Source organism: Shewanella cutis, assembly GCF_022410515.1.
Lineage (GTDB): Bacteria > Pseudomonadota > Gammaproteobacteria > Enterobacterales > Shewanellaceae > Shewanella > Shewanella cutis.
Genome location: NZ_JACSDI010000007.1, coordinates 57672 through 115342, shown reverse-complemented (window position 1 = coordinate 115342; position 57671 = coordinate 57672). Strand labels below are relative to the sequence as shown.

Here is a 57671-nt window from a genome sequence, read left to right as displayed (position 1 = left end):
GTAACCTGCTGATCGCATCAACCAGATTAGATGAGGCTAATGCATTAAAACGCTCTAAATAACTATTTTGCTCAGAAACTAGGGTAATAAACTTTGCATAAACCTTTGGTTTAAATCCTGATTGACCAAAGGTCGAACTTAATACTGCTCGTTCTATCCCTGCTCTTTCCTTCATTTGTAAAAAAGCACTAAATGCCGCAGCTTTAATCGCAATCTCTTGATTCGCACCAGTTTTGGCGGTCTCATCGACTATTGCGAGTAATTCTCTATTTAGCTCCGTATAGTAGCTAACTTCATCTGCGACACTGATTGATAAACTATCAACCTGCGAACGAATAGAGGTTAATCGACCGAGTTGGGTATTCAGTTCACGTAATTTAGGCGCAAAAGCTGAGGGTAAGCTGTGGTTTTCGATAAAAGATTGGAAAAGTTTAAGCTGGGTATCGGTTAATTGTCTTTGGATAGGGATCTTTGCGGCGAAGGCTTTGCCTGATGAGCCGATAAAGCCCGCACTCATACCCCGTTCTTTTTGTAACTCATGGACAAAGTTACTGTTAGTCACCGCCAATTCACTCAACCGAACAACTAGTTTAAGCTCTTGACGATATTCATACTTTTCGATGAGAAACAATGCACCATACAAAAAGCACGCTAATAAGGGTGGCAATACAACCATGAGTAATTTTTGCTTTAAGCTGAGGTTGCCAATCCATTGCCATTTCATAGGGATATCCTTAATCGACTTAGGGTTAAACAGTTAGGCAGTTATTTATAGCACAGGATGTTAATTATAACGACATGATAGCGCTACTTTAGAAAACTCTAATTGCTATGGAAACAAACGATTACAACAATATCGTGCAACAACAGCTAGAGCGTGTTGACGTTTCGAGATTAGATTTTGTTCGTTCAGGCAAGTGCGTGCTCGCGAAACGAGAAATGATCTGTCGTTATTCAACTCAAATGAAGAGCGGCTCTTATGACTGAAAGTAAGTGCAAGGGCTTGCCTGACGACCCCTTCGGGCAGCATTGGGCTGGCTTTTCTGCCGCATTATCGTCCGTTTATGTAGAATAACGACGCAGCACGGACTTTACCTTGCATAAAAGCCAGACACATTGCTGCAAAAATACCCCTGAAACGTCAACACGCCCTAATAGAGATAAGGCTACAAATAGGCTAAGGAAGAAAAACTTGTGTTGATAAAACAAAAAGAAAGCTGCTATTGAGACATGGCTGCATGCGGGAGGAAACAGCCTCCCGCATTCCGATTTTTAGCTAAAAAGTTGTGGGAATAGCCCTTTAATACCCGCGGCAATGACTTCGATACCAATCGAGAGCATCAAGAGTCCCATCAGACGAGTAATCACGTTAATACCTGTTTTACCTAAAATTTTATAAATAATTGACGCCATTCTAAATAGTGCAAAACTCACCAATCCAAAAATAATGACGGTAATAAACATCCCAATAAAATTGGATAACGAATTATGCTCAGCAGCAAATACGATCACCGAACTGATAGCCCCAGGGCCTGCCATTAATGGCAGAGCCAACGGTACTACGGCCACCGACTCCATGGCGGAAGATTCACGATCTTCCTCTTGGTTGCGTTTTACTTCGCCCAATTTCCCCTGCAACATCGACATCGCAATAATCGCGATCAGCGTGCCGCCAGCGATCCTAAAGGCCGAAAGTGAAATGCTAAACATATTCAAAATATGTTGCCCCGCGACTATGGTCACCAGCAGGATCACCACCACCGCAAAGTTAGCCACTTTCCCCGTATGGTTACGTTCGGCTTCAGTTTGATGACTAGTTAAGCTCACAAACACTGGCAGCAAACCAATGGGGTTGATAATGGCAACTAAGCCAAGAAAAAATTTAACGTAAAGTGTTAACTCCAAGTTGCAGTCCTTATTGAGCGTGTCACGCCAATTTCATCAAACTAACCGTAAGGGCAAGTATAGTAGCTTAAGCTCAGATGACTGAAAAATGAGATTTTTGAGGTTTAATCACAAGTTTGACTAATATTTGTTGGCGTTACTCCGCTAATTTTACGCAAAAAGGTTAGATAAGATCTAAATTAACGTATTTTTATTACATAAAAACACTAAATTGACAGAGTGATCACACTTTACCTTAGGCTTAAGGTGTAATTTTTCATCATAAAGAAGAGTTAGCGAATCGTGCATTCCCTAAATCTTTTTAGGAGTCTTAATCATGACAGTAACCAATGCCCAAGAACTGGATCTCATGGTCGAGCGCGTAGCCAAAGCGCAAGCCGAATATGCCAGTTTTAGCCAAGCTCAAGTCGATGCAATTTTCCGCGCCGCCGCATTGGCCGCCGCCGATGCGCGTATATCGCTTGCTAAAATGGCCGCCGCCGAAACCCGAATGGGGGTGATTGAAGATAAAGTAATAAAAAACCACTTTGCCTCAGAGTATATTTACAACAAGTACAAGGATGAAAAAACCTGCGGAATTTTATCCGAAGATCCCACTTTCGGCACCATCACTATCGCAGAGCCCGTGGGCATTATCTGTGGGATTGTCCCCACAACCAATCCCACCTCCACCGCCATTTTCAAAGCGTTGATCAGCCTTAAAACCCGGAATGCGATTATTTTCTCCCCTCATCCTAGGGCAAAAGTCTCGACCACCACTGCGGCCAAACTGGTGTTAGATGCGGCAATTGCCGCCGGTGCGCCCAAGGATATTATCGGTTGGATTGATGAGCCCAGTGTAGCGCTGTCAAATCAGTTAATGACCCACCCCAAAGTGAACCTTATCCTCGCAACAGGTGGCCCTGGTATGGTGAAAGCGGCCTATTCTTCAGGCAAACCCGCCATTGGTGTCGGCGCAGGTAACACGCCGATTGTTATTGATGAAACCGCCGATATAAAACGCGCGGTCAGCTCGATTCTGATGTCTAAAACCTTCGATAACGGTGTGGTGTGTGCCTCAGAGCAAGCGGTGATCGTGGTCGATAGTATCTACGAGCAAGTCAAAGAGCGCTTTGCCACCCATGGCGGTTATCTCTTAAATACCGCGCAAACCGCTGCGATGCAACAAGTCATCCTTAAAAATGGTGGCTTAAATGCCGATATCGTCGGCCAAAGTGCCGCAACCATAGCGCAAATGGCGGGAATTGAAGTCCCACACACGACCAAGGTTTTGATTGGTGAAGTCACCGATATCACTGAGGCAGAAGCCTTTGCCCACGAAAAACTCTCCCCCTTACTCGGCATGTACCGCGCCGCCGATTTTAATGATGCCGTCGATAAAGCCGAAGCCTTGGTCGCCTTAGGCGGGATTGGCCACACATCAGGCTTATATACCGACCAAGACACCCAAACCGAGCGGGTGAAAACCTTTGGTTTTAGAATGAAAACCGCGCGAATTCTAATCAACACTCCAGCTTCGCAAGGCGGAATCGGCGATCTATACAACTTTAAACTCGCCCCCTCGCTCACCTTAGGTTGTGGCTCTTGGGGCGGAAACTCGATTTCCGAAAACGTCGGCCCAAGCCATTTAATCAATAAAAAAACCGTCGCTAAGAGGGCTGAAAACATGCTGTGGCACAAGCTTCCTTCGTCTATCTACTTCCGCCGCGGCAGTTTACCTATTGCCCTTGAAGAATTGAGTGATAAAAAACGTGCCCTCGTTGTCACCGACCGATTCCTATTTAACCAAGGTTATTGCGACGAAACCTTAAAAATCCTTAAGGCACAGGGTTTAGAAACCGAAGTGTTTTACGAGGTTGAAGCCGATCCCACACTGGCCACAGTGCGTCAAGGCGCCAAAGTCGCCAATAGCTTTAAGCCCGATGTGATTATTGCCTTAGGCGGTGGCTCGCCCATGGATGCGGCCAAGATTATTTGGGTGATGTACGAGCATCCCGATGTCGACTTTGCCGATTTAGCGCTGCGCTTTATGGATATCCGTAAACGTATCTATAAATTCCCTAAAATGGGCGTCAAAGCCACTATGGTGGCGATCCCGACCACTTCAGGCACTGGCTCTGAGGTCACACCTTTTGCCGTGGTCACCGATGAACAAACCGGCAAAAAATATCCCATTGCCGACTATCAACTCACCCCTAACATGGCCATTGTTGACCCAAATCTGGTGATGGATATGCCGAAATCCTTAACCGCTTTCGGCGGGATCGATGCGATCACCCACGCGCTCGAAGCCTATGTCAGCGTGATGGCAAACGAGTACAGCGATGGTCAAGCCCTGCAAGCTCTCGACCTGCTCTGCAAATATTTGCCTGATGCCTATCAACTCGGCGCTGCATCCCCTATCGCCCGTGAAAAAGTGCATAATGGCGCCACCATAGCCGGTATCGCCTTTGCCAACGCCTTCCTTGGGATCTGCCACTCTATGGCTCACAAGCTGGGCGCCGAGTTTCACTTAGCCCACGGGCTGGCGAACGCGCTGCTGATCAGTAACGTTATCCGCTTTAATGCGACGGACTTACCCACTAAGCAAGCCGCATTCAGCCAATACGACAGGCCAAAAGCCCTGTGTCGCTACGCGGCCATTGCCGATCATTTAGCCCTAGGTGGCAACTCAGATGCGCAAAAAGTTGAAAAATTGCTGGAGAAAATCGAGCAGCTCAAAAAGACGCTGGGCATTCCTGCGTCTATCCAAGAAGCGGGAGTTAACGAAGCCGACTTCCTCGCCAAAGTAGATATGCTTGCCGAGGATGCCTTCGATGACCAATGTACTGGTGCTAACCCTCGTTATCCGCTAATTAGCGAGCTAAAACAGCTACTACTCGATAGCTACTATGGCCGCCCTTTTACCGAGCAATAGTGCTCAATAGATATAATGTCTAGGCAATAAAAATCGTTAAATGCAAAAGCCCTCGTTTGAGGGCTTTTATCATTTTAACTTAAGCAAAATCAATTGATGGCACAGTACAAAACGTTAGGATTGACTTGCGAGCTTGATATCAAATAAGTAACAAACTCAATTAATTCAGTGCTAACACATAGTCGATGGCACTGGTAATCGCCGCAACTTGAGCTAAATTGCACTCTGCGGGCGTGGCCGATGGGCTGTCAGGATACACTTCTGTTGTCGTGTTATAAATACAACCCGTCACACTGCTGCATAAACCTAGCGCTTTTAGTGGGTAGTTGATCACCCCGTGTTGCACTACCGTTGAGCCGATAATCTCGCCCTTATCATCGGCAGGCGCGATGTGAGTGACTTTGCTAACGCCATCGATAATCGCCTTTTGGAACGCATCCTGCGGATTTTCGGTATCGCCTACAGCATAAAAACCATCAGGAATCGTCCCGGGAATAAAGTCTTTACCGTCACGCGCGGCCAAGGCTGGACGAAATTCATCCTCATCCGAGTCGGTGGTTTCATGTAAATCCACATGCACATCAAAACCTTGTGGAATGCTTGCCACCAGTGCCATCAGTGCTGCCGACTCTTCTGCTGGGCTATTAGCATAAAACGAGCGGTTTGGATCGATAGCTTTCGGGTTCCAGCGATTAATAGTCTCATAACCCCAAGGGCTTACACACACTGCCACCACTAAGTTTACCCGCTCAGCATAGTGAGCCGCGTTGTTAGCCAAAAAAGCCAAGGCGCCATGCACACCACTGGTTTCGTAGCCGTGTACGCCCCCTGTGACTAATACCGTTATCTTTTTCGGATCAAAGCTTGCTGATTTGACCGCAAATAAAGGGTAACGCGCTGGATCAATCGATAAAGCGCCATATTGCACCACATTCAGCCCTAATTCGGCCAGTTGTGACTCCATCGCTTTTAGTGGCGTGACAACATTGTCTTGGTAAGAACGTTTAATTTGCGTACTAGCAAACCATGCGGCCTTTTCGGCATCGCCCCATTTTTCACCGACAGTCCCAATTGGGTAAAAACTCACATTCGCCATAGGTTCTCTTCTTCTAATTTTGTGTTCTGGTTTTATGATTAAAAATTGATATAAATTAAAGCACGAGCTGCATCGGAATATCGCGGATCCCACCGCGATCGCGAATATCACTTTGCGCAATAAAGCCAAAGCGCTGATAGACAGGCAGCGCATTCACCGCCGAGTTGACGGTAAACGTGCCGGGATTTCCCTTCGCAAGACACTCAGCTTTAGCAAGCTCCCACAGCTGACGCGACAGGCCTTGTCCCTTGGCAATATCCGCCACAAATAGATGATAAAGATGACTGTTATCCTTCATCCCCACCACACCGACGAGTTCGCCAGCCTCATTCATTGCGACATGATATTGATAACCTAAGGCAAAATAATGAGCCACCGACTCAACCGACATGGCTTTGACTAAGGTTTGTGCACCAACATCTGTGCACGTGGGAGCGATATAAACTTGTGTAAGCTGCGTGATTAATGCGCTTATTGCCTCAATATCTGTTGTACTCGCCGCTCTGATCAGCATCTTCATTCCTTGATCTGTAACCGTAGCCAATATTTAACCCCGTTCGTTTACTGGTGTGTTTAGCTGGATACAAACAATCCTATTATTAAAAAGCCAGAACAGAGTTCTGGCTTTCGCAACAAGTCAATAGGACTAAATACAGCGTATTTAAGTCCATCATCCTCGATTACTTTTTAGTCCAGCTATCCATCCAACGGAACACGTTCGCGTACCATTGTTCTAGGTTTTCTGGCTTTAAGATCCAGTGGTTTTCATCAGGGTAAATCAACAACTCCGATGGAATACCCTTACGCTGCATAAAGCTAAATGCAGCTAAACCTTGGCCATAAGGCACACGGAAATCCTTCTCGCCATGGATAACCAGCATTGGGGTCTTCCAGTTTTCCACATAGTTAACTGGGTTAAACTTCTCATATAACGCTTTGTTATCCTGATAAGTACCACCGAATTCATGTTCGGGGAACCAGACTTCTTCGGTCACATAGTACATGGAGCGCATATCGAATAAACCCGCGTGGTTAACGAGGCACTTAAAGCCATCGTTCCAGTTACCTTGGATCCAGTTCATCATGTAGCCGCCGTAAGAGCCACCCAAGGCGCAGGCATTTTGTGGATCGAGCCATTTTTGTTGTTGGCTTACCGCAGCCAGACCTTTTTGTAAGTCTTCTAATGGCTTACCGCCCCAATCTTGGCTGATAGAATCGGTAAAGGCTTGGCCGTAACCGGTTGAACCGTGGAAGTCCACCATCACCACACCGTAACCCGCGCCCGCCCATAACTGGGCATTCCAACGACCACTGAAACCGTTGCCAAATGAACCTTGCGGACCACCGTGGACAAGGTATGCAATCGGATACTTTTTGCCTTCTTGGTAGTTAGCAGGTTTGATCCAGTAGCCGTAAACATCTTCGTTGTTCCAACCCTTAAAGCTAAATTGTTGGAATTCACCGAATTTGATTTCGGCCAGTTTGTCTTTGTTGACTTCAGTCAGACGCTTCAAGCCTTGACCATCGGTGTTGATGCGATACAGATCGCCCGGCTCTACCAAGGTTTTGCTATCGAAGATCAGTTGATCATCAGCAATCGCGATCAGACTGTTGCTGCCGTCACTGTAGATCGATTGTACATCACCAAATTGAGTGTTCACTTTGAAAATAGACACTTGGCCAATGTCCTGCGCCGTCACATACAGAGTACGGTTGTCAGGTGCAAACATCAGCGAGCTTGGGCTTCTGTCCCACAGCGGTGCGACTTCCTTCGACTGTCCGGTGCTGGTATCACGCAGCATAATGCGGTAACGGTCGGCCTCGAAGCCGGGTTTAGTCATCGCGAGGTACGCCATATAACGGCCATCGCTAGAGAATGTCGGCTGCGCGTCCCAAGCAATGTTATCGGCGGTTAAGTTAGTGGCTTTGCCGCCATTAACACTCACCTGCCACAGATCGTAGTTTGTGGTCCAAGCTTGATCTTTGCTGGGCGCTTTAGCGCTGTAAACCACATGCTGGCCATCAGGGGTGAAAGTCACTTCTTCCATGCCTGAGAATGGCTTAGGTGGGGTTTCGGTGTCTAAGCCTTGAGTGATATCAACCACTTTGGTCAGCTTCTCACCGTTGAGAGCGCCGACAAATAAGTGATTACGGGCGTGATCTTCCCAGGTATCCCAGTGACGTACCATCAACTGCTTGTATTCTCGGCCCGTCGATTTACGCTCCTCTTCGGCCTTAAATTTGTCTTTCGAGCAGGCTAAGTCTTTACACTCTGGGAAGACGCGCATGCTGAGCACGATTTGCTTGCCATCGTTAGACAGTTTGTAACCATCTATATCCAATGGCAGATCAGAAACTTGCTGCGCTTCACCGCCGGTTAATGGCAGTTGGAACAGTTGGCTTGACCCACTGCGGCTGGCGAGGAAATAAATCGATTTGTCATCGTTTGCGAAGCTGACATCGTGCTCTGTACCCGCAGCGGAGGTGAGCTGCAGCGGTTTCGCGTCTGCTTGCGTCAGATCGAGAAGATATAAATCCGAGCTTGCCTCTCCCTTGTCATTAACGGTTTTCAGGCCGTAGACCAATTTTGTACCGTCGTGAGATACCACGGCTGAATGCAATTTGTTGAGTTTAACCAGCTGTTGCACAGTAAAAGGCTTAGGATCGGCCGCGTGGGCAGAGCAGGCCAAACCTGCTACGCCAAGCGCCAATAGGAGAGGAGCTATTTTCATTGTTATATCCATCTTTTGTTAAACACATTCGGTAGTTGTACCAAATGAACGGTCAAAACGAACATCAATCGTCTCTATGAAGATAAGTTTGCCACACTAACGAAACAAAAACGCTCAAGCAAGCCAAAAGGCGTACTTGAGCGTATTTTTTTGTGACAAATTGTCAGTCAGCATCGAATAGACTCATTGAGTACCACTCGCCTTACTATCTTGCTCAAATCCCTTCTTAAAAAAGCGACATTTTTGCAAGAAGGACATTCGCTTAGGCCATTTGCTTAAGCTTTGGCGTTTGCAATATTGACTTTCCAAATCGCTGGGCCCGTTTCATGGGCATTCACGCCGTTTGAGTCAACCGCCACAGTCACTGGCATATCTTCAACGTCAAACTCGTAAATCGCTTCCATACCTAAATCGGCAAAAGCCACCACACGGGATTTTTTAATCGCTTTAGACACGAGATAAGCCGCGCCGCCAACAGCCATCAAGTACACCGCTTTGTGCTTCTTGATAGACTCAACGGTCGCTGGACCACGCTCAGCCTTACCGATCATGCCCATCAGGCCTGTTTTTTCAAGCATCAGGTCAGTGAACTTGTCCATACGGGTCGCGGTTGTAGGTCCTGCAGGACCCACAACTTCATTACCCACAGGGTCAACTGGGCCAACGTAGTAGATAAACTTGCCAGTAAAGTCCACGCCTTCTGGTAAACCTTCGCCGCTTTCAATCAGGCTTTGGATACGCTTATGGGCAGCATCACGGCCGGTGAGCATTTTACCGCTTAACAGAATGGTTTCACCGCTCTTCCATTGCTCGATATCGGCTTGTGTGACTGTGTCTAAGTTAACACGGCGCACATCGCTGCCCACTTCGCGGGTGATTTCTGGCCAGTCGCTGAGTGATGGAGGGGCAAGATCAGCAGGACCTGTACCATCTAAATGGAAATGCACGTGGCGCGTTGCCGCGCAGTTAGGGATCATCACAACAGGTTTGGATGCCGCGTGGGTCGGTGCTGATTTGATTTTCACGTCCAATACTGTGGTTAAACCACCTAGACCTTGAGCACCAATACCGAGGTTGTTAGCACGTTCAAAAATATCTAAACGCAGTTTTTCTTCGCTGGTTTGTGCGCCGCGCGCCATTAACTCATGGATATCCACGCTTTCCATTAAAGCTTCTTTGGCGAGCACCGCGGCTTTTTCAGCGGTGCCACCAATACCAATACCGAGCATGCCCGGTGGACACCAACCCGCGCCCATGGTGGGCAGCGTTTTTTCAACCCAAGCGGCGATATCGTCAGATGGGTTTAACATCACCATCTTGGCTTTGTTTTCGCTGCCGCCGCCTTTGGCTGCGATCGCGACTTCAACATGGTTACCTGGCACCATATCGATATGCACAACTGATGGGGTGTTGTCTTTAGTGTTTTTACGGCTACCGGCGGGATCGGCCACAATGGATGCGCGCAGTGGATTGTCTGGATTGGTATAAGCACGACGCACACCTTCATCGACCATTTGTTGAATGGTCATATCGGTTTTGTCCCACTTAACTCCCATGCCAATCTTAACAAAGGTGGTCACGATACCGGTATCTTGGCACAGTGGACGTTTGCCTTCGGCAGACATACGCGAGTTAATCAAAATTTGGGCAATCGCATCCTTCGCCGCCGCACTTTGCTCACGCTCATAAGCTTGGCTCATGGCATCGACAAAATCTTTCGGATGATAATAGGATATGTATTGCAGGGCATCCGCCACACTTTCAATGAAGTCGGCTTGTTTAATCACTACATTTTCAGACGTTTCATGGTGAGATGACATAGTAGGAGCGCTCCAGCAGCCTTTAGGGCCTTACTTGTTTTTTTGTGTAATTCTTTCTGGGCCAATATGATACTCTTTCCCATCTTTTTGGGCTACATCACATTTTTAGATAGGGTTAATAGATGGTAAATAGGGCGTCAAAACAACTTGCATCACGCCAACTTGACTGGACATTAAACACAGCAGACCTCTTTGAACACTTTGCGGCAGAACCTTGGGCAATACTGCTCGACTCGGCCAATGCCACCCATCTGGATGCTAAGTTCGATATCATTTGCGTAAATCCCATTGCCACCCTGATCACCCATGGTGAACTGACCAATATTCAGGTTCAGTTGCCAGAATTAACCATTCCCACCCAAATGAGTGCAACCGATGATCCCTTTACGCTGGTCAACCAGTTATTGCGCCACTGGTATCCACAATCCTTTGCCTCTGAACTCCCCTTTAGTGGCGGCGCCATGGGCTGCTTTAGCTACGATTTAGGCCGTCGTATTGAAGCTATCCCCAATATTGCGGCGCAGGATATTCGCCTCGGCGAGATGAATATTGGCTTTTACGACTGGGCATTAATTTTCGATTATCAGCAGCAAAGCTGGTTTTTAGTGCACTATTTGGGTGAAACCGCGCTAGAAGCTCAGTTGAAAATAATTGAATCAAAAATAGCCAACACCACAAAACAGGCTGAATTTAGTCTCACAAGCCCTTGGTCAGCACAGCTCACCAAAGCCCAGTACACCTCAAAATTTAATCAAGTACAGGCGTATCTGCATAGCGGTGATTGCTATCAAATTAATTTAACCCAACGCTTTGAAGCACTATATCAAGGCGATGAATGGCGCGCCTATTGCAAACTGCGCAGTGCCAATCAGGCGCCCTTCTCTGCCTTTATGCGGCTTAATGACAATGCGATTTTATCGATTTCGCCCGAGCGTTTTATTCAGCTACGCGGTAACGACATTCAAACCAAACCGATTAAAGGTACCTTGCCACGTCATGCTAATCCTGAGCAGGATAAACAGGTGGCGCAAACACTCGCCAACTCCCCTAAAGATCGCGCCGAAAACGTGATGATTGTGGATTTACTGCGTAATGATATCGGCAAAGTCGCGGCGTCCGGCTCGGTGCAAGTACCCCATCTATTTGCCATAGAAAGTTTTCCGGCTGTGCACCATTTAGTAAGTACTGTCACCGCCAAACTCGACCCACAATACCACGCCTGTGACTTGCTGCGGGCAGCCTTTCCCGGCGGTTCGATTACCGGTGCGCCGAAAATTCGCGCGATGGAAATTATTGAAGAACTGGAACCCTCACGCCGCAGTCTGTATTGTGGCTCCATGGGGTATATCAGCCAAGATGGACAAATGGACACCAGTATCGCCATACGCACGCTAGTGGCTGAGCAAGGTAAACTCTATTGCTGGGCGGGCGGCGGCATAGTCGCCGACTCGAATGTCGATGCCGAGTACCAAGAAAGCTTCGACAAGATAAGCCGAATTTTACCCTTACTCGATAGCCCTCAATAATCGACAGGAATGAGTGGGAAACCTATGGATCAAGCGGAATTTAGACTCAGATTTAATCTGCATCCTTTAGCCACGCAAGATCCGGCGGCTATCCCTCACCTTGGGTTGCGTAAAGCTGCGGTACTCATTCCATTGCAGGAAATCCAAGGCGAGCTCAATCTGATTTTAACCCAAAGACCGATGCACCTTAGGGCGCATCCTGGGCAAATTAGTTTTCCCGGCGGCAAGATTGAACCCAGTGACAGCAGCGCCATTACAGCCGCGCTTCGGGAAGCAGAGGAAGAAATCGGTTTGTGTCGTGATAATGTCGAGGTGATAGGCACCTTCCCCGCGCACAATACTTTTACAGGCTTTGAAATCACCCCAGTGGTGGGCATGATTAAGCAAGATTTTGCCTTAAGACTCGATCCCGGCGAAGTCGCCGACTGTTTTCGCGTGCCCTTAAACTTTTTTATCGAACCGCAAAATCGCCACCGCAAACAGTTTTTACGCCAAGGGCGTTACTACAGCGTGCATTTTATTCCCTATCAACAGCGCTTTATTTGGGGCGCGACGGCGGCGATCATCGATCACCTCTGCCGCCATTTGAGTCTCCCCGAGAATATGATGTAAACAACACTCAAGCCTAACAATGGTTTATATAACAAAGTGTACATACAAGCCCGCCACCAGCGAGGTTAATAGCAGCAAGGGAATATTGAACCAATAGCCGAGTTTACTGTGATGGGCGACATAAAAATTAAACGCCAGACTGACTAAGCTAATTGCGCCGCAAATCCAAATAAGATACTGCAACGTTTGGGTCTCATGTGGGTCCCAGTACATTCTTACCGAAGTACCTTGGTTAAAAAAAGCACCGACCTCTCGTTCTGGCCTTGCATCGCCAAAAACCAGTAGTGCATAAACCGCCACAGCCCAACCTAAGATGGATAATGTCGCGAGGATGAGCTGAAATATTTTGACTTTCATCATATCGCCTCCGAACGTTTAACACACCATATAGCTCAATATTAGTAATATTAACCTCAGGATACCTTTTTCAGCTTGAGAAAAGCCACCAGCAAGGTAATATAAACCTCCAAAAATTTTCATATAAAACGTTTCGTTGGAGAACTAAGCAACAATGAGCATTGCATCGGTCGCTTCTGTATTTAAAGGTGAGCACGCAGTTGGTTCAACAGTCACAGTGCGTGGCTGGGTCAGAACCCGTCGTGACTCTAAAGCTGGCATCTCTTTTTTAGCTGTCTATGACGGCTCCTGCTTTAATCCTATCCAAGGTGTTGTGCCAAATAGCTTAGAAAATTACGACAACGAAGTGTTAAAGCTGACAGCTGGCTGCTCGGTGATCGTAACCGGTGAGATTGTGGAATCTCCTGGCGCTGGCCAAGCCTATGAGCTGCAAGTCACTGCCGTTGAGGTCACGGGTTGGGTTGAAGATCCAGACACTTACCCGATGGCGGCAAAACGCCACTCAATCGAGCATTTACGCGAGCTGGCGCACTTACGTCCACGTACCAACATTATTGGTGCCGTTGCCCGCGTTCGTAACTGTTTATCTCAAGCGATTCACCGTTTCTACCACGAAAACGGTTTCGTATGGGTGTCTACACCGCTGATCACCGCATCGGACTGTGAAGGCGCGGGGGAAATGTTCCGTGTATCCACGCTGGATATGGAAAACCTACCCCGCACAAGCGACGGCAAAGTTGACTACGACAAAGACTTCTTCGGTAAAGAAGCTTTCTTAACTGTGTCAGGCCAATTAAACGGTGAAACCTACGCCTGCGCCCTGTCAAAAATCTATACCTTTGGCCCGACGTTCCGTGCTGAAAACTCAAATACTAGCCGCCACTTAGCAGAATTCTGGATGGTTGAGCCTGAAGTGGCTTTCGCCACCTTAAGCGATATAGCAGGCCTTGCCGAAGGCATGTTGAAGTACGCCTTCAATGCGGTATTAACTGAGCGTATGGACGATTTGCAATTCTTCGCCCAGCACGTGGATAAAACCGTTATTGAGCGTCTGCAATCCTTCGTATCGAGTGATTTCGCACAAGTAGATTACACCGATGCGGTTGAGATCCTGCAAAAATGTGGTCGTGAGTTTGAGTTCCCAGTCTCTTGGGGTATCGACTTATCCTCTGAGCACGAGCGTTATCTTGCCGAAGAGCACTTCAAAGCCCCAGTGGTTGTGAAAAACTATCCAAAAGATATCAAAGCCTTCTACATGCGCCTTAACGAAGATGGTAAAACCGTTGCCGCGATGGACGTATTGGCCCCAGGCATTGGTGAAATCATCGGTGGTTCACAACGTGAAGAGCGTTTAGACGTGCTGGATATGCGTTTAGAAGAAATGGATCTGAACAAAGAAGATTACTGGTGGTATCGCGATTTGCGTCGTTATGGCACAGTGCCACACGCAGGTTTTGGTCTAGGCTTTGAGCGTTTAGTGTCTTACGTGACTGGCGTATCCAACATCCGCGACGTGATCCCATTCCCACGCGCGCCACGCACCGCAAACTTCTAATCTCGTTCCCGAGATAGATTTGACCTTAAAACGCGCTATTAGCGCGTTTTTTATTAGCCTTATAAACTGCGTTAAAATGCATCACTCAATCAAACTCCTTCGCCTCAGTCCTTGCGCTTTAGGGGCGAAGAAATCTAAGATGGCAGCGGCTAATACAGTGTCGTTATTTTTTAGCCCAGTTGCATGTTAGTGGCGTAGTTGCACCAAGCAACTCAACAGCATTTTGCTCAATCGAGGAATCATAATGTCAAAGATCAATTTACTTTTGCTGTGCGGCGGTGGAAGTGCGGAACACGATATTTCCCTACTGTCGGCTAATTATTTTGAAACCTCGTTAGCAAAATCAGAACAGTTCAATGTACTACGTGTGGTACTGGATAAATTTGGCCAATACCAAACCGCCGCAGGGGATGACTGCGAGCTGACCAATAACCGTGAGATCCGCTTTCGTGACGAGAGCAAAGCTCCTTGGCCTGTGGATTATGTGATCCCTTGTATTCACGGTTACCCAGGCGAGACTGGCGATATTCAGTCTTACTTTAATCTTATCCAACTGCCCTACTTTGGCTGTGAATCCGAAGCCAGCAGTAACTGTTTTAACAAGATCACCGCTAAGATGTGGTTCAGCGCCTTAGGCATTCCCAACACACCTTATATCTTTTTAAATCAATACGATGATGAAGCCATTGCCCAAACCCAAGCGGCACTTGAAAAGTGGGGATCAATTTTCGTCAAGGCAGCCTCTCAAGGCTCCTCAGTCGGTTGTTATAAGGTTGATGACAGCAGCAAAGTGCCTGGCGTGCTTAAAGACGCTTTTGGTTATGCGCCCTACGTGATTGTCGAAAAAACCATAAAAGCCCGTGAACTTGAAGTCGCCGTTTATGAGTATCAAGGCGAAGTGATTGCCACTCTACCCGGCGAAATTATCTGTGATAGCAATACTTTCTACACCTTCGATGAGAAATACGCCAAAAGCAGCAAGGCGCGAACCGATGTAGTCGCGCAAAATGTACCGACTGAAATCAGCGATCAGATCCGCGCCTATGCGATTAAAGCCTTTAAGGGCATGAAGTTACGCCATCTGTCCCGTATTGATTTTTTCTTAACGGCGGATAATGAAATCCTGTTAAACGAAATCAATACCTTCCCGGGTTCAACACCGATTTCGATGTTCCCCAAAATGCTACAAAATCATGGACATGACTTCACCCAATACTTAAGTTTGGTGATTAACGGCCAGTTAGCATCAAAGTAACCTCTTCACCCGCGTTGAGATTAAATAACACTAAGCGCGCCAATGGTGCGCTTAGTATTTAAACGAGGTGGTTGAATCGATTATGCATGTGGCGATATGACCGCTTGTTTAGCCAGTAATTCGAAAAACGCCGCCTTGGGCATGGGTTTATAAAATAGATAGCCTTGAATTTCTTGAATATGGTTATCCATCATCACCTGAAGTTGCTGTTGAGTTTCAACACCTTCCGCCGTCACTCGTAAGTTAAGTGCATGACTTAAGCGCACTATCGCTTCAATCAAGGCAAGATGCCGCTCACCTTCTGCCAGTCTATCGATAAAACTCTTATCGATCTTAATTTGATCGATAGGGAAATTGGCTAAGTAAGACAGCGAAGAATAGCCTGTACCAAAATCATCAAGGGAGATTTTAATACCTCTCGCACGTAACTCATTAAGCACTTGAATTAAATGAGCATGCTTTTTCATGAGCAGGGATTCAGTGATCTCTAAGGTGATCAATTCATAGGGAAAATCGTCAATACCTAGGTCCTCAATGATATCGGCAAAAGAGTCGCAAAACTCGTCTTGCAATTCATGGGACCAAAATTCAAAGGTCGACACATTAATCGCTAAACTCATTGGCCAACCCAGCGCTTGCATTTCAACAATGGTTTGCATTACGGCTTGTCGTACACAACGACCAATGCTAACGATTAAGCCACTGTTTTCGGCAATGGGAATAAATTCATCGGGGGAAATAAACTGTCCTTCATGCTGCCAGCGTAATAGCACTTCAGCGCGAACAATAAGCCCAGTTGTGGTATCAACTATGGGTTGAAAATACAGCTCGAAGGCGTTTTGTTCTAAGGCTTGCTTAAGCAGCGTGTGTAAATTAGCAATACGTTCGGCATTTTGTTGCATTTGCTCGGTAAAAAAATGATACCGATTACGACCATTGGCCTTAGAGATATACATAGCTTGGTCGGCGCAGTTTAACAGTTGCTCTAAATCCAAGGCATCTTCAGGGAAACGTGCAATACCAATACTCACTGAACTATACACGCCTTTATCGTGGGATAATTCATAACGCCGATATACCTGTTTATTGATCTTATCCGCCAACTGCGACAGTTCTCGCTGGGTAACCACCCCTGGCAATAAGATGGCAAACTCATCACCGCCTAAACGCGCAAACACCGCCCGTTCATTCAAACAGCTTTTAACCAGTTCCACCATTTGTACTAATAGGACATCGCCTTTATCGTGGCCGTAGGTATCGTTAACTTGTTTAAAGTTATCCAAGTCCATCAACATAAAGCTAAAACCCGGCGTTAAGCTATCGGCACTGATAAGCTCTTGGATTTGCCTAAACAAGGCGTTACGGTTAGCAAGCCCCGTTAATGAATCATTATTCGCTTGATATTTGATTAACTGCGCTGCTTTTTTACGCTCACTCACATCGGAAAATAACCAAGCAAAACCGAGATCTGCACTGTGGGATTCACGGAAAACCGTTACGGTTAAATCAAGATAAAAAGTCTCGCCATTATTACGCAGGCCAACCAATTCACCTTGCCACATTTTCCCCTCTGAGATGTGATTAAATAAGGAGGCTATTTCATGTGGCTCTGAGGGCGAGAAAAACTGCTCAGGATTAAATGCCAAAATATCATCAGGTTGTAGGCAAACCATCAGCTTAAACGCATCATTGGCATAGAGTACAGAATGGCTGGCATTGGTAATCACCAGCGCAAGCGGTAAACGATCAAATATTTTCACCGCAAGGCGCTGAAACTCCAATGAACGGCTACGTTCTATGGCTAAACTCGCCAGTCTTGCCGCCTCAGCAATTAAGGTTAAATCCGCAGCTGTTGGGGATTTAATCTCTTTGTAATACATAGCAAAGGTGCCAAGCACTTTGCCTTGAGTATCTTTGATAGGTTCAGACCAACATGCCCTCAATCCGTGGACAAGCGCAAAAGATTTATACAAGGCCCAATAAGGATGATGCTCAATATCCTCAACAATCACCCGCTGTCCCGTATAGGCCGCGGTACCACAAGAACCGACCTCAGGACCAATTTCGACCCCGTGGATGACTTGATTGTAACTATCGGGTAAATGGGGAGCGGCTCCCGTGAGCAATCTTTTACCATCCTCACTGAGTAGCAAGACAGAAGCATGGGTGCCAAGGCGTTGATCTTCAATTTTTAACACTAAAGCATGAAGAATGTCTGCTAATTGAGCGCCATTTAGCAGCATTGAAAGAATACCGTTATAGCATTCGAGGCTAACGTTTTGATTAAACCGAGTGCTTAACCCACTAACAGCACCCACAATCTGCATTCCTTCGTCCATAGAACCCTTAGCCAGCAAGCGTTTAAGTTAACGACCTTACTAAGGTGATTAACCCTTGTAAACCAAAGGTTAATTTTAGGGGCTCAGAGACGTTAAAGCAACCTTTTGATATGTAACCAAAGGTTGCTTTAAGTATCAGAAATGGATCGAGTCGTATTCGAATTATTCTTGAATACGTTCAAGCTTTGCGAGATAAAAACCATCAAAACCAGTATCAGCTGGGCTGATCGTTTCATCCTCCAGTAAGCGGAAATTGGGGTTTTCTGCTAAGAAGGCATCCACTTGACCACGGTTTTCACAGGGGAAAATCGAGCAAGTGGCATAGACCACGATACCGCCGACCTTCACCATGCGGCTATAGCTGCTTAAGATATGCTTTTGCAGTTCCATTAACACAGGTAAACGCTCCGCGGTATCACGCCATTTAGCATCGGGATTACGCTTTAATACCCCAAGGCCCGAACAAGGCACATCGAGCAGTACGCGATCGGCGCTGAGTTTTAAACGCTTAATGGTTTTAGACCCCACAATTAATCGGGTTTCGATATTATGGGCACCATTACGGCGGGCACGCTCTTTAAGGTTATCGAGTTTCCATTGCTCCACATCCATCGCTAATAAACGCCCTTTACCTTGCATTTGCGCGGCAATATGTAAGGTTTTACCGCCAGCACCGGCGCAGGCATCGATCACTCGCATACCAGGTTTAGCATCGAGCGCCGCAGCTACCCGTTGTGAGCCCGCATCTTGCTGCTCAAATAAGCCCTCTTTAAAGCTATTAGTGCGAAACAACGCCGAATCTGATGTGACTTCAAGTGCGGAATCTACGCTATCTACCACTTGAGTCGACACAAATTCAGTCGCTAATTTTTGTACTAATTCATCACGACTGACTTTTAGGCCATTAACCCGAAGAAAACGTTTAGGCGGCTGATTTAATGCGGCACGCTCTTTTTCCCACGCGGCTCCTAGCTGTTCACGCCCCATAGTATCTAACCATTCGGGACAACCATCCCAAAGTACGGGGTTAGTTTTAGCCTGTTCGATACGCGCGGCTAAATCATCGGGATCCACGGGCAGCGAATACTGCATTTTGGGCAGTTCAAGCTCGTGAAACAAATGCCACACATTAAGTAACTTTGAGCCTAAACGTTCCATTTCTTCTGGCTTTATTTCCGCTAAGAAACAATACAGATTTAACCGGCGCAGAATATCACCGGTAACAGTCGCGATCCGCGCCTGCTCGGCAGGGACCAACTTTAACCCTGAAAAATGCTGAGAATAAGCCCGGTCTAAGGGTTTTCCTTCGCTTAGCACCATAGCTAAGATATTGATCACTAATTCATTCGAGCTGGCAGAAAGCGGAGAATTCAACATTTACAGGTCACCGTGAGTAATAAAACCGAGGGATCATAGGAGGTCAGGCCTGAATACGCAAGTAAACAGATGCTCAGTTGCTATTAAGCACTACAAAAGCCCAATAAAAAAGCGATCCACAGGGATCGCTTTCATAAAACGCTCAAATGCTCTTACATTTTAGAGCCCCGAGCACCATAGAACAGGATGAAACCGTAACAAACCACAGGCAAAATAAAGGCAAGTTGAATGCCTAAGTTATCCGCCAACACACCTTGCAGTAATGGCACAATCGCCCCACCCACAATGGCTAAACAAAGAATGCCGCTGCCTTGCGAGGTATGTGGGCCTAAGTCTCGCAGTGCTAAGCTGAAAATGGTTGGGAACATAATAGAGTTGAATAAACCCACCCCCAAAATCGCCCACATGGCAACACTACCACTGGTCGTCATGGCCACCAGCACTAGCAAAGCCGCCATAAAGGCATTGAATGCGAGCACTGTGCCTGCGGGGATTTTTTGCATCACCGCCGAGCCAATAAAGCGCCCAACCATGGCCCCGCCCCAGTAATAAGCGATGTAATGGGCCGCTTGTTCTTCTGGCATACCCACTATGTGTGCTTCGCCTAAAAAGTTCACCAAAAAGCTGCCAATTGACACCTCTGCGCCCACATACACAAAAATCCCCACTGCCCCCAACACTAAATGGGTACTTTGCAGAGCGCTGGTTTTGCCTAAATGGGTTTGAACCCCATCAGCGGCTTCAGTATGTTCATGGATCACTGGCAAATCTAGTTTAGCGAAAATGATTGCAAGTACCGCAAGCGCCGCAGCCAACAATAAGTAAGGCAGCTTAACCACTTCTGCCTCGGCATTGGCTTGCGCTAGTTCAGTAGATGCCGTCGCTGCCACGGACAAAATCAAAATCGAGCCAAAAAACGGTGCAACCGTGGTCCCTAAAGAGTTGAAGGCTTGAGTCAGGTTTAAACGGCTCGATGCGGTCTCACTACTGCCTAACGCATTAACATAGGGATTTGCCGCGACTTGCAAAATGGTGATCCCTGAGGCAAGTACAAAAAGAGCGCCGAGAAACAACCCATAGGTAGCAAACGATGCCGCGGGATAAAACAGCAAGCAACCAATACTGGCTATCACTAAGCCGGTGACAATCCCTTTTTGATAGCCAAGTCGTTTAACAAGTTGACCTGCCGGTATCGACACCAAGAAATAAGCACCAAAGAAACAAAACTGGATCAGCATAGCTTGGGTGTAGTTGAGTGAAAACACCGCCTTAAGATGGGGGATCAGAATATCGTTCAAACAAGTGATAAATCCCCACATAAAAAACAGTGAGGTCAGTGACACTAGCGCAAAACGGTAGTTACCATTATCCGCTCCGCTAACGCTGGTCGTGTGGCTGCTGGTGTTAATAGATGACGCCATAGTTGTGTTCTCTAATCATGTTTTTATTATCTAAAGGTAAGTTCCCTTAGGCGTTTGAGTAAAACATCAAGCAGTCACTATCGCGTTGTGACTGCTCGTTTAGGTAATGAAGACTGTACAACCAATTAGGCCAATAGCGCATAGAAGCTGGCATAGGCTGAAAACATCAAACTATCACCTTGCCACTGTGCGGTTTTTAAACCATGTCCGGCTAATTCTTGCTGTAACTTGACCTCTTTTAGCGCCCACTGAATCTCAGTGTCTAACAGGTTAAAGCAAACCAGTAACTTCTGCTCCCCGAGTGTACGCACAAAAACTAATAAAGGCTCTGGTGCATCAAGAAACTCAATCTCGCCGGTAATCAACACCGGATAACGCTTGCGCCAAGCAAGGAATTGACGATAGCCATGCAACACAGAATGGCAATCCGCTTCTTGCAAATCTACCGCCAGTGCTCGATGTGCAGCCGCAATAGGTAACCAAGGTGAGACTTGGCTAAAGCCACTAAAATCAGCATATTGTTCCCATGGGATTGGGGTGCGGCAACCATCACGGCCCTTAAACATCGGCCAGAAAGTTTTACCGAAGGGGTCCTGCAATTCATGGAATTCAATTGGCGCTTCAGTTAGGCCCAATTCTTCCCCTTGGTAACTACACACACTACCGCGCAGTGAACAAAGCATTGCATTTAGCATTTTCACCATATCGCGCGTTTGCTTACCGCGCCCCCAACGGCTCGCTACCCGCTGCACATCATGATTTCCTATCGCCCAGCAGGGCCAGCCATCACCAATGCTGGCTTCTAAAGCCTCTACGGTTTGGCGAATATAGGCAGCGCTATAATCCTCGGTCAGCAGCTCAAAGCTGTAAGCCATATGCAAGCGATCATCACCCTTAGTGTAAGCGGCCATCACCGCGAGAGAATCTTCTGCAGAGACTTCCCCTAAGGTCACAGTCCCAGGATAACGATTGATAAGCTGGCGTAATTCTTCAATAAATAGAATCGTTTGTGGACGGTCGTTATTGTAATAATGGTACTGATAGGCATAAGGATTATCTTCACTAAATCCCCGCCCTTGGCGTTTGTCTTTAGGTTTAGCGGGATTATCACGAAGCAGCTCATCGTGGTAACAGAAGGTAATCGCATCTAAACGGAAACCATCGACGCCCTTCTTGAGCCAAAACTCTATATTATCTAACACGGCTTGGCGTACTTCAGGATTGTGGAAGTTTATGTCGGGTTGGCTGCGTAAAAAGTTGTGCAGATAATATTGTTGTCTGCGCGGTTCCCACTCCCATGCGCAACCGCCAAAGATGGCTAACCAATTATTGGGGGCGGTGCCATCTTCCTTAGGATCGGCCCACACATACCAGTCTGCCTTAGGATTAGTGCGACTCTCTCGGCTTTCGATAAACCAAGCATGTTGATCGGATGTATGACTTAATACTTGATCAATAATGACTTTAATGCCGCGTTGATGCGCCTTTTCAATTAACTCATCAAAATCTTGCATCGAGCCGAATAAGGGATCGATCTCGCGATAGTCACTAATGTCATAACCAAAATCCGCCATTGGGGATTTAAAGAAAGGAGAAATCCAAATCGCATCGACATTTAGACTGGCAATATAATCCAACTTAGTGATGATTCCGCGTAAATCACCCACGCCATCACCATTGGTATCTAAAAGGCTGCGCGGATAAATTTGATAAACTACGGCGCCACGCCACCAAGTTAACTCACTCATAATGCCCCTTTATCCTTATTCTTCAGCAAGCTAACCCAAAAACTCTCGAACTAGCAGTTACAAAGATGTTACTGCGGAGTAAAGGTGCTACGGCTTGTATTTGTGACACCGAGCATACGTGAAGAGGGAAATAAGGTTCAATACACCTGCATACGTATGCAAAGCAGGCTATCATTAGATTTGTCTGATTAAGTTAAGATTAACCCTTTACTAACATAAGGTTGCATCAAATCAACTAGAGATTAAATCGGACTTTTTTTGGTCAAAAACGGGGTTTTAACGGTCGCATGACCTATTGAATACGTATGCACAATATTGTGAGGCCAAGATTCCCGGGAGTAGTATCTTCACCGTTGCATAACAATTTGGTCATAAACGCAGCACTTATGCAGTCAATTAAGCGCCGACATACCAAAAAAGGCCGCATAAACAATGCGGTAATAACGATAAAACGCTCTACATAAGCGGTTAAAAGCGACTTCAAGGGGAAGATAGAAATGATGCGATTTAAACCCAGCTTGCTGACCTTAGCACTCGTTGCTGCAGGCGCCAGTATGCACTCCTACGCAGCAGATGCGGTAACAGATAAAGATGTAAAAGCTAAAAAAGATGCAGAAATTGAAGTAATCCAAGTTAAAGGCTTCAGAACCAGTGTAATCAAATCGCTCAATGATAAACGTTTTGGCGATACCGTCGCTGAATCTATCTCTGCCGATGATCTCGGCGCTCTACCCGACCAATCTATCGCCGATGCGTTAACCCGTTTACCAGGCGTCACCGCCGTTCGTACTGGCGGTCAAGCCAGTGGTCTGAACATCCGTGGTCTCGATGGCGATTTCGTGTTTGCTACTCTAAATGGTCATGAACAAGTCACCACTGGCGGTAAACGTGCCATTGAGTTTGACCAATATCCATCCGAATTAATCAGTCAAGCGGCTGTTTATAAATCCCCAAAAGCCTCGCTGATCGAAGGCGGTGTTGCTGGTACAGTTGAATTAAAAACCGCCGACCCGCTTAAAAGTGACAAAGACCAATCATTCAATATCAACACCCGTGGCAGTTTTAACGATCGTGCTGATGAAATCTCTGATGCAGAGCAATACGGCAATCGGTTAAGCCTTGCTTATCAAGGTAAATTCCTCGAAGACACCTTAGGGGTTGCAGTGGGTTATGCCCACCTGTATCAGCCTTACGTTGCGAGTCAGTTCATTGGTTTACGTTTTAATGATGATAAAAAAGACGTTAACGCTGACGGTATCAAGGAAGCAATTAGCGAAGGTTTTGAACTACAACAAAAAGGCGGCGACGATACCCGTGATGGCTATATGGCTGCGATTCATTGGCAACCGACCGATAATCTGAGCCTGAAAGGTGATCTGTTCCACTCTAAATTTACCTCAGAAAACTTTGCCCGTGGTTTCCGTGTTAAATCATTGAAAAATGGCACCATCAGTGATGCCGTTGTCGAAAATGGTTCTATGACAGGTGGTACCGTCTCTACCGACGGCACGGATAACTTTGCGGTTTTCGTGATCAACGATAATGACTCCAAATACTCAGAACTGACCTCTGGCTCTTTTAATGTTGAATGGAACAACGGCGGCGCACTGACAGTAGCAGCCGATGTGAGCTATTCAAAAGCCGATGGTGAATTCGTTAACGGCGGCACCCGCGCCGTGTTGTATGATGACATTGGTAATGAAGTACGCTCAGCAGAATCGATAACGTACCAACTTAATGGTTTAAGTCCTGCCGATATCAGTTTTGCCAACGACTATACCAATACAGCCTCTTTGGGCTTAAAAGAAGTGGGAATGTGGCCTTATAATCAGCAAAACGATCTGGTTGCCTACAAACTCGACTTTAACTATGTCTTAGACATGGGCGTTGTGTCTTCTGTTGATTTTGGTGTGCGCTATGCTGAGCGAGAGTTTAACGCTCAACGCTCACAAGCAGGCTACGGCTTTGAATTTGGTAAAAACCCAAGCAACCAACCGGTGCTTAGCCTCAACGGCGATATGGCAAAAGTGGTTGATTTTGGAGGAGAACTCTCAGGTTACCCAAGTTTCCTTGCTATTGACTTTAACAAAGCTGTCGAGCTGGTCAATGCGCAGTTAGCCGCAACGGGTCAATCACCTTTTACTCCAACAGCTAACTGGTCAAATAACTGGACCATGATCCAAAGCGGCGCGGTCAATGAAGATGTATTGGCAGGCTACGTGCAAGCTAACTTGGACTTTGATATCGCTGATATTAAGGTAACTGGTAACCTAGGTGTTCGTGTTGTTAATACCGATCAAAGCAGTACCGGCTTACAGCAAGTAGGTTATGGTTTAGGTGAGGCCATTACCGATGAACTGGGTGTTGTGAGCACAGATTATATCCGTAACAAGGTCGGCAAAACTTATACTGATTACCTGCCATCATTAAACTTAACCTTCCACCTAACAGAAAACGATCAACTGCGTTTTGCTGCGGCATCTGTAATGTCACGTCCACCTATCGATAAGTTAAAGTCTGGTATGGGTTCTTGGTACGACGATTCAGCAACACCAGGATATAAAAAGTACAATGCGTGGGGTAACACCAGTCCGTTATTAGATCCTTTCTATGCGGATCAATATGACTTGTCCTACGAGCACTACTTTGAAGAATCTGAAGGTGCGGTCGTTGTAGCCTTGTTCTATAAAGATATTAAATCTTTCATCAACAACTTCACTATTCAACCGTTTGATTTTGAAGCGAATGGATTTATCGTACCCGATACCATTATCGATAATGGTGTTGAATTCCCAGTTGTAAAAAATGAAGGTCAATATCAAACAGCCATCAACAATGATAAAGGCGGCTATATCCGTGGTATCGAGTTAGGCTATACCCAGGTGTTTGATTTCCTACCATCACCATTGGATGGCTTAGGCTTCACGGGTAGCTACTCTTACTCCGATAGTGAAGTAGAATTTACCACCGACTTAAGTGGTTCAAACCTGACCATTCCATTGCCAGGACTTTCAGAAGATGTGTTGAATACCACATTATTCTATACCCTGGATGGCTTCGATACTCGAGTCAGCATGAGATATCGTAGTGGCTATGTTTCAGAACAAGTTGCTGTTGAATCTCAATTGGCATTCTTCGATGCGGAAACAGTTGTGGATTATCAGGCCTCTTACGCGCTGGATAACGGCCTTAAATTCCTATTCCAAATCAATAACCTCACTGATGAACCAAGCAAAACCTATTTTGGTGAAGAACATCAAACCGGGACGATTCAATACTTCGGTAGACAATATTTCCTTGGTTTAACCTACTCTCTGTAAGACAGAGTAAAAAAAGCCTGCTTCACACTGAAGCAGGCTTTTCATTTTTTATGTATAACAAAAGTGAGATGACACGCCGACATTCATTTCAAAAGTCACTCTTAAAACCTCACCCGATAAAAGGCCCATAGTATGATACGTCACAGTCTACTCTTCGCCCTTGTGTTAACCGCCTCTTCTCCCTTATATGCTCTAGCACAGGCCAGCCATAGCCCCGTCAGCAGTACAGCATCTTTGCATCTCGAACCGCTATCTTGGTGGGCGGGCATGCATAATCCTAAGCTGCAATTAATGCTGCACAGCAGTGCCCTGCCTGCGGATGCAACACAGCTTAAGGTTGAGATAGCAGGCCAAGATGTGGTGTTTGAAGGGATTGAACAGACGGATAATCCCCATTATTTGTTTATCAATTTAGACTTGCGCCAAGCCAAACCGCAGACCTTTGACATCCGCATTCTCGCTGGCGATAAGCAGCTCTTTCGAGTGCCCTACACTTTAGCTGCACGGGCTGATGGCAGCCGTGAGCGCCAAGGTTTTAGTAATAAGGACGTGATTTACCTTATCACCCCAGACCGATTCGCCAATGGCAACCCAAGCAACGACAATCAAGCCGATATGCTCGAGCAGGCAGCACCTGAAAATTCCGATGGTCGCCATGGCGGCGATATCGAAGGTATACGCCAGCACTTAGATTACTTAGCCAAACTAGGCGTCACCCAGCTGTGGATCAACCCACTGCTTGAAAATAACCAAGCCCAATACTCCTATCATGGCTACGCCATTACTAATCTTTATCGGGTCGACCCGCGTTTTGGCAGCAATCAGGATTACCAAAGGTTAGTCACTGAGGCCAAACAACGTGGCCTAGGAGTAATTAAAGACATAGTGCTTAACCATATTGGCTCAAATCATTGGTGGCTAAAGGATTTACCGAGCAGTGACTGGCTCAATTACCCACAGCAACCCAATGTGACTGCCACACAAACGGCTCCTACGGCCAGTTTTACCAGTCATAGACGCACCACAGTGCAAGATCCCTACGCCGACACGCAGGATAAAAGTGATTTTGTTGACGGTTGGTTTGTGGATGCGATGCCCGATCTTAATCAGCGCAACCCAAAGCTTGCCACTTATCTTATTCAAAATAGCATTTGGTGGGTGGAATACGCGGGGCTTTCGGGCATTCGTGAAGACACCTACTCCTATGCCGATAAAGCCTTTTTAACCCAATGGACTAAGGCATTAATGGCAGAGTACCCACATTTTAATATTGTCGGTGAAGAGTGGACCGCTAATCCCCTTACCGTCTCCTACTGGCAAAAAGGCAAAATCAATGCCGATGGTTATACCTCAGATTTACCGAGCTTGATGGATTTTCCACTTTATGAAAAGCTGGTTGAAAGCCTTAACGAGCCCGAAGGTTGGGATACTGGTTTTATCAAGCTTTACGAGATGTTAGCGAATGATGTGGTGTATGCGAACCCAAGCCAGTTAGTCCTCTTTGAAGGTAACCACGATACCAATCGGATTTATAGTCTGCTAAAAGAAAACCTGCCGTTGTATCAAATGGCCCTTACCTATGTCATCACAGCTAAACGCATTCCGCAGCTGTTTTACGGTACCGAAGTGCTGATGACCAGCCCGACCGAAGGCCGCCATGATGGTGTAGTGCGTAGTGATTTTCCGGGGGGATTTGCCAATAGCAAAATAAGCGGTTTTAGCGGTAAAGGGCTAAACGCAAAACAGCAACGGGCCCAAGCATTTATTCGCACCCTGCTCAATTACCGTAAACATTCTGCCGCGCTGCAAACGGGTGATTTACTGCACTTTGTGCCGCAAAACGGCATTTATGTGCAATTTCGGTGTGCTGCAAAACATGCCCTCGCGGGCAATGCCTGCTACCAAGCCGATGCAGATAAAGTGATGGTGATTTACAACAAAAACGACCAAGCGCAAACGCTGGATTTAAGCCGCTTTAGCAAAGTCTTGGCGGGCAACACCTCGGCTATTTCAGTCTTCACTGGGGATAAGATTAATCTTAATCAATCACTTGCTCTGCCCAATGCCGGAGTGATGCTGCTTGAGCTTAATCACCAATAACCCATACTCAATAGCAACAGCTATGCGTATGTAATCGAAGTGTAGTAAGGCGGCCAAACCATAGTTTGCCGCCACACGCAGAAACGTAAATCTGGCCATCCATTTTAAATCAACAACATAATGCACTTTCAGTTTGCCTATAACTTGTACGAGCTAAAATAACTTTAGTGGGAGTGATCAGCGTCGCAGGGCCAGTATCTGTGCCAGTAAATTACGCTAATTCCTTAAAAAAGGGTGTATTTCAGACGAGGTCAATCATCCCATAGTGCTTGGGGGATGTTCTGCAAAGGTTACATTCGAAGCGATATAAGCAGTTGTCAGTTACTGTTAAAGTGCTGGCAACTTGCCGCAAAGTGCCTTCGTCGCTTTTCAAGATGTTCGCAGTAATCGCTCAGTTCTTGTAATGTGCCTACTGGACCGTGAAATAGCTTGCCAAAATCTGTGGTCAGCTTGAGCCAATTGTCATGGGGGATATTTAATCTAGTCAGTAACTTACCGCTATTTTCACTGATGCTTCCACGTTTATCATTGCGAATAATTTGGCCGGTCTCCTCCACCAATTGAAGGTAATCAGTTAAGGCAAACGCAATGCCATTGGGTTGGTTATCGCGCTCGTTACCAATAAAAGGCAAGAGACTGCAGGGCTGCTCACCATTTAATGCGGCCCGAATACGTAGTTGAATACTGGTATGGTCGGATTGTTCTGGTGTATCAGCCAGTTGCGCTCTGATGGGGCTTTCTTCTAATAAAGAGTAATCAACATAAGCCATACAGGCTAATACCGCAGCTTCATCGAGTAGGGCTTGATTCTCTATAAAATAAATGGGTAAACCGACCTTCCCAGAACCTGCCTGTACAGTTATCTTCTTGATTTGCTTGTCTTGCAATCGGTTCATTTAGGCAGCGCATAAACCATGAAATATCACACAAACGGCTGCGATAAAGGGCAATTGAGTGCTTTAATCTGCTCACCTCATGCGCTTCAACCAACTCACCTTTAGCGAATTTTTGCGTTAATTCATCGCCTTTAAACAACTTATGCCACTGCTCAAGCACTTCGCGGTCAGTCCAGCAATTGGCACTGTCGATATCGACCCGCAGCACCACATGCAGATGATTCGACATCACCGCAAAGGCCGCGATATCAATAGCAAAAACAGCTTCAAGTTCAAACAGTAGCGATTCTACCCAACCACGGCGATGGTCATAGTTTTTACCCGAGTAACTATCATCGCCACATAAAAATGCACGCCGTACCACACGGCTACAGCAATGGTAATAGGGACTGATGTTAAGGTGAGAGTTCAAGACTTATCTGAGTTCGGCGAGGACGCGGCATACAAACCTCCTTGTTCAATGCTTAACCAAAGCATAGTCGGAGGTTAACTACCGCGCGATTAAGGTTGGGTGTCCATGTTTTATCCTCAAACACCTTCGGATTCTAGACGCACAGTTAGTAGCTTTTTTGCTAAAGGGTGCAACTTAGCTTGATCGATAGATTTTAATCTGCGTTTTCCCAAGCGTTTATCAAGCATAGCAAGTGACTGAATTAAAGGATCTTCAGAAGATATAGACTCATCAATAGTAAGATCGTGCACGAAACTCCAGCAAGACTCATAAACATCTTGCCTTGATAGTTCACCGTACTCCATTTCGCCGTAAGACTTTTTCTGGTGTGCTGATATATGCTCAGGAACTGGTGAGTCTGTAACCCACCGTCCATCCTTAAAATGGTAATCGCCAGCAGCGCGATTCCAGAATGCCCTTGTACAGAAATTAGCGATAACCTCCTTATCAAGTGTCAGCCAAGCGTGACCGCAAGTACAATTACCATATCTTGTGCTGAAAATAGCAACTCTCCCACCAAGGGATTGAGAAAATTTGTCTTCTACCAGCGATTTCAACTTACTCCATTTCACCGATAAAACTCCTTTAAGCACACAACGACAGAATTACACCGCGACGCGAAGCGGCGTCGGCTTGAATGAATTGACAGAGGTCACTGGCTTTGCTGGTCGGCCAGTTAATGTTTCTATAAACCTCTTAGCTCAATGCTTAACCAAAGCATAGTCGGAGGTTAACTACCGCACTATTAAGAATGGGTGTCTTTAATTTCTTCTTGGTTCATGTGCGACAAGCCAACCATGTAATGACATATATATTACGGTGGCATAAATCATATTTGCTATCGATAGCATTACCGCGAAGGTTAAGCTGAGCATAATTCTCCCGACAGCTAAAGCCCGCATTTGCGGCTGGTTTGGAGCTCAGCGGAAAACCTGCCCGACAACATGCGCTTGTTAAGAGGCATTGGTACGCGCTGCCTTGTCTAGTTTTTTTAAAGCAAACTCACCCCTTTCTGATACAGCTTGTGAGTTATCTGAAGCAAAGCGTTCGGCAAACACTCTCGCTTTCATACCTAGATTGCCTAACTCTCGTATTAGAATCTCTGCTGAAACGCGCCTAACGATGGACGATCTATCTTCAGATGAAATCTTTAGTAAGTCTATTAATGGCGTTTCAATTTCTAACTTCCGCTCGCCAACTATAGGTTTTAGCCTTCCTTCACAGTACCTTATATCAGTCCACACCCATTTTCGGCCTTCGATCCATACAACCCGCCCTTCAAATAAACTGCGGTATGCCTTAGCTCGAACCGAAGGCTGAATAGCGGATTTAGCTATTTCTTCAATTTTCCCATCGAGTATCGGAGTTCGGCCAAGCTGTGAAAAGAGTGATGGCATAGGCCCAGAAGCTGACGAAATTAACTTAGACCGGAGGGACTTTGCTATCTCCTTTTCACAGATAATTTTCTGAAGAATATCTTTATCTGCTTCTTCGATCCTACCCCAAGAGTTCCAATAAGAAAGAGCGACGCATAAAGCCTCAACTACATATTCAGGATCTGTAGCCTTTGCAATCCCTGGGAGCTTTTCCCTTGCGGCTTTGCGAACTTGGGGCACCCAATCGTTAAGCCTACGCAGGGCAAGAGAAAAAAAGAAAGTATTTGGTGCAGCACCAGATAGGGCTCGAAGTGCTTTTTCACGCTTGTAACCATCCCAATTGATAAGATCAAGCCAAGTTACTAATTCCTTCGGTTTTGACCATACCTTCCACTTAGGGGGAATAGACTCTCTTATAGCTATAGAGAATTCTGAACGAATAAGCCGTTCCCAGTAATCAAAACTCGAAAGAGGCAACTGAGACGTGACTTCAATTAGTTCAGACATATCAGCGACGACTTTGCTACCCGAGTTTATCGAGCTAGCAAAAGTTCTCACTGCTGAAATAATCTTATCTTCCATAATCTGTGATTGTTGCACCAGCTATTCTTTGCCTCTTAAAATTTTATTAGTGCGCATGCGCGTTTATCACGTTAGACCAGTGAAAACGCGCACGGTTAACTATCTGTATGCAAAGAACTTACCAGCTTTCTGCCAAATACACCATCTGGAAAAACGCGCATGCGTGTTTTTCAAACCTATTAACTAAAAGTCAGTCACTATAGTTAATTGATTTTATGGAATTTTATTTATTGCGGTTAGAGTTAGTGCGCACTATTCTTGCCTTAAAATCATACTAAAACACCTAAATTTAATACGACTGTATACCCATATATTGTTAGCCGATTTATGGTAGGACCAAACATTGGTAAAAACATAAGAGTTTTTATGGCAACAGGAGTGGGAATTTTCGATTGAGCTAACGAGCCAAAACACGGAATGGGGCAATATCTTTTTAGCTGAACGAACAGCGAGAGGGCTAGTTAGGATTGGCATTGTTCCAACAGTGACCGTTGGCGGCATGGCCGCTCTTTCACATCTGACCCATAGGGATATGGGAAATGCCACTATGATGTCAGGAACATCATTGGCCATGTGATCGCGGCATTAGTACATCCATGTACAGCAGATGCCGCCGTCGAGCCTATAGGGATACTTATTGTTAAATAAAGAGGCGGCGTGTCACTGGGGAAACAATGACAATTCATCCTGCTCACCTGATGACAAATTCACCTTCCCTATCTCACCAAATTATCCCAAATTCAATCAACTTAACTATTCCCGACAGATAGTTAAACGGCGAAGCGCAAATATGCCAAGTAGCGAAAGGATTAATAGGGATAAACTGCCACCGCCGCTATAGCCTTGTTTATGTTCGATGGTCGCAATATGTTCTTCTTTCACGCGGGTTTTAAAGCGGGCTAATTCGGCGTCTAAGTTAGTGATCATATCGTTTACCGCTAGCTCAAAGCCTTCGGCGGACTTTTCACGCAGCACACCCGTTACTCTTACTGCGGTAGAACTGTCGGTAAGTTGGTTGATACCGGGCGCCCTAAACAGCATCTTTTGGCTACGCATATCAAATACGGCGGTATCGACAAAGGTTTGGATCGCATTTTCATTGCCAGGCACCATATACATGCCAACTATGGTCCAATAAAGTAATGAAGCCTTATTCTCGCTGCTTTGTAACAGTTGATCGTAAGACACCAGCGCCATCACATCGACATCGTGTAAACGGGCAACCTGCTGCAAGGTGCTAAAACCTTTGCCATTTTTAAGATAAGTACTGGGGATTAATTCAATACGGTCAATAAAGTCATATTTAACAAAAGATTGTTTAACCTTATCGAGCAAAGCGATTTGCGAGCTGCTATCGAGGGATTGCCAATGGGTTGAAGGTAAAAAGGCGATGCCGACCGTGATGGGAAGGCGCAAAACCGGAATACTAGGCTGCTGCGCCTCACGCTGCTTATCGTCGGGATAGAGATATTCGACTAGGCTGCTGGAAACGACGTTTTTTTCGGTGGTGTTACCGTTAAAAAACGCACTGCAACCGCCAAGCAACATGCTGATAGATGTCAGCGCGCCTAAAAGAATCATTAACTTTGTTTTCATCTGTTTCCCTACCGTATCCTTACTGCGCACAGCCCATTCAGCCGGTGCTTGATGACGTTACCTTAGCGAGTCATTGCTGTAAAAACAAGCCGTTAACCTCACATTACGGCCTTTAAAATAGCTTTTGTTTGGTTTTATTGGGAGTAAAACGGAGCCTAGAAATAACAAAGCCGCATCGGAATGCGGCCTTAATAAGGTTGCAAATTAAAACACTTAAGCGTATTTACGCACTTTTTTAAGCGCGATTTGCTGCTTGAGCGTAGAAAGATGTTCGATAAACACTTTACCGTGTAAATGGTCGATTTCGTGTTGTAAAACAATGGCTAAAAAGTCATCGGTTTCGATTTCAATCGCTTTACCCTGTCTGTCTAAGGCGGTGACTTTGACCTTTTCGAAACGGCTCACTTTGGCGCGATAGCCGGGGATAGAAAGACAGCCTTCTTCCCCCACATATTCGCCAGACTTTTCAACAATCTCTGGATTAATCAGCACTAAGGGTTGATCGCGATTTTCGGACAAATCGATCACAATCACCGCATCTGTACTGCCCACTTGGGTCGAGGCCAGACCGATACCGTCGTCGGTGTGGTACATGGTTTCGATTAAATCATCGATAAATCCCTGAATCGCTTCTATATCTTTTACGGGTTGTGCTTTGCGCTTTAGACGCTCATCGGGAATTGTCAGAATATCGAGTACAGCCATGCCTGTTTCATCTCTTAGTGAGTCAAAAAATTTGGCGCTATTATGAACTATTCCTATGTTTTCTCAATATTCAAAACTAAATAGTTTAATAAAAATCATTACAATCGGTTTTTTAGATTTAAATTACAGCAGTATCAACCGTTCGCGGTTTCACTTAGGCGGTAATTAACGTTACACTGGCTCACCTCTTTCATGGTTTTATTTGGCATCATCATGCGGTTTGCAAAAGATAAATCCCCACTTTATCGCTATTTAGAGCAGGATTTGGCCATTTCGCTAGAGGATGCTCTGGATATGCCGCACACACAAGGCGCGGCATTATCGCCAATGGCGAAGATTTGGCATATTGTCGCGATGATCCCGCCAGGCAAAGTTAGCAGTTATGGCAAGGTGGCCGATTTTGCCGGTTTACCGGGTCGTGCCAGATATGTGTCTAAAGCGCTAAAATCGGCACCTGAACATTTGTCACTTCCTTGGCATAGGGTACTCAATAGTCAAGGGAAAATTTCCTTCGATAAGCATTCAGCCTCCTTTCAGGAACAGATGGAATTATTGCGCCTTGAAGGCGTAACAGTGAACTGTGGCAAGGTAGATTTGTCTGAATGTGAGTGGCAACCGGATATGGCAACCTTAGTGATGTCAATCCCTTTCTAGTTTAATATATTGATCTATAGACTGTTTACACTCAAAACGGCCTCAGCTATAAACACTTAAGGTTGATTGCTCAGCCTATAGGATAAGTGGTAAAAGCCGCTTTCTGTTTGCGATATAAAGGAGCATGACTTGCGCACAATTCCAACGTTATTAGTGAGTTTAACGGCGCTCACCCACAGCGTATTTGCGATGGCGGCGCCAACGCCTTTAACGCCTCAAACTGCTGAATATCAAGTCAATTATGGTGATATCGAGCTAGGTAAAGCTAAGTATCACCTGCCCGCCGCCGAGGATGGTATCTATAAATATCGTTTCGATAGCGATCTTAGCCTGTTATTACTGACCGACGTGCGCCATGTACTGAGTGAATTTAGCCAAGAAGGTAATCAGTTGTTGCCGATGCGCTATTTGCATGACCGTCAAGGTGTTGGCCCGACTTTTACCGAGCAAACCGCCTTTGCTAAGGAACAGGGCTTTATCCATACCCGTTATAAAGATGAAAAAGGCAAATACCCCTTCGAGGGCGATATCTTCGATCCTTTGATGGTGCAATTACAGTTTCGACTCGATATCAGCACGGGTAAAGAAGTGCTTGATTATAAGATGATTAAATCAAATGAACTCGATGAATATAAGTTCCGTGTGATTGGTAAAGAACGAATGACCATCGAAAGTGGCAGTTACGATACGGTCAAAATCGAGGTAGTGCGGGACAATAATAAACGCCAAACCTTCTTTTGGATGGCACCAGATCTGGCTTACTTACCCGTTCGTTTGACTCACTTTGAAAAGGGCAGCAAACAGCTTGATATCAAGCTGCTTAGTTATCATTTTGACGAGACGCACGCTGTGCCAGCGGTACAAACGGAAGTCGAAGAACCGACACAGCCAAAAGCGCCGAAACTGTTAGGCACAGGAGCAAATTAACCGCAGCGGAGAGTTTTGACTGACTAGGGCGTGTTGACGTTTCAGGGTTGTTTTTGCAGCAATTTGACTGGCTTTTATGCAAGGCAAAGTCCGTGCTGTGTAGTTATTCTACATAAACGGACGATAACGCTGCAGAAAAGCCAACCAAATGCAGCCCGAAGGGTTCGTCTGGCAAACCTTTGCGCTTACTTTTGGTCATAAGAGCTGCTCGTCATTTGAGTAGAATAACGACACATCATTCCTCGTTTCGCGAGCACGTGCTTGCCAGAACGAACAAAATCTAATCTCGAAACATCAACACGCCCTAAAACAGTTTCAAAACTTATACTTAATCACGATGCCCTATTAATCACACTTACAGATTAACCATGCTTACAAGCAAAAGGCCAAACTGAAGCAACTCAGTTTGGCCTTTTGCAATCTTATTGAATCAACAGCTACAAATCGATAACTAGCTCGCCAAGGCGGAATAACTTCCAATTACCGGGTTGCATGACATGCCAGTTTTCATTTTCAGTCAGTGGCCGAGTGGCAATCACGGTTACAACGTCGTGCGGTGTGGTTTCTTTATCAAAATCAATAACCACATCGGTATCAATTAATTTTGCCTTACCAAAAGGTGCTCTGCGGGTGATATAGCAAAGATTATTACTGCAGTAGCTCATCAGATATTCGCCATCGCTTAGGATCATATTAAACACCCCAAGGGCGCGGATCTCTTCGGCAAGCGTTGCGACAAATTTAAATACTGCTTGCATATCGTCGGGGCGGCGATCGCCAAACTTGGCCGCGATCTGCTCTAAAATCCAGCAGAATGCCAGTTCGCTGTCGGTATCGCCAACGCTCTGATAGCGCGAAACTTGAAACTTAGCCTGATAATCACTCAATTGGCCATTGTGGGCATAGGTCCAATAGCGCCCCCATAACTCGCGAGTAAAAGGATGAGTATTTTCGAGCGAGACACAGCCGCGATTGGCTTGGCGAATGTGGCTTATCACCACCTCGCTTTTTATCGGATAAGATTTGATCAATTTAGCAATATGCGACTCGCTACTCGGGCAAGCATCTTTAAAGGTTCGACTGCCTTTACCTTCGTAAAAGGTAATACCCCATCCGTCAACATGGGGCCCCGTGACGCCACCACGCTGTGCTAACCCTGTAAAACTAAACACTATATCGGTTGGCACATTGGCGCTCATCGCCAGCAACTCACACATATTTCTCGCCTATGTTTATCCAAATATCCACGGCTTGGCATTGTAACTATTTGATGAAATTTGTGGAATGACTAAAGGTGACAAAAAATTTAAACAATTGTTTGAAAAATACTTGTATTAAAACGGCCTTAGGTTTAACTTTTATGCGACACAGGTCGGACCACAAACTATAATTGTGATCGCAATCAACAAAACTCGTTATGACCTGTGATTGGCACTCGGTCATGATTAAGGAGAAATACAGTGACTACCCTACTTTGGCTCATCGCCATGATATTAGTGCTAGGAGCCCTAGCTTACCTTCGGGTATCTTTGCTCACTGCCACTATTGCAGCCGCTGTTGTGATGACAGCCGGATGGACACTCGATGTTGTCGGCCCTATCACTTGGATTGTCTTCCTCGTGATCGCGCTGCCGCTCAATATCAGTGCTTTTAGACAAAATGTAATCAGTCGCCCTCTGATGAAGGTATATCGTGGCATCATGCCCGAAATGTCTTCTACCGAAAAAGAAGCGATTGAAGCAGGTACTACTTGGTGGGAAGCGGATCTGTTTGCGGGGAACCCAAACTGGAAAAAACTGCACAACTACCCAGTCGCTCGCTTAAGTGCCGATGAGCAAGCCTTCTTAGACGGTCCCGTTGAAGAAGTGTGCCGCATGGTGAATCAACATCAAGTGTCACACCAACTAGCTGATTTGCCGGCTGAAGTTTGGCAATATTTGAAAGATCATGGCTTCTTCGCGATGATCATCAAGAAAAAGTACGGCGGTTTAGAGTATTCTGCCTACGCCCAATCCCGCGTGCTGCAAAAGCTTGCTGGTTTAAGCAGTGAATTAGCCTCGACTGTGGGCGTTCCTAACTCTTTAGGCCCTGGTGAGCTGCTGCAACACTATGGTACGCCAGAGCAACAAAACTATTACCTGCCACGTTTAGCCAAAGGCTTAGAAGTCCCTTGTTTCGCATTAACTAGCCCAGAGGCTGGCAGTGATGCGGGTTCTATCCCAGACTTTGGTATCGTGTGTAAAGGCCAATGGGAAGGTGAAGAAGTTCTGGGGATGAAATTAACGTGGAACAAGCGTTATATCACTCTCGCTCCTGTTGCAACTGTATTAGGTCTGGCGTTTAAATTGCGCGACCCTGATCATCTACTTGGTGATAAAGAAGAGCTGGGAATTACCTGCGCGCTGATCCCAACGGATGTCGAAGGTGTTGAAACCGGTCGTCGCCACTTCCCGCTAAACTGTATGTTCCAAAACGGTCCAACCCGCGGTAAAGACGTATTCGTACCTTTAAGCTTTATCATCGGCGGCCCGAAAATGGCAGGCCAAGGCTGGCGCATGCTGGTTGAATGTTTGTCTGTAGGTCGTGGTATTACTCTGCCATCAAACTCTGCCGGTGGCGTCAAAACCGCAGCTTTGGCAACCGGTGCCTATGCGCGTATTCGTCGTCAATTCAAACTACCAATTGGTAAGTTAGAAGGGATTGAAGAGCCAATGGCACGCATCGGTGGTAACGCCTACCTAATGGATGCCGTGACCTCATTAACCACCACGGGTATCGACTTAGGTGAAAAACCTTCGGTTATCTCGGCTATCGTGAAATATCACCTGACCGATCGTATGCAGAAATGCGTTATCGACGCCATGGATATTCATGGTGGTAAAGGTGTGTGCTTAGGCCCTAACAACTACTTAGGCCGTGGCTACCAAGCGGCGCCAATTGCGATTACCGTAGAAGGCGCAAACATTCTGACTCGCTCGATGATCATCTATGGTCAAGGCGCTATTCGTTGTCATCCTTATGTGTTGGCCGAAATGGAGTCAGCGTTTGATACTGAGTCTGGCCAAGGCTTAGCCAACTTCGATGCGGCCATCTTCGGTCATATTGGTTTTGCGACCAGTAACTTTGTGCGTAGCTTCTGGTTAGGTCTGACTTCAAGCCGTTTCTCTAACGCGCCTTACTCAGACAAAACCAAGCGTTATTATCAACATATGAATCGTTTCAGTGCCAACTTAGCCCTGCTTTCGGACCTAGCGATGGCAACCTTAGGCGGTAACTTAAAACGTAAAGAGCGTATTTCAGCCCGCTTAGGCGATCTGTTAAGCCAGTTATACCTCGCTTCTGCGACCTTAAAACGCTATCAAGATGAAGGCCGTCAAACCGACGATCTACCACTGGTACAATGGGCGGTTGAAGATGCGCTGTACAAGTTACAGGCTTCATTAGACGATTTACTTGATAACTTCCCAATGGGTCTGGGCGGCGTATTACGCGCCATCATGTTCCCATTCGGCCGTCCACTAAAACGTCCAAGCGATGTGTTAGACCATAAAGTGGCCAAGATCATGCAAACCCCCTGCGAAAGTCGTGATCGTTTAGGTAAAGGTCAGTTCTGGACTAACTCTGAGCACAATGCTGTGGGTATCCAAGAGCAAACGCTGAAGGATATTCTGGCCGCCGAACCTTTATTCGACAAAGTCTGTAAGGCCAGTGGCAAACGTTTACCTTTCATGTGGTTAGATAAAGTGGCTGCAGAAGGTAAAGCCTTAGGGGTATTGAGCGACAGCGAAGTACAACTGTTGGAACGTGCCGAAATCGGCCGCATGAAGTCTATCAATGTGGACGACTTCGACCCTGCAGAACTGCGCCCAGAAGTCATTTCTACCACTTCACAGGAACGCGCCGCTTAATAGCGAAGCGGTACCAGCTAAGCCCATCAAAATAAACAAAAGGCACTACAATCTAGTGCCTTTTTTATTTTCGTCTCACTTAACGGGCTTATCCCTTAGCTAGAGTTTCATCAGATGTATTAATGTTTTCTTGAACTTCAACCTCAGGTTGCGTTTGTTCCGCAGCCTTGATTTGCGCTTGCAGCTCAAGTCGTTGACGTTCAGCTTCTGCTTTCTCCTCGGCCTTGGCTTTCGCAAGGGCAGCTTCTTCCGCCGCTTTGGCCTGTGCAGCTATCGCCTCTTGCTCTGCAATCGCCTGTTGGATTTTCGCTTCTTCAAGCGCTTCAACGGGCAATAAACTGATTAACTCGATGCCATTGGGGAATTGGGTGTCATTACCAGACACAATCACGACTTTGCCTTCTTTGGTCAGATACACTAACGGCAACGCGGTGTCGCCATAACGCTTTCGGAAATGCTCAAAGGTGAAGCTTTCAGTTAAGTTAGTGACTTTAAGCTGCGCCCCTTTAGCCATTTGACTGGCAATTTTGGCGTAGGACACCGCATCACCAAACAAACATAGCCGCTGTTTGTAGGATTCTGATAATTGATGGCGCGCACTGCCCTGCTCGGCGTTGTTAAGGCCAAACACCTTTTTCGAGCCTAATACGTCTTGAAAATAAAAGGTCACTAACGGATTTAATTGTTTGTAAGGCGACATAATGAGCACACGGCCAATTCCGGTCAAATCCATATAGGTTTCAGCATGTTCCGAAGCCGGATTACCAAAATAGACAGGTATATTATCCATCCGAGCGAGGCGAATGTTGTCCCAGTTACTATCGGCTAGCAGCACTTTCACATCTTTCGCCTTTAAGATTTTTGCCAGCTCTCGGGAAAACTTGGAGGCGCCAAAAATTAATAATCCTTGCGCCGCCCCCGAGGTCACCCCAAGGTGTTTCGCCCAGCGCCCCGCTGTTAAACTTTGGATAACCACAGTACCGATGATAATTAAAAACACCAACGGCACAATCGCATCAGCGCCCTGTACATTACTCGCTTCTAACTTTATGGCAAATAACGAAGACACGGCTGCGGCCACAATTCCCCGCGGGGCAATCCAACATAAAAACCATTTATCCGCCTTTGATAGTGACGTCCCAATACCTGATACCCAAATACTGAGCGGCCGAGCGAGCAGCATGGTCACAGCGAGTACACCTACGCCGCCCCAGCCTAAATCCAACATAGCATTCGAGTCTAGTCTCGCTGCTAACAGAATAAATAATGCGGAGATCAGCAGAACTGTCAGTGTTTCTTTAAATTCAAGGATTTCAGCAATATCCACGCCGCGCATATTCGCCAGCCAAATGCCCATTACAGTCACGGTGAGTAATCCCGATTCTTCCTGCAACAAATTTGAGCCGACAAAAATTCCCAGCATGAGGGTTAATACCGCGGTATTACGTAAATAGTGTGGTAACAAATTGTGGCGGATCACTTGGCCAATTAAGTAACCCGATGCAGCACCTAAGCCTAAGCCAAGTGTGAGCATAGAACCTAGTGCATAGAGTACATGGCTAGTTTGATTGCCTGATACCGTAATATATTCAAACACTAATACCGCTAGCAGCGCGCCAATTGGGTCAATCACAATCCCTTCCCAGCGTAAAATACTCGCGAGCTGCGACTTTGGCCTAACGCTGCGCAGCATTGGTACTATCACAGTTGGCCCCGTGACCACCACCAACGCACCAAATAGCAGTGCAACTTCCCAGCTAAAATCCAGCAGGTAAAAAGTGGCGGTACTGATACAGCCCCAGGTGATCACCATGCCGATGCTCACTAAGTGAGTCACCATGCGGCCATGATCTTTAATCTCTTTAAAATTGAGGGTTAATGCGCCCTCAAACAGGATCACGGCAACGCCTAGGGAAATAATCGGAAACAGTAAATCCCCAAATATTGCATCGGGATTTAACACTCCAAATGCTGGACCTAGTAGTAAACCACAGAGTAGTAGCGGTAAAATTGCAGGTAATCTCAACTTCCAACCAAGCCATTGACAAAAAAGTGAAAGCACGCCGATGAGTGCTAGCATCCCAGTGATTTTTTCAACCATAAAACATCCTTTCGTTAGGTGAGGCATGCGATTGTGGATTTAACCTAACACGCTTTTTCATTCAGGAAAATAAACGGTTAATGATAACAATAGCAGTAAAAAGCACGCTCTAGTGATGCAAATAAGTTAGATGATATTCAACTTTATTCGCATACCAAGGGAGTTCGAAGGGTTACATTGCTATATAGGAAACACGAAAGCGACAGAGAATAAAGTTGCAGTCTATTCAGCAAGTTGGGATAAGTTAGTGATCGAATAAATATGTAAGATCTAAATGCCCACAAATGTATCTTGAGTTAGAGATTAGCTAATTTTAGTTTTATTTGCTCATCGGGTAGCTTATTCAATATTTCATCGGGGATTCTGCCGTGATATTTAGTGGCATAGTGTGCCAAGCATAATAATAAGGCTAGATTATGTTCAACATTACTCACCTCTGGCTCTGCGCTGGATAAAATGTTGTCACATAAGGATTCGCTATACCCCCAAAGCGTTAAAAGATAGGCTGATATAGAGACGATGAGTTTTCTCACTGGCCACTCCGTAAACTGAGTCGCAAACGAATCTTGCCAAATACGAGATGCCAATATCAACTCACCTATTGACGACATCAAAGCGGCAATAAATAGCTCTTCTTGTAGACTCTTTTGTAAATTAAGTGCTTTAGCGATTTTTTGAGCGTTAAGCGCTAACTGATACGCATGTTCGTTAATTCTACTCTGTGCAGACTTATCAATAATCGACGTCGCCGATTGCTCAATGGCGATAGAACTAATAATCGCGCTAGTTAAATCCACCCCTAAGCGTTTGATCGCTTCTTCAATAGAAAGGGTTGTTCGGCTAAAGCCCAGAAAAGCAGAGTTTGCCAGTTGTAGTAGTTTAGCGGTAATTAAGGGCTCATGAGCAATAAGATCAACAATATCTGTAGGTTCTGACTGTTCATCCTGTAGCACCTTACGGACACGCTGCACAATATCGGGCAACGGCAAAAGCAAAGCACTTGCACCTAACATCGCTCTCACGTCATGAGTGAATGGCAATTTATGAATTCGTTCAACACAGGTTAAAAGTTGCACAATATCCTGCTCGTTGAAGGGTTTACTTAATACAAAATGGGCGACTTTACCCGCCTTGCATACCACCTCCTCCGTGGTGTCCCCCGTAAGCAGTGCCCTGATAGCTAAAGGAGAATGCTTTGACGCCTCAATAAGTACATTATCGCCATTGATGTCAGGCATTAAATAATCACAGACAATAAGATCTATGTTTACGTTGTGAGGAATGGATTTGGCCCAGTTTAAACCATCTTCCGCTGTCCAAAACTGCCAGTCAGGCCTAAGTCTTTTAGCAAGCCGTAGGAGTGCTTTAAGCATAAAACTGTCATCATCAACAAAGAGTACATTAAACATAAATCGCCCCTAACCCATTCTCGTTGATAGACTTTCAAAAGATGCCAATAGCGCTAAATACTCCTCTTCAGATTGCGGTTTTGAGATGCAGTATCCTTGAACGACATCACAACCTAAGAATTTGACAATATTGAGTTGATCCAATGTTTCAATCCCCTCGACGACCACTTTCATATTCAGATCATGTGCCAACCTAACCACATTCGCGACTAAACTTTCAGTATTCAAGTTACTCTCAATATCGAGCACGAGTGAACGGTCAATTTTTAGCACATTGATAGGCAGTTTATTCAGATAACTCAAAGAGGAGTAACCAGTGCCAAAATCATCTATCGCAATGCTAATGCCTAATTCTGCAAGTTTTTTAAGGGTAATAGCACAATCATCAAGATTATTTAGCAAAAATGTTTCTGTTAATTCAAATTCCAAATCGGTTGGCTCAACACCCGTAAGCTGAATATGGTGTTTTATCCAGTGGATAAAATCGGGCTCCATTAGTTGTCTACCTGAGATGTTAATGGCCATTTTACCAAAATGGATGCCTTGAGTACGCCATTTCGCAGCGGTGAGAAAAGCCGTTTTAAGCACCCAATAGCCAATGTCGACCATTTGACCATGTTGCTCAGCTAAAGGGATAAATAATGCCGGTGAAACCATTCCAAATTCAGGATGTTGCCAACGTATCAAGGCTTCGCACCCAGACAAAGTATATTTGGCAAAATCAAATTTTGGCTGAAAATTGAGGAACAATTGACGTTGTTGCACCGCATGAAATAACGCCTGATTTAAAGAAATCTGGTGTTTTTTCCGTTCAATCGCTTGCTGATCATAACGCATGAACATTCGCACTGGGTCTTCAGCCATCATCAAATTACCCAGTAATAAATTATTCAACACCGTACGAGGCTCATCACCATCTTCGGGAATAAGGCAATAGCTGACCGCATAATCCAACTTAGATGACATAAGGTTGGCTTTGCCTGTGACAGGATCAATGATTGATGCCGCCTTCTGTAAAGCGTCCATTTCTGATGCAACATCCGGCAGAGACAGTACAAATTGTTCATTTGCTAGTAACGCAAGTTCCCCTTGCGCGCCCATGGAGTTGAGTAACTGCAATGCGATGTCTTCAATGGTTCGCTGTGCTTCCGAATAGCCAATCATTCGACTCCAAAGTTCAAAACTTCTGATCTTGATGACAACAAGCACCGCAGCACGGTTGGACTCTATATATTGTTCAATAACAGAGATAAGTTGTTGATAATTTAATAGAGATGGAAGTTCAAATGCAGTGTTTAACAACTCACCATCGGTCACCGGATTTAAACACAAAACATGGCCATACGGGCCAGCTAAACGACAACTCACTTCTAATTCAGTATGATTTATTAGCCTTATCGACATACTTTGGCCAACAGCCAATGCCTGCACTTGCAGCCTTTGCTTGTCCGTTTCAATCAAAAACTCATCTAATGAACGACCTTCAATCATCGATGAACCTAACAGTTTTCTGGCAGTGACATTAGCTTGCACAATGTGATTAGGATGAGATATTTCGATTAAGGCGTCAGGACTTGCCAGCAGCATTTTTTGAGATTGGTGTTGAAACAGGTGCTTAGCGTAGTGGGTAAATGCATTGGCGATTTCACTAAGTAGTTCATCATCCTCCCAAGGTTTTTGTAAAAAGCGATATGCGCTTCCCGCATTGAGCAATGATTTAACCGACTCAAAATCAGAATAACCACTGATCACCAGCGACACAATATCAGGATATAACCGTTTGATTTTAGAAAGTAACTGCCCCCCGTCCATATAGGGCATTCTAAAATCGGTCAACACCACTTTGCAGTCATAATTGAGTAATAGGGTTAGCGCTTCCTCACCACTTTGGGCAGTCTTTACTGAATAGCCTGAACGAGTTAACAAGCGTGTCAAAGCTTTTAAAATGCCAACATCGTCATCGACTAACAGTAAAGATTTATCCATTATGGCCTCTAGCTTAATAGCATATTGACTCTGTCCAATAGATCATGATTATCAAAAGGCTTTGCTATTGCGTCATCGGCTCCTAATCTGATTGACTCAGCTAACTCAGTTGATGAAAGCCCTGATAACACTAAAATTTTAAGCTTTGCTAAATCCGGTCGTTGCCGAATAAACTGGATCACCTCAAAACCATCCAATCCAGGTATAGACAAGTCAAGAAGGATTAAATCTGGTTTTTCAGCAATAATTTTAACCCCTGCTTGAAAACCATCCTGTGCCGTTAAAATTGTAAAAGGCGTCGATTGCAATGCCCGCCTAAGTGCATTTCGCATTGATAATTCATCATCAATAATAAGGATAGACTTTTTATCCGCCGTTAACTCATTATTATTTGAGGCTAAAAATGCCTCTGGCATTGGCATATTTTGTTGATGTAAGAAACTAATAAAGTCTTCTACCAAGACTCGATAGTTACCCCGCCCCGGTAACTTGTGCCCCTTTAATTGACCTTTAGCAATCCAGCGGCTCACAGTGCGTTGATGAACATCGCAATATTGGGCGATATCGCTTGGCTTGAGCGTTTTCATGCTCTCGTACCCATGATTATTCTTGCTTAGTTAACACTTATAGCATAATTTTAATCTATAAGACAAATAGGACAAATGCGATAGGTGACTTTATGCCAACCCCATCTGAAAGCACTCTGCCATTGATTCTGTGTGTAGACGATGAAGCCAGTATTCTAAAATCGCTACAGCGACTCTTTATCGGTAAGGATCTGCAGATCTTGTTAGCTGATAGCGGTAGTAAAGCCTTAGAGCTGATGCAGGGGCATAAAGTAAATGTGATCATCACCGATATGCGAATGCCAAATATGACGGGCGCGGAATTTCTAGCAAAAGCCGCGATTTTACAACCCGATGCCTACCGCATTTTAATGACAGGCTATGCCGACCTTGCCTCTACTGTTTCGGCAATCAATCTTGGGAAGATCCACCGATACGTTCAAAAACCTTGGGATAATCAAGAATTGTTGACCGTGGTAGATGAAGGGTTAGCGCTCTACCACTTAATTCGTCAAAACAAACAACTTACTGCCAAAGTCGCCACACAAAATAAGCAGTTAAAGGAACTCAATAGTTCCCTCGAGGAAACCGTCCTAAAACGGACTGAACAACTTAAACAAACACTTTTAAAATTTAAACACCTAGCAGGTGAAAGGCAAAAGGATGAAGCCGCCACCTTAGAAGTACTTTACAACATCATCGTAAGTTATCCCCCACTCAGTGGTGAATTAGCCCGTAAAATCAGTGCCACTTGTGAATATCTCGCAAAAGCCTTGAAATTACCCTCTGAGCTGGTCACTACTGTCACAAAAGCTGGGCTATTTTCAGAAATAGGCAAAATAGCGCTTCCAACAAAGGTCGCAGAAACCGCTTATACCGATCTCTATAATCGTGAACGTCGATTATTTAATGAACATCCCCTACATGCCGAAGAAATTTTATTACCAGCGCAGCATTTAAGCGAAATGTCGCTCATCATTGCCAATCAATTAGAACGTTACAATGGTGGAGGAGAACCAGCACAAAAAGCTGGAAACGATATCCCGCTAGGTTCTCGAATATTGGCAGTGGCGAGAGATTTTTGGCTACACGTAGAGGGCCGATACGATGGCAACAAAATGAGTATGATTGATGCATTTGACGCTATCCAGCTTCATCAAGGGAGTTATTACGACCCTACTATCGTCAAAGCATTGTCTATCTTAGTTGCTTCTGAAGATGCAGACATAGCCAATAAAGCCCGAAGAGGACTGGAAGTCAGTGCACTCAAGCCAGGAATGAAATTGAAGCAAAATCTGTACAACCTTAAACACATCCTTCTCTTACCAGAAGGCCATGTGCTCACCCCAGCATCCCTTGAAAAATTATCAAAATATCAGCTAAAACATAAGGAGCAATTGCTGGTGGAAATAGGGACCACTGAGGACGAAAAACATTAAGGAGTCATGGAATGAAAATCCTGCGACACTTTTTAAATGCGACAGATCCTTGTGTGTTTCAGCAATACATTGGTTCAATTAAACAGGATAAACCCGCTAACTTAGCGATCGCATTCGGTAATATAGACGCCATTCTTCACCTGTCACAGGCAACTGAAATAACTCAGTTGGCAACCTCTTGGGTGGCGACAAGCTCCTGTATTACAGCATTTTCCGATATCGGAGCTGAAGACAACCAAAATCATTTAGCTATTTTGCAATTTTATGATCCACAAGGAAGTTATGGCGTTGCAAGTAAGCAAAGCTCAATCGATAGCATTATCGAAGACAGCCAACAGGCGCTTACCCTAGCACTAAACGCCGCAAACAGACCCGGTGAATTACCAGCATTGATTTGGTGTAGCCAATCGCCAGGTCTAGAAGAAGGTTTACTGACAGGAATACGGCAATTGGTTGGCAACAATGTGCCCGTATTTGGTGGCACCTCTGCTGATAATGATGTTTCTGGCCACTGGTGTATGTTCGATGGTCAACAAACTATCACGACAGGTTTTATTATTGCGGTACTTTTTCCGTCAACACCGATTAATTATTTTTTTAGCAGTGGTTATGAAACAACCCGTCATACCGCTATTGTGACGTCCGCAAGCGGCAGAAAATTAAACACATTAAATCACCAACCGGCAGCCAGTGTTTATAATCAATGGCGAACCATGATGGCATTACCCACACTGGCCAATGGTCCAGTGCTAGCGCAGAGCACCTTTAATCCCCTCGGGCGGGTTATTTTAGATAACGATGAACAAATGACATTGCTCAGCCACCCAGCTTTCATCTATGAGGATGGCACAATGGAATTATTCTCAGAGGTATACCAAGGGGAGCAACTGACATTTATGCATGGTAATCAAACACTCTTGATCCAACGCGCGCAAACGGTTACCCACTTTGCAGCCCAGCAATTGCTCGACCTATACGATAGTAAACCATTAGCCGCAATTGTGATTTTTTGTGCTGGTTGCATGCTCGCGATAAAAGATGAAACGAATCAAGTGAGACAAGGTGTTGAACAGGCATTAGGAAATGTCCCCTTTATTGGTGGGTTCACCTTTGGTGAACAAGGTCGATTTGCAGACGGTGTGAATCGTCATGGCAATCTGATGATCTCAGCAATCATATTTGGACACTCTAATGAGTAAAAATGAACAGCAACACGAATTGCTGATGCAACTAAAAGTAGAAAATCAAAAGCTTTTAGAGTTTAAAAAGCTAAATAACCTAATGCTGAAAACCCTGAAAGCATTTACCAATAACAAAGAACAATCAACGCCCTTTCGTTCATTATTTGAATTAATTGCACAGGAGCTAAAACCCGATGTGCAATTGTTAATCACCTGCAACCATGAAAATGATGGTTTTTTTATCGTATCAAGTACCGATGAAATGCTCATAGGACGACACTTTCAATTAGATGATACGGTTAATAGCAAACCTGAGCAGAGTATATTTAGTCAATCAACAGTATTTTTTAACCTCAATTTAACACCAAAATGGCCAGCCTCATTAAAAGGACTTTTACCGAATGCTGCATCTGCATTAATACAACCAGTGAAGATCGCCAGTCGCTGCTATGCTATCGTGTTAGTGATAAATGAAGTCAATGGCTTTGATGCAGAAGCTAAATCTGTGATGTCAAACTACAGCAGTTTTATCGCAAGTACGCTTACACTGATGGAATATCGGCATGTAGCCGCTGAGCGTGATACTTTATTTGCTCAACAAAAACGCATCGAGCAAAGCATGGCAAGACAGGGAAAACTTGCTGCAATAGGACAACTTGCAGCGGGGGTTGCCCACGAACTAAATAACCCATTAGGGTTTATTTACAGTAACTTAAATACTTTTGAATTGTATTTAAAAGATATAAACACTTTTATAATGGAAGTATGTAACTCCCATCCTGATTCAATAAAACTTTATAATAAACACAACTTAGACTTTATATTAAAAGACAGTGGTGAACTTATCAGCGAAAGTTTAGAAGGGGCAAGACGTGCAAGAGACATCATTAAAAACCTACGAAACTTTTCACATCCAGATGAAAACACAATATCAACAATCAATATTTTAGAACTTATTGCAGATACAGTAAGGATAGCCAATACTCATGTTAGAAAAAATGCAAAAATAAAAATAAGTCATGATTTGAATCATGCATTCACACAAGGTAACGCAACCCAACTGAGCCAAGTAATATTAAACTTAATAAATAATGCCCAGCACGCCATTGAACACCAATATGGTTTAATTGAGATTAGCATCAACAAGTTTAACAACTGGATAAATGTGGAAATCGAAGACAATGGTTGTGGTATTGACGACGCTGATATTCCCCATATATTTGAACCTTTTTTTACAACAAAAGAAATCGGGCAAGGTACTGGATTAGGACTATCGATTTCAAGAGCCATAATAGAACAACATAATGGATGCATTGCCCTAGTTCATACAGGTTTAAAGGGGACTAAATTTGTCATAAGCTTACCGGAGTCTAATCATGTTCGCGATGATTAAAAACCATAATAAATCAATTAAACGACACCGATTATTATTTTTGCTTTATTGCATTACTGTTGGATTGTTAGCAAATTTATCAGTTGTAACCATTCCCATAGCAGTCCCTTTAAATGTTGGCAATGTTGCCATATTAGTAATATTAGCCCGTTTAGGCCCACTATGGGCCCTAGTATGCTTTGCTTTTGTAACCTATCCACTACCATCAGATATAGCAGTCATACTTACTATTTTTCAGGCAATGCTATTTGGATTCCACATAAATCGAAAAAATAGCAGTATTATTAAAATATCCACAACTTACTTTATAATCGTCTTTGTAACCAACAAACTATTACTACCTGAAGCTATTACAGATAACCCAACCTCTTGGCTAATATTTACATCATTATCTACTGCATTATTTATATGGACCATTAAGGCTGCAAACTTACTGCTTGCATTATATGTCAACAATGAGCAACTAAGAAAGCAGTCATTGCAACATCAACTATCATTTAGAGTTGGATTATATACAGCAATCCCTGCAACGTTATTAATTACACTTGGATTAAACGGAATAACCAATTTACATCTAGTAAAGCAAATGACACGCTATCAAAATGAAGTTAACGATCTTAAGGAAAATATAGAACTAAAATTAAAAGACTATTCCAGCAAGATTGAAACCCTTGCGAAATTAACGGACATAGTAGTAACTAAAAGCATTTTAATGCAACTTGTAAAGCAATCACCAGAATTTATTTCAGCACTTGTCACCGATGCAGACGGAACTGTAAATAAGTTTTACAAAGAAAATGTTAACAATGGTAACCTTGGCAAGGTGAGCGTTACTGACAGAGCTTATTATTACGAAGCTAAGAATACAATGTCGACTTATATTAGCGATACTTTTACGGGAAGGTCTTTAGGGGAAGATCAACTATTCGCAGTTAGCACACCAATTATTAATAATAACCAGTTTAATGGTGTTTTGCAATTAGCCATAAAACTAGATTCACTATTAGAAGTATTTAACTTACCTAATGATAGTATATCTCATCGAATTCTCATTGATAAATCAGGTAAAAAAGTTTGGGGGAATAATATTAGCGGAGATATAGGAAGCATATGGATTCGCCCAAAACACAGTGAGCCGATGCAAAAGACTTTTCTTGAAAACAGTCTATTTAACCCACTTGAACCAATCATTTTTAGCCGTGATGCACATCATCTTATTGTGAGTAATCAAGTTGGTATAACAGATTGGAAGCTATATTTTTTTATTGACACTGATGAATTAATTTTAGACTTTTCAATTTATTACTTACTATCATTATTGCTAATTACTTTAATATTAGAAATATCTATTCAATTTTCAAAGCGCTTTGTGAAAAACTATACACAAGCATTAGAACTATTAGTTGATTATACTCAGCAATGGGATGGTAAGAGCACCACAAAGAAAAATTTAAACTTTACACAATCAGCACTCGAAATCGATACCTTAGCTCACAGCTTCGTCAACATGCAACGAAGAGTTGCAGGTGCTCATCATGCCATCATATCAACGATGAATGAAGTCAAACTTCTTAATGAAGCATTAGAAGAAAGAGTTGAAAAACGAACAAAAGAATTAGAACAAGAACGCGATAAAGCTAACCAGCTAGCAGCAGTAAAAACACGCTTTTTAGCTAATATGAGTCATGAAATCCGTACACCAATAACTATTATCAAGGGCTTTACTGAACAAATTTTACCCAACACTCAAGGTGAAGTACATAATGCCCTTTGCAAAATAGAACAAAATACTTTACATCTCCAAAATGTTATCAATGATATTCTGGATGCGGCTAAAATTGATGAAGGGAAAATGACTATTGCTGAACAAACTGTTGCCATTATTCCTTTATTGAATAGCCTCAGTGATTCTATGAAAGTCTTAGCAACAACGAAAAAATTAACTACAGAAATGAATATCGACATTGATGATATTGAACATATAATAACAGACCCATTCAGACTTAAACAAATACTGCTAAATTTTATTAGTAATGCTGTAAAATTCACACCTAAAGGCACAGTAAAACTGGTAGCAAATATAACGAGTAAAGATGAGTTATGTATAGCTGTCATTGATGAAGGAATTGGTATTTCAGATCACCAAGCATCCACATTATTCGAGGCTTTTACGCAAGCTGACTCAAGTACCAGTCGAGATTTTGGTGGTACAGGTTTAGGATTATTCATCAGTAAACAATTAGCTGATGCAATGTCTATCAAACTCCATATGCAAAGCGAGCTAGGAGTCGGATCATGTTTTTCAGTCACGCTTCCTGAAAGTAAAATCATAAAAAATTTAACTGAATTTCCTAAAAATGAGAAAGAGATTGAGCACACGATACCAGACTGGAAAAATTACCATGTACTAATTGTTGATGATGTAGACGATATTAGAGAGTTAATTGATATCTACCTAAAAGATACAGAAATTGCTGTCGATTTTGCTCAAAATGGTCAGCAAGCCATTCAGTTAGTAGAAAAATCACATTATGATTTAGTCATATTAGATCAACAAATGCCTATTATGGATGGATTCACGGCTGCAAAAGCGATTAGAGAATTTAATAAAAGTATCCCACTATTACTCTTAAGTGCCGACATTCTTGATTCAGAAACACATCAAACAAGTCCATTTAATAAAACTATAGCCAAACCGTTCACTAAAAATCAGTTGATAGAGACAATTAGACTTTTTATTGTTGATAATTCTACCTCTACAAAAAAGATAAATGAGGAGGATGAGGATGAATTAACAAGAGAGTACTTATATACATTACCCAAAGTATTATTATTATTAGAGAAACTGGTTAAATGTGAAGACAGTTCTCATTTAGAACATGAATTACATAAACTGAAAGGAACAAGCGCTTGTTTAGGACTAATTGCTATTTCTCATTGTGCTGCAAATCTTCACAATTTACTTAAAGAGCGGATGATAAAACTAAATGAGCTTGATGACATATCATTGGCTGTAAAAAAAGCTCTCAAAGAAACAGAATAAAATAACTCGGCTACGTATTCACTTCACATGAGTGAGTTAATAGTACCACTAAGCAACATCTTCGGGGGATAGAATAGGTAATATAACCGTAAAGGCAGTGCCCTCACCTAATATTGATGATACTTTTATCTCGCCTTTATGTTTTTGAATTATGCTATAGGACAGCGACAAGCCTAAACCGGTACCAGTTCCTACGGGTTTAGTCGTGTAAAATGGTTCAAATATTTTACGAAGATCACTAGCAGCTATACCTGATCCCGTATCACGGATCACAATAATAAATTCAGCGTCGGATGCACTCACGTCGATCGAAATTTCACCTCTTTCCTCTATAGCTTGTGCAGCATTGACTAATAAGTTGAGGAATACTTGATTTAGCTGCATAGGCTGACAATACAACTCAGGTAAATTATCTTGAAAATTACGCAAAACAACGGCTTTATATTTAATTTGGTTAGCTGCAATTTTTAATGTATTTTCTATACCCTCTATCACATTAGCATATTGCCATTCACTGCTATCGACATGCGAGAATGACTTAAGACTTTTCACTATTACAGCAACGCGATCTAAGCCCTCAATCGATTCACGAATTAAATCGGGAAGGTCTGAACATATAAATTCAAATTGATAGCGTTTTAGCATATCTTTTTCAAGTGTAAAGTAAGGTGCTGAACCAATTTTCTGTGTCAGTTTATGATAAAAATTAAGTAACTTTAATAGTTTATCATTGTAATCCTGCAAGCTTTGTAAATTTGAATTAACAAATCCAATTGGATTATTGATTTCATGAGCAACACCTGCGGCTAACTGACCTATGGCAGCCATTTTTTCAGATTGTAATAATTGATTTTGAGCAGCTTCTAATTTTTTATTGAGTAAGATTAATGCTGTATGCTCTTGTTCCAACTGTTCAGAGAGACATTTTTGTGCTTGGTAATAACTAGCAAGCTCTGTAACATCTTGTACAATTAAACAAACAGTTTTAACTTGATTATCTTCTATATCGAGCGGAAAAAACTCAATATTTTGAAACATAGCAGTTTCTTCACCCGTAATTGGTCTGCTACTACTAAAATCAAACACATGGGGACGATGTTCCCAATATGAAAAACTCGCATTATTAAGAACAAAAACACTGTTTATCTTCTTCTGAAGAAATTTTGCTGCATCAGGAAATAATGTTAGTAAGTTATTTCCTTGTGTATCAGACTTAGCATTAGGCAATCTATCGGTGAAAAACTCATTCCAGTAGATAATTTGATAATGCTCATCAACCACACAGACTCCTAGCGGTAAGCGCGAAGCAAGTTTCTGTAATAGTTGAGACTGACTCATCGTTACTCCAACAATTGCTGTAATTTGGCTAACAGCGTTTGGACTGATGCTTCCTCCAAACAAATCACAATTTTCGAATCAAACTGACTCACCTCCACTTTAAATTCTACCTCCATCATCAAGGTACTTGCCCATCTATAGTGATAATGTTGACTGGTTGCGCTGTACATGGTCGGCATACTTAACTTTGCATTTAATGAAAGTTGTTCAGCAAATCCCGTTAAACATGCGCCAGCTAAAATATTGGCAAGCTCTAACAACAATTCATTTAAACGATCTTGGGTTAGTGGAAGTTGATAATCCATTAATTTACCAATTGCATCACACCCCTGCTTAGATAAGGTTGAAATGACTTCACCTTTAATGCTGCCTAAGAATGATTGACGCGTATACCACACCGTCTGGTCCGATAGCATAGACACAAATTGTTCAGGGGTGACATCACTGATTTTAGGAATGGATAGTGTAATTTTTGCTTCAATTAAACGCGCAAGTGAATTAGCAGCTTGCCCCATAGAAATATTCATCAACTCCTGCAGTGCATCTCGCTGTTCTTCAGATAGCAACATATTCATATTAGCCCCACATCGAAAAGTGCTTGCCTTAACTGTGCGGGTTGCAACGGTTTTTGAAGGAAACGAAAGGCACCCAAGGAATCCACTAATAATTTAGCTTCTGGCTGTATATCCGCACTGATCACAATCACAACGGTTTTTGACTGTTGTTCATGTAGATACTTGAGCACTCCAAACCCATCAAGTTCTGGCATGGTAAGGTCAAGAAATAGTACTTCAGCCTTGCCAGAATTTGCGGCTTCAAGAGCCTCTTTTCCATTGCATGCTTCAGTAATCTCAACATCCCAGTCTTCCGGTAATGCACGTCTTACCGCTTTTCTGGACATTAAAGAATCATCGGCAATTGTGATAGGAATAGGCATAACATCACCTCAAAAATGTCTCATTTGTCTTATATTAGTCGTTATTCAGAATGCGTCAATGTTAGGCAAGGACAAGTATAATAAAAATTTTAGCAAAGTATTTAGAAGCAAAATTTGGCATGCCTATTTACTAAAAATCACCCATTAAAACGCTTAAAGTGCTCGCCAATTCGACTACCAATCAAACTCATAGGTTGTTCTAGTTAGATAGAATCTATATCCGTTTTGTTCTGGAATGGCTCAATGCCTTCAGCCCCCACGTAGGTCAAGGTATGATTTTCACCAATGGTGTAAGGCGGTGATTGATCTGATTCGCCCAATCCCTCGCAATATTGCACCGGAGGTATTACGACCGTTGGTCCAAGCTATTCCAGAGAAAAGACGTGCCGATATATGCTACACATCGTTAAAAGATGGCGACACCGCGGAACGTATCATTTCGCCACACACTCTGGTTTGCACACCACTTCGCTGGCATGTTCGTGCGGATTGTGAGCATGCTGATAGTTATCGCGATTTTGTATTAAGCCGCATTAATGGTGTACCAGACATCAACGACAATGCTGCGAGCGGCAAGCAAGATGATGGACTTTGGAATACTGACGTGACTATCGAGTTCATCCCCGCTCTCCATTTTGACGAAAAGTAGTGATAGAAAAAGATTACGGCATGCTCAATGGGAAGCTTAGCATTCCCACCAACGCTTCACTCATTAGGTACCCTTGGATGTGTATAACATAGACATATATATGCAAAAAATTAGACCACAAGGGCAACAGATAGTAGTGAGCAATATGGATGAATTAATGCCATTTCTTACTTACTAATGACGGATAAATTAGCACCAAATGTTTTCTTATAGCTATTGCAGATCTTCGATCGTTATAATTGGTCGTAATGTATGAGTTTCTCAAGAAAGCAGTTTTATGTTCACTGAGAGATGCATTGCAGTTCATTATCCTAACCAGAAAGTTCTAAATGAACCGCCCTGTTCGGAGTCGCAGGCGCGACAAACCGGTGGGCGAACTGCATATATTGCCCATGCAGGCCATTAAGATAAGTCTTATATTTTGTGCTTTTAACGTTTTATCTTCTAACAACTTAGTATCCTCACGCATGATTATTTAGGGATCGATGCCATTTGCCCAAAGGCGGGAGAAATACATTTTTTTACTTCAAAATGATAACCGTATTTTTCATGGGCGGACTCTGTGATTTCCAGTATTTCATAATCATTAAGTTCAACCACCACGGAATTGGCCAATTTTTGACAACGACTACGGCCATTAGCTTCAAACTTGTATGTAAATGAGGCGATTAACTCTCTGATCCCATTGTAATATTTATGACCAAAGGCTGTTAATGATTCGCTTGAATCTATTTGCTCAGGTTTAATCATTAAACCGTTATCAACGCTTTCAATATTATCTTCAGCTTTAAGTTCTGTTTCAGGTACGACTTGGATATCGAACTGATTGCCGTTTATTTTTTGAGTTTTTTTGGCTAAATCCTCTATCCAATTTTCGCCATCGGTAATCGCAATTAAGTTCAATAACAGCACGATAGAAAGGAACATCCGTACTAATGCGGTTGTCACTACAAAGCGCTTTTTATTGCCTTGAGCACTAGCTTCAAGTCTCAATATCCGCAGACCAATATGGAAGAGTAAATAACAAGGGATCACCAATTGCAGCAAAAGTAAGGCAATGATTGAGATACATATAAACCAAATAGGCATGTACAACAAAATCGCAAAGTTATGGGTGTAGGATAAATGCGATGCTGAGACACCTGTAATTTCATTCACGACACTGCCGCTGGCGGCTAGGGCAAAATTAGCAATAACGGCGTAAAACAAGAGGAAAATGGCTTTACCTGCCAGTGTATGCCAAGCCGTAGCGAATTTTGGCCAAAACTCAATAATTAAGGCAACTGCAGTAATAATAGCTGCAACCCCAATTTCGGGCTGAAATACTATTAAAGCCAGTAACGCTAATAAGTAGCAACGCTGCGCCAAACTTAAACTCTGCCAAAAGTGCTGTGTCGCAACGATGGAATACTTAACCCATTTAGGGACAACAAAGCGACGCGTAATACGCTGCACCCAAAGCGTTAATCGATGCTGACTCTCGACCAAAATCTGCTCCTTAGTATGATTGCCCGTTTATGATCAATACGATATATGGCAACGCTAGTGCTGAGGAGCTCGATTGTTATCAAAGTTACACATTTTCGCAACTTATTCTTTATTCTTTGGGTCAATATCGGTTCTGATCCGTAAATAACTGGCAAAGCGCGGCAAACCATTCACCGTTAAGCCAAGATACTTGTAGGTAATATGCGTACCGATGGCTGGGGGATGTTGGCGCTCAGCGAGATTAAAGCCTGTGCCAATATTAAAGATGCGGCCATCCGGCGTTTGTACTCTTAAGGCCCCCATCTTTCCGGCAAATTGTCCTTTGCCAGCAATATGACCAATCACTGTGGCTTCTGCATCCAAATAGGGTTTTAACTTCATCACATTAGGGTTACGCCCTGGCGTATAGATTGCCGTGCGACGATGTAAGATTAGCCCTTCAGCGCCAAGGGCAACTAAGGAATCTAAGGTTTGATAGAGGGCTGCAACACTGGCGACACTAAACTGCTCAATCACTTGAAGATAAACCGATTTCCCTGCGATAAGTGTTTGCATCTTATGGTAACGCTCTTCGAAGCTGCCTTTGGTTGTTGGTAAATCAAATACCATAAACCGAACGTTTTGCCAGTCAGCATCCTTTGGCGATGCTTGACGTATTAAGCTTGATATCGCCTCAAACTGCCCTCTTCCAAGCCATAACTCACCATCCATTGCGATGGCAGGAAACTCGGCGGTAAACCAACTCGGGGCCCAAATGGGATTGCCCTGGCGGGTGAATAAGCGTTGCCCATCCCAATAACCTCGTACGCCATCGAGTTTTTCGCTGACAAAAAATGTGCTGATTTGAGCATCATTATTGGAGTGATTATCGAGCGAATATTCCGTTGCTAATTGAATATTCGGTGCAGGACTCGCAAAGCTTGCGGCAATCAATACGCAACAGAGTCCAATAATCAATCCCAAGCA

41 protein-coding genes and 1 pseudogene (2 of these 42 cut by a window edge) are annotated in these 57671 nt (G+C 44.2%); 16 read left to right on the top strand and 26 right to left on the bottom strand.

Annotated elements, in window-relative coordinates; genetic code table 11:
* Both H9J30_RS11700 and H9J30_RS11695 read right to left on the bottom strand, forming a co-directional pair.
* Nucleotides 1–724, bottom strand: the 5' portion of a protein-coding gene (locus H9J30_RS11700; protein ID WP_240131188.1) for a methyl-accepting chemotaxis protein. 1271 nt of this gene lie to the left of the window's left edge; only the first 724 of its 1995 coding nucleotides appear in the window; its start codon is at nt 722–724; its stop codon lies beyond the left edge, outside the window.
* A 548-nt stretch (nt 725–1272) separates the two neighbouring features.
* A complete protein-coding gene (locus H9J30_RS11695) occupies nt 1273–1905 on the bottom strand; it encodes a YchE family NAAT transporter (protein ID WP_240131187.1) in 633 nt (210 codons plus the stop codon).
* Between the two features lie 316 nt (nt 1906–2221).
* On the opposite strand from H9J30_RS11695, the gene adhE reads away from it, so the two are divergent.
* Nucleotides 2222–4822, top strand: a complete 2601-nt coding sequence (gene adhE / locus H9J30_RS11690; RefSeq protein WP_240131186.1) for a bifunctional acetaldehyde-CoA/alcohol dehydrogenase — start codon at nt 2222–2224, stop codon at nt 4820–4822.
* Between the two features lie 160 nt (nt 4823–4982).
* On the opposite strand, the gene H9J30_RS11685 is transcribed toward adhE, so the two are convergent.
* From H9J30_RS11685 to H9J30_RS11670, 4 genes are all read right to left on the bottom strand, one after another.
* Entirely contained in the window at nt 4983–5918 is a 936-nt protein-coding gene (locus H9J30_RS11685) for a M14 family metallopeptidase (protein WP_240131185.1), read from the bottom strand.
* Between the two features lie 55 nt (nt 5919–5973).
* Complete coding sequence (locus tag H9J30_RS11680) at nt 5974–6432, bottom strand: GNAT family N-acetyltransferase (RefSeq protein WP_240131184.1); 459 nt, start codon at nt 6430–6432, stop codon at nt 5974–5976.
* 166 nt (nt 6433–6598) lie between these two features.
* Nucleotides 6599–8650: a dipeptidyl-peptidase 5 gene (locus tag H9J30_RS11675; protein WP_240131183.1), complete on the bottom strand. Its 2052-nt coding sequence runs from the start codon at nt 8648–8650 to the stop codon at nt 6599–6601.
* Nucleotides 8651–8925: 275 nt separating this feature from the next.
* Nucleotides 8926–10470, bottom strand: a complete 1545-nt coding sequence (locus H9J30_RS11670) for a fumarate hydratase (RefSeq protein ID WP_240131182.1) — start codon at nt 10468–10470, stop codon at nt 8926–8928.
* A gap of 122 nt (nt 10471–10592) precedes the next feature.
* Here H9J30_RS11670 and pabB point away from each other — a divergent pair, with 122 nt between their 5' ends.
* Entirely contained in the window at nt 10593–11996 is a 1404-nt protein-coding gene (gene pabB, locus H9J30_RS11665; RefSeq protein ID WP_240131181.1) for an aminodeoxychorismate synthase component I, read from the top strand.
* A 24-nt stretch (nt 11997–12020) separates the two neighbouring features.
* Entirely contained in the window at nt 12021–12608 is a 588-nt protein-coding gene (locus H9J30_RS11660; protein WP_240131180.1) for a CoA pyrophosphatase, read from the top strand.
* A 24-nt stretch (nt 12609–12632) separates the two neighbouring features.
* Here the strand turns inward: H9J30_RS11660 and H9J30_RS11655 are convergent, their stop codons facing one another.
* On the bottom strand, nt 12633–12968 hold the full coding sequence (locus tag H9J30_RS11655; RefSeq protein ID WP_240131179.1) for a hypothetical protein: 336 nt from the start codon (nt 12966–12968) through the stop codon (nt 12633–12635).
* Nucleotides 12969–13119: 151 nt separating this feature from the next.
* Here H9J30_RS11655 and asnS point away from each other — a divergent pair, with 151 nt between their 5' ends.
* Together asnS and H9J30_RS11645 are read left to right on the top strand one after the other, a co-directional pair.
* Nucleotides 13120–14520, top strand: coding sequence for an asparagine--tRNA ligase (asnS, locus tag H9J30_RS11650; RefSeq protein ID WP_240131178.1), 1401 nt, complete (start codon nt 13120–13122; stop codon nt 14518–14520).
* A gap of 244 nt (nt 14521–14764) precedes the next feature.
* On the top strand, nt 14765–15775 hold the full coding sequence (locus H9J30_RS11645; protein ID WP_240131177.1) for a D-alanine--D-alanine ligase: 1011 nt from the start codon (nt 14765–14767) through the stop codon (nt 15773–15775).
* Nucleotides 15776–15855: 80 nt separating this feature from the next.
* On the opposite strand, the gene H9J30_RS11640 is transcribed toward H9J30_RS11645, so the two are convergent.
* From H9J30_RS11640 to H9J30_RS11625, 4 genes are all read right to left on the bottom strand, one after another.
* Nucleotides 15856–18114, bottom strand: coding sequence for a bifunctional diguanylate cyclase/phosphodiesterase (locus H9J30_RS11640; protein ID WP_240131176.1), 2259 nt, complete (start codon nt 18112–18114; stop codon nt 15856–15858).
* 162 nt (nt 18115–18276) lie between these two features.
* On the bottom strand, nt 18277–19491 hold the full coding sequence (locus tag H9J30_RS11635; protein WP_240131175.1) for an RsmB/NOP family class I SAM-dependent RNA methyltransferase: 1215 nt from the start codon (nt 19489–19491) through the stop codon (nt 18277–18279).
* Nucleotides 19492–19643: 152 nt separating this feature from the next.
* The gene (locus H9J30_RS11630; protein WP_240131174.1) at nt 19644–20912 is read right to left on the bottom strand and encodes a sugar MFS transporter; all 1269 of its coding nucleotides are present in this window, start codon (nt 20910–20912) and stop codon (nt 19644–19646) included.
* A 125-nt stretch (nt 20913–21037) separates the two neighbouring features.
* Nucleotides 21038–22660 carry an alpha-glucosidase gene (locus H9J30_RS11625; protein WP_240131173.1) on the bottom strand — a complete coding sequence of 541 codons (1623 nt, stop codon included), beginning with the start codon at nt 22658–22660 and terminating at the stop codon, nt 21038–21040.
* Nucleotides 22661–23157: 497 nt separating this feature from the next.
* On the opposite strand from H9J30_RS11625, the gene H9J30_RS11620 reads away from it, so the two are divergent.
* Both H9J30_RS11620 and H9J30_RS11615 read left to right on the top strand, forming a co-directional pair.
* Complete coding sequence (locus H9J30_RS11620; protein WP_037418197.1) at nt 23158–25980, top strand: TonB-dependent receptor; 2823 nt, start codon at nt 23158–23160, stop codon at nt 25978–25980.
* Nucleotides 25981–26112: 132 nt separating this feature from the next.
* On the top strand, nt 26113–28080 hold the full coding sequence (locus tag H9J30_RS11615) for a glycoside hydrolase family 13 protein (RefSeq protein WP_240131172.1): 1968 nt from the start codon (nt 26113–26115) through the stop codon (nt 28078–28080).
* 317 nt (nt 28081–28397) lie between these two features.
* Here H9J30_RS11615 and H9J30_RS11610 read toward each other — a convergent pair.
* The 5 genes and pseudogenes from H9J30_RS11610 to def form a co-directional block, all read right to left on the bottom strand.
* A pseudogene (locus H9J30_RS11610) lies at nt 28398–29419 on the bottom strand (transposase).
* An 85-nt stretch (nt 29420–29504) separates the two neighbouring features.
* Nucleotides 29505–29999: an SF0329 family protein gene (locus H9J30_RS11605; protein WP_240131171.1), complete on the bottom strand. Its 495-nt coding sequence runs from the start codon at nt 29997–29999 to the stop codon at nt 29505–29507.
* 381 nt (nt 30000–30380) lie between these two features.
* Nucleotides 30381–31403 (bottom strand): hypothetical protein, encoded by a 1023-nt coding sequence (locus H9J30_RS11600; RefSeq protein ID WP_240131170.1) that lies wholly within the window; start codon nt 31401–31403, stop codon nt 30381–30383.
* 735 nt (nt 31404–32138) lie between these two features.
* Nucleotides 32139–32981: a rhombotarget lipoprotein gene (gene rhlP / locus H9J30_RS11595; RefSeq protein WP_240131169.1), complete on the bottom strand. Its 843-nt coding sequence runs from the start codon at nt 32979–32981 to the stop codon at nt 32139–32141.
* A 213-nt stretch (nt 32982–33194) separates the two neighbouring features.
* Nucleotides 33195–33686 (bottom strand): peptide deformylase, encoded by a 492-nt coding sequence (def, locus tag H9J30_RS11590; protein WP_011626351.1) that lies wholly within the window; start codon nt 33684–33686, stop codon nt 33195–33197.
* Between the two features lie 210 nt (nt 33687–33896).
* On the opposite strand from def, the gene H9J30_RS11585 reads away from it, so the two are divergent.
* A complete protein-coding gene (locus H9J30_RS11585) occupies nt 33897–34340 on the top strand; it encodes an MGMT family protein (protein ID WP_240131254.1) in 444 nt (147 codons plus the stop codon).
* A 129-nt stretch (nt 34341–34469) separates the two neighbouring features.
* Nucleotides 34470–35267, top strand: a complete 798-nt coding sequence (locus H9J30_RS11580) for a DUF3108 domain-containing protein (RefSeq protein ID WP_240131168.1) — start codon at nt 34470–34472, stop codon at nt 35265–35267.
* 437 nt (nt 35268–35704) lie between these two features.
* On the opposite strand, the gene H9J30_RS11575 is transcribed toward H9J30_RS11580, so the two are convergent.
* Nucleotides 35705–36484: a class II glutamine amidotransferase gene (locus H9J30_RS11575; protein WP_240131167.1), complete on the bottom strand. Its 780-nt coding sequence runs from the start codon at nt 36482–36484 to the stop codon at nt 35705–35707.
* 243 nt (nt 36485–36727) lie between these two features.
* On the opposite strand from H9J30_RS11575, the gene fadE reads away from it, so the two are divergent.
* Nucleotides 36728–39175 (top strand): acyl-CoA dehydrogenase FadE, encoded by a 2448-nt coding sequence (gene fadE, locus H9J30_RS11570; RefSeq protein WP_240131166.1) that lies wholly within the window; start codon nt 36728–36730, stop codon nt 39173–39175.
* Nucleotides 39176–39263: 88 nt separating this feature from the next.
* On the opposite strand, the gene H9J30_RS11565 is transcribed toward fadE, so the two are convergent.
* The 4 genes from H9J30_RS11565 to H9J30_RS11550 all read right to left on the bottom strand — a co-directional run bounded on the left by H9J30_RS11565 (nt 39264) and on the right by H9J30_RS11550 (nt 45258).
* Nucleotides 39264–41276, bottom strand: coding sequence for a cation:proton antiporter (locus H9J30_RS11565; RefSeq protein WP_240131165.1), 2013 nt, complete (start codon nt 41274–41276; stop codon nt 39264–39266).
* A gap of 296 nt (nt 41277–41572) precedes the next feature.
* Complete coding sequence (locus tag H9J30_RS11560) at nt 41573–42685, bottom strand: HDOD domain-containing protein (protein WP_240131164.1); 1113 nt, start codon at nt 42683–42685, stop codon at nt 41573–41575.
* A 9-nt stretch (nt 42686–42694) separates the two neighbouring features.
* Nucleotides 42695–44671: an EAL domain-containing protein gene (locus H9J30_RS11555; RefSeq protein WP_240131163.1), complete on the bottom strand. Its 1977-nt coding sequence runs from the start codon at nt 44669–44671 to the stop codon at nt 42695–42697.
* 8 nt (nt 44672–44679) lie between these two features.
* A complete protein-coding gene (locus H9J30_RS11550) occupies nt 44680–45258 on the bottom strand; it encodes a response regulator (protein ID WP_275679606.1) in 579 nt (192 codons plus the stop codon).
* Nucleotides 45259–45350: 92 nt separating this feature from the next.
* Here H9J30_RS11550 and nosR point away from each other — a divergent pair, with 92 nt between their 5' ends.
* The 4 genes from nosR to H9J30_RS11530 are packed head-to-tail and all read left to right on the top strand — an operon-like array spanning nt 45351 to nt 52293.
* Nucleotides 45351–46676 carry a response regulator c-di-GMP phosphodiesterase, NosR family gene (gene nosR, locus H9J30_RS11545; protein WP_240131161.1) on the top strand — a complete coding sequence of 442 codons (1326 nt, stop codon included), beginning with the start codon at nt 45351–45353 and terminating at the stop codon, nt 46674–46676.
* An 11-nt stretch (nt 46677–46687) separates the two neighbouring features.
* On the top strand, nt 46688–47875 hold the full coding sequence (locus tag H9J30_RS11540) for an FIST signal transduction protein (protein ID WP_240131160.1): 1188 nt from the start codon (nt 46688–46690) through the stop codon (nt 47873–47875).
* Nucleotides 47868–49250: a sensor histidine kinase gene (locus tag H9J30_RS11535; RefSeq protein ID WP_240131159.1), complete on the top strand. Its 1383-nt coding sequence runs from the start codon at nt 47868–47870 to the stop codon at nt 49248–49250. The genes H9J30_RS11540 and H9J30_RS11535 overlap by 8 nt, the downstream gene beginning before the upstream one ends.
* Nucleotides 49234–52293 carry an ATP-binding protein gene (locus tag H9J30_RS11530; protein WP_240131158.1) on the top strand — a complete coding sequence of 1020 codons (3060 nt, stop codon included), beginning with the start codon at nt 49234–49236 and terminating at the stop codon, nt 52291–52293. The genes H9J30_RS11535 and H9J30_RS11530 overlap by 17 nt, the downstream gene beginning before the upstream one ends.
* Before the next feature lie 48 nt (nt 52294–52341).
* Here H9J30_RS11530 and H9J30_RS11525 read toward each other — a convergent pair whose 3' ends face one another.
* From H9J30_RS11525 to H9J30_RS11515, 3 genes are read right to left on the bottom strand one after another with little or no spacing between them, the layout of a single operon-like run.
* Nucleotides 52342–53631, bottom strand: coding sequence for a sensor histidine kinase (locus H9J30_RS11525; RefSeq protein ID WP_240131157.1), 1290 nt, complete (start codon nt 53629–53631; stop codon nt 52342–52344).
* Nucleotides 53632–53633: 2 nt separating this feature from the next.
* Nucleotides 53634–54206, bottom strand: coding sequence for a chemotaxis protein CheC (locus H9J30_RS11520; protein ID WP_240131156.1), 573 nt, complete (start codon nt 54204–54206; stop codon nt 53634–53636).
* Nucleotides 54203–54568: a response regulator gene (locus H9J30_RS11515; RefSeq protein ID WP_240131155.1), complete on the bottom strand. Its 366-nt coding sequence runs from the start codon at nt 54566–54568 to the stop codon at nt 54203–54205. Before H9J30_RS11515 ends, H9J30_RS11520 begins: the two co-directional genes overlap by 4 nt.
* A gap of 298 nt (nt 54569–54866) precedes the next feature.
* On the opposite strand from H9J30_RS11515, the gene H9J30_RS11510 reads away from it, so the two are divergent.
* Nucleotides 54867–55217: a WYL domain-containing protein gene (locus H9J30_RS11510; RefSeq protein WP_240131154.1), complete on the top strand. Its 351-nt coding sequence runs from the start codon at nt 54867–54869 to the stop codon at nt 55215–55217.
* 20 nt (nt 55218–55237) lie between these two features.
* A complete protein-coding gene (locus tag H9J30_RS21800; protein ID WP_486669442.1) occupies nt 55238–55309 on the top strand; it encodes a hypothetical protein in 72 nt (23 codons plus the stop codon).
* A gap of 379 nt (nt 55310–55688) precedes the next feature.
* Here the strand turns inward: H9J30_RS21800 and H9J30_RS11505 are convergent, their stop codons facing one another.
* Nucleotides 55689–56705, bottom strand: coding sequence for a hypothetical protein (locus tag H9J30_RS11505; protein WP_240131153.1), 1017 nt, complete (start codon nt 56703–56705; stop codon nt 55689–55691).
* A gap of 102 nt (nt 56706–56807) precedes the next feature.
* Nucleotides 56808–57671 carry the 3' portion of a DNA ligase gene (locus tag H9J30_RS11500; RefSeq protein ID WP_240131152.1) on the bottom strand. 48 nt of this gene lie beyond the right edge of the window, so the window shows 864 of its 912 coding nt (coding positions 49–912); its start codon lies beyond the right edge, outside the window; its stop codon occupies nt 56808–56810.

Excerpts from the sequence above, each read along its gene's own strand:
- H9J30_RS11620 (WP_037418197.1), top strand. The coding sequence starts at position 23,158 with ATGATGCGATTTAAACCCAGCTTGCTGACCTTAGCACTCGTTGCTGCA.
- H9J30_RS11680 (WP_240131184.1), bottom strand. The coding sequence starts at position 6,432 with ATGCTGATCAGAGCGGCGAGTACAACAGATATTGAGGCAATAAGCGCA.
- H9J30_RS11625 (WP_240131173.1), bottom strand. The coding sequence starts at position 22,660 with ATGAGTGAGTTAACTTGGTGGCGTGGCGCCGTAGTTTATCAAATTTAT.
- H9J30_RS11645 (WP_240131177.1), top strand. The coding sequence starts at position 14,765 with ATGTCAAAGATCAATTTACTTTTGCTGTGCGGCGGTGGAAGTGCGGAA.
- rhlP (WP_240131169.1), bottom strand. The coding sequence starts at position 32,981 with ATGAAAACAAAGTTAATGATTCTTTTAGGCGCGCTGACATCTATCAGC.
- nosR (WP_240131161.1), top strand. The coding sequence starts at position 45,351 with ATGCCAACCCCATCTGAAAGCACTCTGCCATTGATTCTGTGTGTAGAC.
- H9J30_RS11630 (WP_240131174.1), bottom strand. The coding sequence starts at position 20,912 with ATGGCGTCATCTATTAACACCAGCAGCCACACGACCAGCGTTAGCGGA.
- H9J30_RS11515 (WP_240131155.1), bottom strand. The coding sequence starts at position 54,568 with ATGCCTATTCCTATCACAATTGCCGATGATTCTTTAATGTCCAGAAAA.
- H9J30_RS11635 (WP_240131175.1), bottom strand. The coding sequence starts at position 19,491 with ATGTTGAATTCTCCGCTTTCTGCCAGCTCGAATGAATTAGTGATCAAT.
- H9J30_RS11520 (WP_240131156.1), bottom strand. The coding sequence starts at position 54,206 with ATGAATATGTTGCTATCTGAAGAACAGCGAGATGCACTGCAGGAGTTG.
- H9J30_RS11565 (WP_240131165.1), bottom strand. The coding sequence starts at position 41,276 with ATGGTTGAAAAAATCACTGGGATGCTAGCACTCATCGGCGTGCTTTCA.
- H9J30_RS11560 (WP_240131164.1), bottom strand. The coding sequence starts at position 42,685 with ATGTTTAATGTACTCTTTGTTGATGATGACAGTTTTATGCTTAAAGCA.
- pabB (WP_240131181.1), top strand. The coding sequence starts at position 10,593 with ATGGTAAATAGGGCGTCAAAACAACTTGCATCACGCCAACTTGACTGG.
- H9J30_RS11675 (WP_240131183.1), bottom strand. The coding sequence starts at position 8,650 with ATGAAAATAGCTCCTCTCCTATTGGCGCTTGGCGTAGCAGGTTTGGCC.
- H9J30_RS11575 (WP_240131167.1), bottom strand. The coding sequence starts at position 36,484 with ATGTGTGAGTTGCTGGCGATGAGCGCCAATGTGCCAACCGATATAGTG.
- H9J30_RS11685 (WP_240131185.1), bottom strand. The coding sequence starts at position 5,918 with ATGGCGAATGTGAGTTTTTACCCAATTGGGACTGTCGGTGAAAAATGG.
- H9J30_RS11535 (WP_240131159.1), top strand. The coding sequence starts at position 47,868 with ATGAGTAAAAATGAACAGCAACACGAATTGCTGATGCAACTAAAAGTA.
- H9J30_RS11655 (WP_240131179.1), bottom strand. The coding sequence starts at position 12,968 with ATGATGAAAGTCAAAATATTTCAGCTCATCCTCGCGACATTATCCATC.
- adhE (WP_240131186.1), top strand. The coding sequence starts at position 2,222 with ATGACAGTAACCAATGCCCAAGAACTGGATCTCATGGTCGAGCGCGTA.
- H9J30_RS11615 (WP_240131172.1), top strand. The coding sequence starts at position 26,113 with ATGATACGTCACAGTCTACTCTTCGCCCTTGTGTTAACCGCCTCTTCT.
- H9J30_RS11540 (WP_240131160.1), top strand. The coding sequence starts at position 46,688 with ATGAAAATCCTGCGACACTTTTTAAATGCGACAGATCCTTGTGTGTTT.
- H9J30_RS11660 (WP_240131180.1), top strand. The coding sequence starts at position 12,021 with ATGGATCAAGCGGAATTTAGACTCAGATTTAATCTGCATCCTTTAGCC.
- H9J30_RS11530 (WP_240131158.1), top strand. The coding sequence starts at position 49,234 with ATGTTCGCGATGATTAAAAACCATAATAAATCAATTAAACGACACCGA.
- H9J30_RS11640 (WP_240131176.1), bottom strand. The coding sequence starts at position 18,114 with ATGGACGAAGGAATGCAGATTGTGGGTGCTGTTAGTGGGTTAAGCACT.
- H9J30_RS11555 (WP_240131163.1), bottom strand. The coding sequence starts at position 44,671 with ATGGATAAATCTTTACTGTTAGTCGATGACGATGTTGGCATTTTAAAA.
- H9J30_RS11670 (WP_240131182.1), bottom strand. The coding sequence starts at position 10,470 with ATGTCATCTCACCATGAAACGTCTGAAAATGTAGTGATTAAACAAGCC.
- H9J30_RS11525 (WP_240131157.1), bottom strand. The coding sequence starts at position 53,631 with ATGAGTCAGTCTCAACTATTACAGAAACTTGCTTCGCGCTTACCGCTA.
- H9J30_RS11550 (WP_275679606.1), bottom strand. The coding sequence starts at position 45,258 with ATGAAAACGCTCAAGCCAAGCGATATCGCCCAATATTGCGATGTTCAT.
- def (WP_011626351.1), bottom strand. The coding sequence starts at position 33,686 with ATGGCTGTACTCGATATTCTGACAATTCCCGATGAGCGTCTAAAGCGC.
- asnS (WP_240131178.1), top strand. The coding sequence starts at position 13,120 with ATGAGCATTGCATCGGTCGCTTCTGTATTTAAAGGTGAGCACGCAGTT.